The 57671-nt window shown below is 39.2% G+C and carries 53 protein-coding genes (1 of these 53 cut by a window edge); 32 read left to right on the top strand and 21 right to left on the bottom strand.

The window, feature by feature from the left end; translation table 11 throughout:
- From UABAM_RS33910 to UABAM_RS07720, 3 genes are all read left to right on the top strand, one after another.
- On the top strand, positions 1 to 430 hold the end of the coding sequence (locus tag UABAM_RS33910) for a TIGR04283 family arsenosugar biosynthesis glycosyltransferase (RefSeq protein WP_151967423.1). The gene continues 1577 nt to the left of window position 1, outside the view; only the last 430 of its 2007 coding nucleotides appear in the window; its start codon lies beyond the left edge, outside the window; it ends in the stop codon at positions 428 to 430.
- A gap of 117 nt (positions 431 to 547) precedes the next feature.
- Positions 548 to 3136 carry a leucine--tRNA ligase gene (leuS, locus tag UABAM_RS07725; RefSeq protein WP_151967422.1) on the top strand — a complete coding sequence of 863 codons (2589 nt, stop codon included), beginning with the start codon at positions 548 to 550 and terminating at the stop codon, positions 3134 to 3136.
- Between the two features lie 935 nt (positions 3137 to 4071).
- Positions 4072 to 5997 (top strand): AAA domain-containing protein, encoded by a 1926-nt coding sequence (locus tag UABAM_RS07720; RefSeq protein WP_151967421.1) that lies wholly within the window; start codon positions 4072 to 4074, stop codon positions 5995 to 5997.
- Here UABAM_RS07720 and UABAM_RS07715 read toward each other — a convergent pair.
- Positions 5994 to 7502, bottom strand: a complete 1509-nt coding sequence (locus tag UABAM_RS07715) for a hypothetical protein (RefSeq protein ID WP_151967420.1) — start codon at positions 7500 to 7502, stop codon at positions 5994 to 5996. The two genes, UABAM_RS07720 and UABAM_RS07715, sit on opposite strands and share 4 nt — an antisense overlap.
- A 257-nt stretch (positions 7503 to 7759) precedes the next feature.
- On the opposite strand from UABAM_RS07715, the gene UABAM_RS07710 reads away from it, so the two are divergent.
- The 9 genes from UABAM_RS07710 (at position 7760) to UABAM_RS07670 (ending at position 14726) form a co-directional block, all read left to right on the top strand.
- Entirely contained in the window at positions 7760 to 8332 is a 573-nt protein-coding gene (locus UABAM_RS07710; protein ID WP_151967419.1) for a hypothetical protein, read from the top strand.
- Positions 8325 to 8531, top strand: coding sequence for a hypothetical protein (locus UABAM_RS07705; RefSeq protein WP_151967418.1), 207 nt, complete (start codon positions 8325 to 8327; stop codon positions 8529 to 8531). Before UABAM_RS07710 ends, UABAM_RS07705 begins: the two co-directional genes overlap by 8 nt.
- A 124-nt stretch (positions 8532 to 8655) precedes the next feature.
- The gene (locus UABAM_RS07700) at positions 8656 to 9726 is read left to right on the top strand and encodes a type III polyketide synthase (RefSeq protein ID WP_151967417.1); all 1071 of its coding nucleotides are present in this window, start codon (positions 8656 to 8658) and stop codon (positions 9724 to 9726) included.
- Positions 9708 to 10280, top strand: a complete 573-nt coding sequence (locus tag UABAM_RS07695) for an isoprenylcysteine carboxyl methyltransferase family protein (protein ID WP_151967416.1) — start codon at positions 9708 to 9710, stop codon at positions 10278 to 10280. Before UABAM_RS07700 ends, UABAM_RS07695 begins: the two co-directional genes overlap by 19 nt.
- Positions 10281 to 10284: 4 nt before the next feature.
- The gene (locus UABAM_RS07690) at positions 10285 to 10545 is read left to right on the top strand and encodes an acyl carrier protein (protein ID WP_173013190.1); all 261 of its coding nucleotides are present in this window, start codon (positions 10285 to 10287) and stop codon (positions 10543 to 10545) included.
- 1 nt (position 10546) lies between these two features.
- Positions 10547 to 12319 carry a fatty acyl-AMP ligase gene (locus tag UABAM_RS07685; protein ID WP_151967414.1) on the top strand — a complete coding sequence of 591 codons (1773 nt, stop codon included), beginning with the start codon at positions 10547 to 10549 and terminating at the stop codon, positions 12317 to 12319.
- Positions 12312 to 13544 carry an NAD(P)/FAD-dependent oxidoreductase gene (locus tag UABAM_RS07680; RefSeq protein ID WP_151967413.1) on the top strand — a complete coding sequence of 411 codons (1233 nt, stop codon included), beginning with the start codon at positions 12312 to 12314 and terminating at the stop codon, positions 13542 to 13544. Before UABAM_RS07685 ends, UABAM_RS07680 begins: the two co-directional genes overlap by 8 nt.
- Positions 13545 to 13654: 110 nt before the next feature.
- Positions 13655 to 13915 (top strand): hypothetical protein, encoded by a 261-nt coding sequence (locus UABAM_RS07675; protein ID WP_151967412.1) that lies wholly within the window; start codon positions 13655 to 13657, stop codon positions 13913 to 13915.
- Positions 13916 to 13976: 61 nt separating this feature from the next.
- Positions 13977 to 14726, top strand: coding sequence for a LexA family transcriptional regulator (locus tag UABAM_RS07670; protein ID WP_151967411.1), 750 nt, complete (start codon positions 13977 to 13979; stop codon positions 14724 to 14726).
- Between the two features lie 7 nt (positions 14727 to 14733).
- Here UABAM_RS07670 and UABAM_RS07665 read toward each other — a convergent pair whose 3' ends face one another.
- Genes UABAM_RS07665 through UABAM_RS07655 form a run of 3 tightly spaced genes read right to left on the bottom strand, consistent with a single transcriptional unit; the run spans position 14734 to position 17845 of the window.
- On the bottom strand, positions 14734 to 15927 hold the full coding sequence (locus UABAM_RS07665; protein ID WP_151967410.1) for a hypothetical protein: 1194 nt from the start codon (positions 15925 to 15927) through the stop codon (positions 14734 to 14736).
- A gap of 53 nt (positions 15928 to 15980) precedes the next feature.
- Entirely contained in the window at positions 15981 to 17462 is a 1482-nt protein-coding gene (locus tag UABAM_RS07660) for a hypothetical protein (protein ID WP_151967409.1), read from the bottom strand.
- A 41-nt stretch (positions 17463 to 17503) separates the two neighbouring features.
- Complete coding sequence (locus UABAM_RS07655; RefSeq protein WP_151967408.1) at positions 17504 to 17845, bottom strand: hypothetical protein; 342 nt, start codon at positions 17843 to 17845, stop codon at positions 17504 to 17506.
- A gap of 111 nt (positions 17846 to 17956) precedes the next feature.
- On the opposite strand from UABAM_RS07655, the gene UABAM_RS07650 reads away from it, so the two are divergent.
- Both UABAM_RS07650 and UABAM_RS07645 read left to right on the top strand, forming a co-directional pair.
- On the top strand, positions 17957 to 18211 hold the full coding sequence (locus UABAM_RS07650) for a BolA family protein (protein WP_151967407.1): 255 nt from the start codon (positions 17957 to 17959) through the stop codon (positions 18209 to 18211).
- Positions 18212 to 18259: 48 nt separating this feature from the next.
- Complete coding sequence (locus tag UABAM_RS07645) at positions 18260 to 18580, top strand: glutaredoxin family protein (protein WP_151967406.1); 321 nt, start codon at positions 18260 to 18262, stop codon at positions 18578 to 18580.
- A 15-nt stretch (positions 18581 to 18595) separates the two neighbouring features.
- On the opposite strand, the gene gshA is transcribed toward UABAM_RS07645, so the two are convergent.
- The 4 genes from gshA to UABAM_RS07625 all read right to left on the bottom strand — a co-directional run bounded on the left by gshA (position 18596) and on the right by UABAM_RS07625 (position 21842).
- Positions 18596 to 19729, bottom strand: a complete 1134-nt coding sequence (gene gshA / locus UABAM_RS07640; RefSeq protein ID WP_229759365.1) for a glutamate--cysteine ligase — start codon at positions 19727 to 19729, stop codon at positions 18596 to 18598.
- Positions 19730 to 19767: 38 nt separating this feature from the next.
- A complete protein-coding gene (gene pdxT / locus UABAM_RS07635) occupies positions 19768 to 20358 on the bottom strand; it encodes a pyridoxal 5'-phosphate synthase glutaminase subunit PdxT (RefSeq protein WP_151967405.1) in 591 nt (196 codons plus the stop codon).
- Complete coding sequence (gene pdxS / locus UABAM_RS07630; protein ID WP_151967404.1) at positions 20358 to 21236, bottom strand: pyridoxal 5'-phosphate synthase lyase subunit PdxS; 879 nt, start codon at positions 21234 to 21236, stop codon at positions 20358 to 20360. Before pdxS ends, pdxT begins: the two co-directional genes overlap by 1 nt.
- A gap of 123 nt (positions 21237 to 21359) precedes the next feature.
- A complete protein-coding gene (locus UABAM_RS07625) occupies positions 21360 to 21842 on the bottom strand; it encodes a redoxin domain-containing protein (protein WP_151967403.1) in 483 nt (160 codons plus the stop codon).
- Positions 21843 to 22257: 415 nt separating this feature from the next.
- Here UABAM_RS07625 and UABAM_RS07620 point away from each other — a divergent pair, with 415 nt between their 5' ends.
- From UABAM_RS07620 to UABAM_RS33355, 4 genes are read left to right on the top strand one after another with little or no spacing between them, the layout of a single operon-like run.
- Positions 22258 to 22767, top strand: coding sequence for an RNA polymerase sigma factor (locus UABAM_RS07620; RefSeq protein ID WP_173013189.1), 510 nt, complete (start codon positions 22258 to 22260; stop codon positions 22765 to 22767).
- Positions 22768 to 23157: an anti-sigma factor family protein gene (locus UABAM_RS07615; protein WP_151967401.1), complete on the top strand. Its 390-nt coding sequence runs from the start codon at positions 22768 to 22770 to the stop codon at positions 23155 to 23157. It abuts the gene before it with no gap.
- Entirely contained in the window at positions 23150 to 24364 is a 1215-nt protein-coding gene (locus UABAM_RS07610) for a hypothetical protein (protein ID WP_151967400.1), read from the top strand. Before UABAM_RS07615 ends, UABAM_RS07610 begins: the two co-directional genes overlap by 8 nt.
- A 36-nt stretch (positions 24365 to 24400) precedes the next feature.
- On the top strand, positions 24401 to 24565 hold the full coding sequence (locus tag UABAM_RS33355; protein WP_173013188.1) for a hypothetical protein: 165 nt from the start codon (positions 24401 to 24403) through the stop codon (positions 24563 to 24565).
- Between the two features lie 395 nt (positions 24566 to 24960).
- Here the strand turns inward: UABAM_RS33355 and UABAM_RS07605 are convergent, their stop codons facing one another.
- The gene (locus UABAM_RS07605; protein WP_173013187.1) at positions 24961 to 25932 is read right to left on the bottom strand and encodes a tetratricopeptide repeat protein; all 972 of its coding nucleotides are present in this window, start codon (positions 25930 to 25932) and stop codon (positions 24961 to 24963) included.
- Between the two features lie 224 nt (positions 25933 to 26156).
- Here UABAM_RS07605 and UABAM_RS07600 point away from each other — a divergent pair, with 224 nt between their 5' ends.
- The 9 genes from UABAM_RS07600 to UABAM_RS33350 all read left to right on the top strand — a co-directional run bounded on the left by UABAM_RS07600 (position 26157) and on the right by UABAM_RS33350 (position 38185).
- Positions 26157 to 28460, top strand: coding sequence for a methyl-accepting chemotaxis domain-containing protein (locus tag UABAM_RS07600; protein ID WP_151967398.1), 2304 nt, complete (start codon positions 26157 to 26159; stop codon positions 28458 to 28460).
- A gap of 68 nt (positions 28461 to 28528) precedes the next feature.
- The gene (locus UABAM_RS07595) at positions 28529 to 30856 is read left to right on the top strand and encodes a chemotaxis protein CheA (protein ID WP_151967397.1); all 2328 of its coding nucleotides are present in this window, start codon (positions 28529 to 28531) and stop codon (positions 30854 to 30856) included.
- A 16-nt stretch (positions 30857 to 30872) separates the two neighbouring features.
- Positions 30873 to 31358, top strand: coding sequence for a chemotaxis protein CheW (locus UABAM_RS07590; RefSeq protein WP_229759364.1), 486 nt, complete (start codon positions 30873 to 30875; stop codon positions 31356 to 31358).
- 39 nt (positions 31359 to 31397) lie between these two features.
- Positions 31398 to 32705 carry a response regulator gene (locus UABAM_RS07585; protein WP_151967396.1) on the top strand — a complete coding sequence of 436 codons (1308 nt, stop codon included), beginning with the start codon at positions 31398 to 31400 and terminating at the stop codon, positions 32703 to 32705.
- Between the two features lie 3 nt (positions 32706 to 32708).
- Positions 32709 to 33245: a hypothetical protein gene (locus tag UABAM_RS07580; RefSeq protein WP_151967395.1), complete on the top strand. Its 537-nt coding sequence runs from the start codon at positions 32709 to 32711 to the stop codon at positions 33243 to 33245.
- A 29-nt stretch (positions 33246 to 33274) separates the two neighbouring features.
- Positions 33275 to 35032, top strand: a complete 1758-nt coding sequence (locus UABAM_RS07575; RefSeq protein ID WP_151967394.1) for a methyl-accepting chemotaxis protein — start codon at positions 33275 to 33277, stop codon at positions 35030 to 35032.
- A gap of 39 nt (positions 35033 to 35071) precedes the next feature.
- Positions 35072 to 36577 carry a serine/threonine-protein kinase gene (locus tag UABAM_RS07570; RefSeq protein WP_229759363.1) on the top strand — a complete coding sequence of 502 codons (1506 nt, stop codon included), beginning with the start codon at positions 35072 to 35074 and terminating at the stop codon, positions 36575 to 36577.
- A gap of 389 nt (positions 36578 to 36966) precedes the next feature.
- Positions 36967 to 37878 (top strand): hypothetical protein, encoded by a 912-nt coding sequence (locus UABAM_RS07565; RefSeq protein WP_151967392.1) that lies wholly within the window; start codon positions 36967 to 36969, stop codon positions 37876 to 37878.
- Between the two features lie 130 nt (positions 37879 to 38008).
- Positions 38009 to 38185 carry a hypothetical protein gene (locus UABAM_RS33350; protein WP_173013186.1) on the top strand — a complete coding sequence of 59 codons (177 nt, stop codon included), beginning with the start codon at positions 38009 to 38011 and terminating at the stop codon, positions 38183 to 38185.
- Here UABAM_RS33350 and ptsP read toward each other — a convergent pair.
- From ptsP to UABAM_RS07535, 6 genes are all read right to left on the bottom strand, one after another.
- Positions 38182 to 39921, bottom strand: a complete 1740-nt coding sequence (gene ptsP / locus UABAM_RS07560) for a phosphoenolpyruvate--protein phosphotransferase (protein ID WP_151967391.1) — start codon at positions 39919 to 39921, stop codon at positions 38182 to 38184. The two genes, UABAM_RS33350 and ptsP, sit on opposite strands and share 4 nt — an antisense overlap.
- Positions 39911 to 40207, bottom strand: coding sequence for an HPr family phosphocarrier protein (locus UABAM_RS07555; protein ID WP_261344001.1), 297 nt, complete (start codon positions 40205 to 40207; stop codon positions 39911 to 39913). The genes ptsP and UABAM_RS07555 overlap by 11 nt, the downstream gene beginning before the upstream one ends.
- A gap of 29 nt (positions 40208 to 40236) precedes the next feature.
- Positions 40237 to 40596 (bottom strand): ribosome hibernation-promoting factor, HPF/YfiA family, encoded by a 360-nt coding sequence (gene hpf, locus UABAM_RS07550; protein ID WP_173013184.1) that lies wholly within the window; start codon positions 40594 to 40596, stop codon positions 40237 to 40239.
- Between the two features lie 53 nt (positions 40597 to 40649).
- Positions 40650 to 41426 (bottom strand): metallophosphoesterase family protein, encoded by a 777-nt coding sequence (locus UABAM_RS07545; protein WP_173013183.1) that lies wholly within the window; start codon positions 41424 to 41426, stop codon positions 40650 to 40652.
- Positions 41427 to 41492: 66 nt separating this feature from the next.
- Positions 41493 to 42230, bottom strand: a complete 738-nt coding sequence (gene truA / locus UABAM_RS07540; RefSeq protein ID WP_151967387.1) for a tRNA pseudouridine(38-40) synthase TruA — start codon at positions 42228 to 42230, stop codon at positions 41493 to 41495.
- A gap of 7 nt (positions 42231 to 42237) precedes the next feature.
- Positions 42238 to 43047 (bottom strand): alpha/beta fold hydrolase, encoded by an 810-nt coding sequence (locus tag UABAM_RS07535; protein WP_173013182.1) that lies wholly within the window; start codon positions 43045 to 43047, stop codon positions 42238 to 42240.
- A gap of 193 nt (positions 43048 to 43240) precedes the next feature.
- Between UABAM_RS07535 and UABAM_RS07530 the strand changes: the two genes are divergently transcribed.
- A complete protein-coding gene (locus UABAM_RS07530; protein ID WP_151967385.1) occupies positions 43241 to 44620 on the top strand; it encodes a M20/M25/M40 family metallo-hydrolase in 1380 nt (459 codons plus the stop codon).
- Between the two features lie 19 nt (positions 44621 to 44639).
- On the opposite strand, the gene UABAM_RS07525 is transcribed toward UABAM_RS07530, so the two are convergent.
- Complete coding sequence (locus tag UABAM_RS07525) at positions 44640 to 45800, bottom strand: hypothetical protein (RefSeq protein WP_151967384.1); 1161 nt, start codon at positions 45798 to 45800, stop codon at positions 44640 to 44642.
- Positions 45801 to 45856: 56 nt separating this feature from the next.
- Positions 45857 to 47752 (bottom strand): Na/Pi cotransporter family protein, encoded by a 1896-nt coding sequence (locus tag UABAM_RS07520; protein ID WP_151967383.1) that lies wholly within the window; start codon positions 47750 to 47752, stop codon positions 45857 to 45859.
- A gap of 432 nt (positions 47753 to 48184) precedes the next feature.
- Here UABAM_RS07520 and UABAM_RS07515 point away from each other — a divergent pair, with 432 nt between their 5' ends.
- Genes UABAM_RS07515 through UABAM_RS07500 form a run of 4 tightly spaced genes read left to right on the top strand, consistent with a single transcriptional unit; the run spans position 48185 to position 52651 of the window.
- Positions 48185 to 50401, top strand: a complete 2217-nt coding sequence (locus tag UABAM_RS07515; RefSeq protein ID WP_151967382.1) for an efflux RND transporter permease subunit — start codon at positions 48185 to 48187, stop codon at positions 50399 to 50401.
- Between the two features lie 9 nt (positions 50402 to 50410).
- On the top strand, positions 50411 to 51031 hold the full coding sequence (locus UABAM_RS07510; protein WP_151967381.1) for an NADPH-dependent FMN reductase: 621 nt from the start codon (positions 50411 to 50413) through the stop codon (positions 51029 to 51031).
- A 10-nt stretch (positions 51032 to 51041) separates the two neighbouring features.
- A complete protein-coding gene (locus UABAM_RS07505) occupies positions 51042 to 51986 on the top strand; it encodes a hypothetical protein (protein WP_151967380.1) in 945 nt (314 codons plus the stop codon).
- Positions 51987 to 51997: 11 nt separating this feature from the next.
- A complete protein-coding gene (locus UABAM_RS07500) occupies positions 51998 to 52651 on the top strand; it encodes a phenylalanine--tRNA ligase beta subunit-related protein (protein ID WP_151967379.1) in 654 nt (217 codons plus the stop codon).
- Positions 52652 to 52794: 143 nt separating this feature from the next.
- Here UABAM_RS07500 and UABAM_RS07495 read toward each other — a convergent pair whose 3' ends face one another.
- From UABAM_RS07495 to UABAM_RS07480, 4 genes are all read right to left on the bottom strand, one after another.
- Positions 52795 to 53475, bottom strand: a complete 681-nt coding sequence (locus tag UABAM_RS07495; protein WP_151967378.1) for a leucine-rich repeat domain-containing protein — start codon at positions 53473 to 53475, stop codon at positions 52795 to 52797.
- Between the two features lie 16 nt (positions 53476 to 53491).
- A complete protein-coding gene (locus UABAM_RS07490) occupies positions 53492 to 55522 on the bottom strand; it encodes a transglutaminase TgpA family protein (protein ID WP_151967377.1) in 2031 nt (676 codons plus the stop codon).
- On the bottom strand, positions 55516 to 56469 hold the full coding sequence (locus tag UABAM_RS07485; protein WP_173013181.1) for a DUF58 domain-containing protein: 954 nt from the start codon (positions 56467 to 56469) through the stop codon (positions 55516 to 55518). Before UABAM_RS07485 ends, UABAM_RS07490 begins: the two co-directional genes overlap by 7 nt.
- 128 nt (positions 56470 to 56597) lie before the next feature.
- Entirely contained in the window at positions 56598 to 57518 is a 921-nt protein-coding gene (locus UABAM_RS07480) for an AAA family ATPase (protein WP_151967375.1), read from the bottom strand.
- Between the last annotated feature and the right edge of the window lie 153 nt (positions 57519 to 57671).

Here is a 57671-nt window from a genome sequence, read left to right as displayed (position 1 = left end):
ACCACAAAAATTTGCCGAGGAAGTCCGACGTATACTAGGCAGTAACTGCGGAGGGGCATTTTCCATTGAGTTGGATTCGGATCATCGCGAAATAAAAAAAATGCAAACCGGTATTAACAGACGTTCGCGTTTACTTGGTTTGGCCTACGGAGATCAAGGTATCTTTGTGCGTCGTAGTGCATATGAAAAGGTACAAGGATTTCCACAGATAGAAATCATGGAAGATTTTGTTTTCGTAAGACGCCTACGTAAATTGGGGAACGTTGTGATCTCCCCAATGAAAATACTTACGTCAGCGCGTAAATGGGAACGTTCAGGTCCATGGCGAACATGGTTGATAAATCAATGTATCGTTATCGGATTTTTTTTCGGACTTCCTCATAAGTTACTGCGTCGTTGGTATACAGACAAAAAAATAGCAAAGAAATAGTGATCGTTATTTGTCTAAAAAAAATAACAAAACCCTTTTTCACCTCCATTGGTATGAGAAGGGAATAGGTACTTGTGAAATTGCTTGGTGGCAATTTTGAGTAAAGGAATGTACAACATGCGATATGATTTTCAAAAAATTGAACCAAAGTGGCAAAAACATTGGTTAGAAAATGACACTTTTAAAAGTGAAGTAGATAAAAGCAAACCAAAATACTATGTATTAGATATGTTCCCCTATCCTTCTGGGGCAGGTTTGCACGTTGGTCACGTCGAGGGTTATACCGCTACAGATATCGTAGCACGTTATAAGAGAATGGCCGGATTTAATGTCATGCACCCTATGGGATGGGATGCATTTGGTCTTCCTGCCGAACAATACGCTGTAAAAACCGGCCAACATCCACGAGAGACAACCGCGACAAATGTCGCTAATTTTAAAAAACAAATTCAGTCACTTGGTTTATCATATGACTGGAACCGCGAAGTAAATACTACGGATGAAAAATATTATCGTTGGACACAGTGGATCTTTTTGCAACTCCATAAAAAAGGACTTGCTTACGTTGCGGAAGTGCCGGTCAATTGGTGTCCAGACTTAGGAACAGTACTTGCCAATGAAGAAGTACCGGAACAAGTAGCGAAAGGTTATCGTGTTGAGCGCCGTCCGATGCGACAGTGGATGTTGAAGATTACGGCGTATGCCGAAGAGTTGTTACAGGATTTAGACGACCTTGATTGGCCAGAAAGTCTAAAAGAAATGCAACGCAACTGGATCGGAAAGTCAAAGGGGGCGGAAATTGACTTTGCGATAAAGAATCACGATGAAAAACTGCGTGTCTATACCACTAGACCAGATACTATTTTTGGTGCAACCTTCATGGTATTGGCTCCTGAGCATCCTCTTGTAGAAAAAGTAACGACGAGCGATTGTAAAGAAGCGGTGTGCTCTTATCAGGAACAGTCTTCTTTAAAATCTGAACTAGAACGTACCGAACTTAGCAAGAAAAAAACCGGAACATTTACCGGAGCATATGCGATAAATCCAGCAAATGGCCAAGAGATTCCTATTTGGATAGCTGACTATGTACTTGTCAGTTATGGTACAGGTGCTATTATGTGTGTACCTCATGGGGATGAACGCGATCACGAGTTTGCTGAAGTTTTCGATCTCGATATTGTTGCCATTACCGATGACAATGAACGCTACATCAATTCGGAAAATAAAGAGAATGGTTTTGTGCTAAATGGTTTGGAAAAAGAAGCGGGAATTGCTACAGCAATAGAGTGGTTGGAAAAAAACAATTGTGGTGAAGCAAAGACCAATTACAAAATACGCGACTGGTTGTTCTCACGTCAGCGTTACTGGGGAGAACCTTTTCCTGTCGTATACAATGACAAAGGTGAAGCCCAAGCGCTCAGCGAAGAAGAGCTTCCTGTTTTGCTCCCCGAAATGTCGGACTTTAAACCAACAGGTACTCCCGAAGCACCGCTATCGAAGGCCACTGAGTGGTTGGAATACGAAGGGAAAGACGGCAAGAAATATGTGCGAGAAACAAACACGATGCCGCAGTGGGCAGGATCTTGTTGGTACTATTTGCGTTTTCTAGATCCAGACAACGAAGATAAGTTTTGCGATCCCGAAAAGGAAAAATACTGGATGCCGGTTGATTTATACATCGGTGGCGCAGAACATGCTGTTTTGCACTTGATCTATGCACGCTTTTGGCACAAAGTCCTCTATGATTTGGGTTGCGTAAGTACCAAAGAACCCTTTCAAAAATTGTTTAACCAAGGAATGATACTTGGTTACACATATCGCAATTACAAAAACGACAAAGGCGAAGTGGTTTCCCACAACGACGCAAAGTGGAAAGTGGAAGATAGTGGACAAATTGCCTACCACAAAGAAACAAAAGAAGAGCTAAAAGTAGAGTTGGTTGCCCCACATGAAGTGGTGTGGAAAGATGGTAAGGTATATCACGAAGAGTTGGATTGTGAGCTAGAGGTAAAAGCGGAAAAAATGTCCAAGTCTTTGGGAAATACAATCAACCCTGACGTAATCATTAAAGATTATGGCGCAGACTCTCTACGTCTTTATGAAATGTTTATGGGGCCACTTGAGCAGGAAAAGCCATGGAACGACACGGGTATTGAAGGTGTACACCGTTTCTTGCGCAAAGTGTGGCTACTATTTATCGATCGCGAAGGCAATTTGAATGAGTCGATCAAAGACGATGCAAAACTCGACAAAAATGTGGAAAAGCTTTTGCACAAGACCATTGAAAAAGTGACAAACGATTTGGAAAAATTGCGCTTCAACACCGCAATTTCACAGTTGATGATTTTGGTCAATGAGCTAGGTGGTAAGGAAATAAACAAGGAATGTGCGGAAACATTGCTAAAGTTAATTTCGCCACTAGCACCACACATCGCCGAAGAGTTATGGGCACTATTGGGTAACGATCCGTGTGTATGTGAACAGGAATGGCCAAAGCACGATCCAAAACTCGTCGTTGATGATGAAATCACTCTTGTTGTCCAAGTAAACGGTAAATTCCGCGCGTCATTAAAAGTGGCAAAGGGACTTTCTAAAGACGAGTTAGAAAAGATTGCCCGCGAAGATGAAAAGGTAAAAACACACCTAGACAAAGAAGTGCGACGTGTAATTGTTGTGCCAAATAAATTGGTGAATTTTGTACTGTAATTCTTCTCCGAATTGGTGCCCTCACCATCGAATAGGAGATTTCAGCGAGGCTGAAACCTCCTATCCTCATACCTCTCCCACAGGGAGAGGTGTAATGCTTCTCTTTTGGTAAAAACAAAATTCACTTGATTTGCGAGACAATAGCTATAACACGACTATGCTTTTTGAACGGCATAAAATAACACAAATGGAAACAAATTCAGACGTGTTACGCCTCTCCCTGTGGGAGAGGCATGAGAATTAAGGCTTTTAGCGAAGCTAAAACCGTAAATTCGATGGTGAGGGCACCAATTCGAAGACCGAATCCCTGATCTTCAATCAACCTTCAACAATTACGATGGTGAGGGCACCAATTCGGAGACATAATCCCTAAACTTCAACAATTACGATGGTGAGGGCATCAACCTGAAGAAAGAATACCGAAATGGGAAAGAATTTCCCAATAGACATAAAAAAACTTCACCTAATTTTACTTAGATGAAGTTTGCATCAAGACTGCGCAAAATAGTCAGAAGCATAGCTACAGGGGTAGTTCAGGAACATTCCCTACTACTACTCAGGGTAGTTCTCGGCAATTAAGCTTTCGACAAAAACTTAAGTTGTTATCTAAGAACCACTTACAGATACCACTTCTAGCTGAAAAGTACAGCGCGCGCGCTCGAACAACCAGGACGATCACCATGGTGCGCACCGGCGCTGCCGCGGTAGTGCAGGGGACCCTAAAGAGGGACGTACTACTACATAACTAGGTGTATATCTATAAGAAACCTTTCCCTTCCTTATTGGAAACCAATAACTTCAGCAACCGAAGTTGCCACAGGGATCGCCCACAATAGTGGGCTAGGCAGCCAGTCTAAAATAGTTCGAAAATTATACCTGAAAACGATACTCCATGCAACAAAAAATAAAAAAAAACATTTCTATAGAGAAAATAAATGCAAAAACAAAAAACAATAGAAGAGCTACAAAAAATTCTAGAACTTATTGAAGTGGAACGCAAAGAAGACAATCGACTTTTTGTGGAAATGGTATTAGAGACATCCATAGAGGAAAGAAAATCGCGCGGTATTACATGGTACCCAATCACTATAAATAAGGAATATCTTGGCTTAGGGGGAACATTTGTTATCGAAATAGAAACAAAAGATAAAAACGCGGAGCATAATTCTTTTAGCAATGGAGCCGTCGTTTCCCTTTTTGCGGAAAAAGGTCGCGGAAAAAAAAATCCTTTTGTCGGAGGTGTTGTGAAAAATGTGGAGAAAAACACCATGACGATTTGTTTGTACAGCGACGAATTGCCTGAGTGGATGGAAGACGACAAGCTGGGAGTGGATTTGGGAAATGATGAGAAAACTTTTGTACAAATGCAGGAAGCTGTGCGCCGTGTTATCGAAGCCAAAAATAACCGTCTAGAGGAATTGCGCGATGTTATTCTCGGAAGTACGCCACCAAAGTTTTCTTCGCTACCACGCACAGTGGTAGAAGGCATAAATCCATCACAGCAACTTGCGGTTGACAAGGTGCTTTGCGCTGCGGATGTTGCTGTGATTCACGGTCCTCCTGGTACGGGAAAAACCACGACGATGGTAAAAAGTATTTGCGAAACTCTCAAAGTTCACGAGCAGGTACTTGTTTGTGCTCCGAGCAACACGGCTGTTGATTTACTTGCGGCAAAACTCATTGAGCAAAATATTGAAGTCTTGCGTTTGGGGCATCCTGCACGAGTCCATCGCGATGTACTTGATAACACAATTGATGCCAAGATGTTGCGCCATGGTGACTACAAGCTACTAAAAAAATGGCGAAAGGAAATCCAAGATCTACGCGCGCAGGCGACGAAGTACCATAAAAATTTTGATAGGCATAAACGCGAACAACGCAAACAGCAATTCCTAGAAGCCCGTTCGTTAGTGCGCGAAGTTCAGCGTTTAGAAAAAGAAATATGCCGCGAAATTTTACGCGAAACACAAGCGGTTGTTTGCACGTTAACGGGAGCAAATCACGAGCTATTAAAAAACTGTGAATTTGAAGTTGTATTTATGGATGAAGCAGCACAGGCGCTAGAAGGAGCTAGCTGGATTCCTATTGTTAAGGCGCGTAAAGTGATCATGGCCGGGGATCATTTACAGTTACCTCCGGTAGTAAAGTCCGTTGAAGCTGATAAAAACGGTCTGGGAATCAGTTTGATGGAAAAATGCACAACGCGCCAAGACGTTGCGGTGATGTTAGATACCCAATATCGCATGCACCAACGTATCATGAATTACTCAAATCGCGTGTTTTACAACCAAAAATTGCAGGCGGATCGCAGTGTAAAAGAGCGATGTCTGGCAAATGAAATATCGGTAGTGGATTTTATCGACACTGCGGGATGCGGTTATGAAGAGCAAATAAATCCGCAAACAAAAAGTCGGTACAATCCTGGGGAAGCACAAGTTCTTTTTACCCACATGCGTGGTTTAATTCGTCTGCTAAGTGCAGACGAAGAAATGCTTGGTAAGTTGAGTGTGGGTATTATTTCTCCGTATAAAGAGCAAGTTCGTTATCTCAAAGAAAAGTCATTTGAGCATATGAAAATATATGAGGTTTTCGGTCCACGACTATCCATTAATACCATTGATGGCTTTCAAGGACAAGAACGCGATATTATTTACATAAGTTTGGTGCGCAGCAACAGCAATAGCGAAATTGGTTTTTTAAAGGATATTCGACGTATGAACGTCGCCATGACGCGCGCAAAACAGAAGCTTGTTGTCATCGGTGACAGCGCTACGATTTGCGCGGAAGATTTTTATAACGGATTTGTCGAATATATCGAAGAAATTGATAGCTACACCAGTGCATGGGAAATCAACACTTAGCCTTGTGAAGGTTTACGTTTGAGAATACTTAGGCACGTATACAAAAAACGATTGAAAAAGTGTTCGGTCGCGGTATCCTCTCCTCCCCAAATTGGCATGTATATTCCAAATTTACTAAAAGAATCATAGAGAATAAATGTTGCGACTCCGTCGTCGCTTGAGGCACTATAGATCATTTGCACGGGATATGCTAAGTTACCGAGAACAGGAATTATACCGACAAATAGCGCTACCCAAGGCTTCCTTTGACCATAGAAAGAGTTTTGCAGTATACGAAATAATGTGTACAAACTTCTTGCCACCGGACCAGCAATTAAAATTAAAAATATCGACGTTGGCAGATTAATTACTTTAGAAAACAATAAAAAAGGTACGAATACGTACTCGAAAGTTTTGACAAATGGCTTTATGGCGATATGAACACCAAAATCGGTGATGAATGCACTGGCATCGCCTTGCCCCATCTCTTCTTCTAGCTTTTGTACAGTTTGTGGACGTAGTTGTTGACGTTGTTGCCAGCGTTTAACGCTTTTCTGTACATAACTGCGCGCTTTTTGTTCGCGATATTTTTGGGAAAAAACAAACTTGATCGCTTTCTTTATTTTTTCTGGAAGGGGAAAACGCATCAGCATTTGCACTATTTTTTTTGGTAAAAAGAATAATGTTTGTATTACTAGCCATAGAATGCGGAATATTTCTCGTCCATACCACAAAAACGAAAAGCGCTTGTAGAATGCAAGTTGCTCATCATTTATCTTATTTTTTTTATGTGCGTAAGTAAGTGCGCGGTGAATTCTTTTTGTATTTCGCCATAAATTTTGCTGTTGCTGCAACTCCTCAATTTCTTTTTGCAAAGATGAGAAATCGCTTTCGCTAAAAAAAGAATTCAGCTGTTCGTGGTTGCTTTGTAAATAAGTTTGGAGTTTGTTGATATCGACATCATCAAATAACGCGCGGCGATGTCGAAAACTTTTGGGAAGATAAAAGGTAAAGAGCGGCAATGGATTCAAGGGGATGAGCGCGGGAACGCCTGATTCCAAATCGATCCACACCCAACTGCTTTCCGTGCGTAAAAAATTGTTGGCAGCGACGGGATTTCCCATGCCAGCTTGCCACACCAATCCGTCAAAACCGCTTTCTTTTAATTTTTTTTGTAGAGGTAGCATGACATTGTTTTTTAGGTAATGAAAACTAAGCGCATCGTCTTCTTCTGTATGAAAACAGTGCTTTAAAGATGCGGTACGCCCATCAATGGGCTCTGCTTGCAATTCATATGCTTTGTATTCGGCATTCCATTCCACATCATAGGCCTCGGAGACATCGACGCGATCACTGAACCAAAAATGGGTAAGTTTTTTGAGGATGTTACGGCGTAGGTATGCACAGCGAATAGCATGTTGATCCCAAGTGTAAGCGTTAGGTGCTCCGGAAAAAACGTAATGTACTAAATTTGCTAGGCGACTACCTATGAATATTTTGTGAACAATTTTTTGGTTGTCGTCCATGAAAACAACACCCGAGCGTCCCTGACCCAATTTCTTCATGACAATATGGCGAGGGAGTTATTGGTGAAAATGTGTGACAAAATTCCCTCACACTTCCTTTCTAGCTATCTTCACAAATTTTTGCGCTTTTATTCGTTTGCAATCAAATGTATTTGATGTTATTACTAAAACATAAAACACATTTGATTGCTACCTGAATTTTGTGGAAATTCATAATCCTGTTAATCCTGTCTAATTTTTTTTGGTTAGGACAAAATGTGCTATTTTCTAAGCAACTTTCTTTTATAAAAAATATTTCTTGGGATGAAATTATTCATACTTGGAAACAAGACGAGGTTGACCAGGCTTTTTGGCAAAAGATCTATAAAGAATACCCTTCATGGGAAGCGTGGCGTGAGGCCTGTTTAAAAAAATTTGCATTGCCAAAAGATGATTGGAAAGTTTATCGTATTCACGATCCTGTTTTGTTTGCTAGTATGGCGTATTGTGGTCCTTTTCATACATGGTTCAAACATTATTCCAATGGCGAATTTCCCACAGAAAAAGAGCGAGAGCGCTCTACATTTGGGTACATAGTTCCCAATAGTTCTCTAAAGGAAAATCCTAAAATCAACAGTATTATGCACGACTTTCCACAGTCAAGTCAGGTGTTGGGAGTTAGTGATGGACATAAATTCATGTTGTATGAAGGGCATCACCGTATGAGTGCTTTAACATTGGCGAAAGAACAAGGAATAGAAATTGCTACCGAGTTAAGTATTGCGTTACGCTTATTTTCCGTAGAGGAATTTCGAAAACATTTTTATCCGCAAAGGACACACCATGGATAACAAAAAAAACGCACAACATGTTTTGTGGGAGATCTTAGATAAACGCAAGGAGGCTATGACCGTTGAAGAATTAGCTGAAGTGAGTAAATTAAAATTATCAAGCGTTCGTGCGACACTGGGAAAGATGGTAAAGGAGAGAATCTTGCGCCGTGCTGGGGGTGGAAAATTTTGTGTAGTGAGTAAGAATACAAAACGATAAAATTTTTCTTGTTGCATCTAAAAAACATATTATAATGAGCCAAAGACAAATCAAAGTTAACTTTTGATTTTCGCTTTAGTTATGATTGTTTAGCACAAAAAAATTTTTTAGAAAGCGTAATCTCATGCCTTATATTCACAGTGTTAGCTGTGCATTTCCTCCTCACTATTATGACCAAGACACTTTAATCGATGCCCTAAAATCTAGATGGTCGGCTAAATTTTTTAATCCTTCGCGTCTAGAAACCTTTCATCGCAACGTTCTTGTCGGTGGACGCCATTTGGCGTTGCCAGTTGAAGAATACGATAAACTTGAAGGCTTTGGTGGGCACAACGATGCTTGGATTCGAGTTGGGCTTGATGTAGCTGAACGAGCAACGAATAATCTTTTACAACAGGCGGATATTTCTCCTGAAGATATAAATTTATTGGTGAGTAACACGGTCACAGGAATTTCTGTACCGAGTTTAGAAGCGCGCTTAATGAATAAAATATCTTTTTCCCCATATACAAAACGTTTGCCCATTCTCGGTTTAGGATGTCTTGCTGGTGTTGCCGGTATCAATCGTGTATGTGACTACCTGGAAGGTCATCCGAAAGAAGCAGCTATATTTTTTAGCGTTGAACTGTGTTCCTTAACGCTACAACGACAAGATTTGAGTATACCTAATATTATATCTTCTGGTTTGTTTGGCGATGGTGGAGCAGCTGTACTACTCGTGGGAGATGAGCATCCTCTTCGTGAAAGTTCTCCTTTTGAAGTCTGTGGTTGGCGTTCTGTTTTTTTTCCAGACACCGAGCGTATTATGGGCTGGGATATGGTAGATAGTGGTTTTAAAATTGTTCTTAGCAGTAAAGTTCCTGACATTGTATCTAACGAAATGCCGCGAGCAGTTGCTGACTTTCTACAGGACTATAATACACAAAAAGAGCAACTTGAGTTTTATGTTGCGCATCCAGGTGGTCCAAAAGTACTAAAGGCGATGGAGGAAGCGTTGGATCTGAAGCCCGACGACTTAAAATATAGTTGGGATTGTTTACAAAAACACGGCAATATGAGTTCTGTATCAGTACTATTCGTGTTAGAAGCTCTTTTGAAAAGTCTGCCAGCAAAAGATTCCTTAGGGTTGATGACGGCTATGGGACCTGCCTTTTGTTCTGAATTGGGATTAATTCGATGTTGTTTACCCCAATAAATTTATACATTGCACTGGTTGTATGTGTTGCCATACAAAGATTATGGGAAATGCGCGTCTCTGCGCGAAATGAAAAAAAATTAAAAGAAGAACTCGGTGCAATAGAAAAATTTCCCAGACATTTTATTTTTATGAAATTAGTCCATGCGTTGTGGTTAGTGAGTTGCGTCGCCGAAGCATACTATCGGCAAAATCCACCGCAGTGGTGGCTTATCGTTACAGGAATCGTGTTTTTACTAATCGGTCAAATACTACGCATCGTTGCGATCAAGACTCTGGATGGACGTTGGACAGTTAAAATTATTGTCATTCCCGATTCGCAACCGGTGACCGGCGGAATTTATCGTTACATTCGCCATCCGAACTATTTAGGCGTTATTATTGAAATACTTGCCCTACCCATTGTATTTGGCTGCTTTATGACTGCCATTGTTTTTAGCATAGGCAATGCTTTGGTTCTATTTGTGCGTATTGGTGCAGAAGAAAAGGCCTTGCAGTCTGTTAGTGAATACAAAGAGTCGTTACCTGATCATCGTTTTATACCCCGTGAGTAGAAAAATGAAATTAGATATCTATAATGAAATTGTGCGTATTTTGCACGAACAATGTGAAATTGAAACAGAGAAAATAAACAAGAGTTTAGATTTGCAAAAGGATTTGGGATTAGACAGTGTCGGTTTGTTGACATTGGCAACTGAAATAGAGAACCATTGGGAACTTTACTTGAACGAAACTCCCGAAGACCCTCCACAAACAATAGAAGATCTCGTAGATTTAATTGATATTCGATTGCAAGAGAAAATGGCGATGGAGTCGTAAAATGGAAAGTAAAGTCAGTGATATAACTTTAGATCAACTTTTTTCGCGTGCTGTAGATGACCCCGAAGTGAAAGTTCACTTTTGGAAAAATAAAAACAATATTTCAAGCTATACATACAAAGAACTTGAAGACAAAGCACTTCTTGTTACTGGGAAACTTCAACAACTCGGAGTTAAAAAAGGAGATCGCGTTGCCATTGTTCTACCAACAGACCCGAGTTTTTATCACGCATTTTTTGGCACTATTTTTTGTGGAGCAATCGCAGCGGCCTTATACCCACCGGTCCGTTTAGGACGTATGGATGAATGGAAAGAGCGCACGGCTCTCATGCTAAAAAGCATCAATTGCAAAGCAGTAATTACCGATAAGAAAATTTTTAACCTTCTTGGTGAACCAGTACGCACAGCCTCTCCTGAATTAGGCTGTTTCACTGTGGATGAATTGCAAAAAGATGGCATTCGCGGTGAAGTCCCACAGTTAGAACAGCGCGATTTATGTATCATTCAGTTCAGTTCAGGAACTACGGGCTCTCCGAAACCCGTAGCGTTATCTCATGCCAATATAGTCAAAAATGCGTACTCTATTTTGAGCACATTACCTGGAGACGTAAAAGAGCACAGCGCGGTTAGCTGGTTACCTCTGTATCACGATATGGGACTTGTGGGATGTTTGTTCAGTGCAATGATGGCTGTTCGCGACTTGACATTGATTCGTCCCGAGCAGTTTATCGCACGTCCGAAAATGTGGTTAGAGGCACTTACGGTACAAAAAGCGACGGTATCTGTTGCGCCAAATTTTGCTTTTGGTTTGTGTAATAATCGCATTTCAGAGAAAGATATGGCCGAACTTGATTTGTCAAAGTGGAAGGTGGCACTGTGTGGCGCCGAAGCGGTTCATCCAAATACCCTGAAAAACTTTGCGCAAAAGTTTGCCAGTGTTGGTTTTAAGGAAACTTCTCTTTCTCCTGTTTATGGTTTGGCAGAAGCAACTCTTGCGGTTACTTTTTCTCCTTTGGAAGATGCGCCGACGTCGACAATTTTTGATCGCGAACAGTTAGAAATTCATGGGAAAGCAGTGCCCGCGGACTGTGGTGTAACTCTTGCTTCCGTTGGTCAGGCGCTACCTGATACTGAAATTGAGGTGCGCGATGCAAGTAACGCAAAGCTTGATGATAACATTATTGGGCGCGTGTGGGTAAAAAGTGCTGGTATTATGGAAGAGTATTACTTAAACCCCGAAGCGACAGCGGAAATCATTCGCGATGGTTGGCTTGATACAGGAGACCAGGGATTTATCCATGGGGGAAATTTGTATCTTTGTGGCCGTTATAAAGATGCCATTATTATTCGCGGACGTAATTACAGCGCAAGCGATATAGAACATTCTTTGGAAGAATTACCAGGCGTAAGGCAAGGTTGTGCGGCAGCTTTTAGCGATTACATTCGCGAAGAAGACGACAGCGAAAGTCTTGTGGTTTTAGTGGAGTATCGCAAAAAACAAGTAGAAGACACCGAAGATCTCAAGAAAAAAATTAGTGATAAAATCCAACTGCAATGTAATTTAAAGGCCGCAGATATTTTACTTTTAGAACCGGGTACTCTGCCACGAACTTCTTCCGGAAAAATAAGACGTAACGCTGCCAAAATACAATGGCGTCACCACAATTTGCAAAAGCCGGGCAAAGGTGGTTTGAAAACAGTGCTAAAAGAAAGTATCCAAGGCGTTTGGCAACATCGCCAAGCACAACGGGAAAGAAAAGTAAAAAATGTCTAAGGTACTCATTGTTGGTGGTGGACCAGCAGGTCTTGCAACAGCCATTACTCTGGCTCACCACAACATCGCATGTGTGGTCATCGAAAAAGGGTCTTGGCCACGAGACAAAGTTTGTGGAGAAGGTCTTATGCCTACCGGTGTGGATTTTTTACATAAATATGGTGTATCTGATCATTTGCCACACGATGGATATTATCCTTTTGTCGGCATTCGCTACTTGGATGGCAAGATCGTTGCCGAAGGTAAATTTAGAAGTGGCGAAGGGTTTGGTATCCGGCGTTTACATTTAAGTGGAGCATTGTTAAAGACCGCCCAAAGTTTTTCGTGTATTGAGATTCGTGAAAAAACGCGCTTGAAAGATTTTAGTTGCGATGCTGACGGTGTTACAGCACTGCTACTGAGCGAAAATAAGCACGAAAGCAAGGAAGAATTTGCCGTTGTTGTTGGCGCAGATGGACTTCGTTCGACTGTAAAACAAATTGCCGCGTTGACAGGGACTCCTCCGGGAAAACAAAAAAGATGGGGTGGACGGCAACATTTCGCAATTGCTCCATGGTGTGACCATGTTGAAATACGCTGGCGAAAAGGTGTCGAGGCATATGTAACACCTTCGGGTAGTTGCCGTGTCGAAATTGCTTTTTTGTGGGACCGCGATCAATTTAAGCCACGTAAAGAAAATTGGTTCGGCAGTTTGTTAGAGCTATTTCCCGATTTACAGGAAAAAATTGCTGACTGTGAAGAATTGAGTAAAGCGCAGGGGATTGGTCCTTTAGCCGTAGGGTGCAGTTCTGCTATTTCTGATCGTGTCATCTTAATTGGTGATGCACAATTGTATCTCGATGGAATCACCGGGGAAGGCATTTCTATGGCATTTGAACAAGCGGAAATCATTGGCGAAGTTCTACCGGAACTTATTGCAAAAAATCGTCTTTGTAAAAATTCGCTTAAGGTAATCGAGAAAAAGTTTTCTGCTCCCGCAAAAAGATATGTGACCCTGACGCGCTTGGCGTTATTTTTGACACGCCATCCATTGCTGCGTCGATTGGCAATGCGCGCTCTTTCACGTTCTGCCACTTGTTTTCAGCATTTTCTGGAGGCAAATATGGGAACACGTTCCTTGTGGAAGTTACCTATCTTATCTACATGGCAGTTACTATGGGGAGTTTTTTTTCCAAAATATGTAAACTCTTTTTCTGCACAAGAAACACTACGCGATGTAGCATAAGAGAGGTATCTCCTTGCCCAATACACGAAATTTTATTGAATTTCACCTAAAATTTTCGTATGATTAAGTAATAAGAGAATCTGCTATTATCATTAGAAAGGTGGCTGTTCATGGCTGAAAATAAAAAAGGTGTTAAAGTTAATGGTCTAAAACAACAAGGCACAAACGATTTAAATGTACACAAAAATGTGAGTGGACATGGAAAAGCTCCTGGGCAGGTAGGATTAGCTGCCCCACATAGCCTTGATGGGATTCGCAAACCAAGACCTGAACAACGTGTTGATACCGGTAAACGCACGTTTGGAGGTGTTTCTGCACCTAAAGTATCTGATCAAACATATGATCTATATAACACCAAAAAGAAAAAGTAAATAGCACTGCGCATAAATTGCCATACTTTTCGTATGGCAATTTTATTGGAAAGAGTAATAAATGACTTCGGTATTCGGTAAAAAAATTCGCGAAGCTCGTAAAAATTTAAAACTAACCCTTGATGATGTGGCTAAAAAAATCAAAACTTCTAAAGGGTATCTCTCCGAAATAGAAAACGGTAAAAAAAATCCCCCCTCCGACAAAATGATCCGCAAACTTTGCAAGGTTCTTAACATCGATCGTAAGATTCTTTTACGCCTTTCTCACATTGACAAAATTCCCGAAGATATCAAGCAAGAACTACATGTCTCCAAAATTATTACCCCTTCTAAATACCTAAAAGAAAAAGGCAATGAATTGTCTTCTATCCTGGAAGAGGAATACAATAAACGCAAATCAATGCCCGAAGATTATGTTCCGCTGGTGAGTAATTATGAAAAAATTGAGGGTGACTTTGAAGAATACATCAAAAATGTTCAAGAGTACATTCGCTTCAGATTGCATAAGGCGTTGGTAGTATTTGCTCTACAGATATTTGATGATACCATGGAACGCAAAGTTTTCCCGTGTTTTTCTAAAGGAAATATTGTATTTTTCTCTAAGATAGAACATATACATCGCAATGATTTTGTATTTGTGATTTATCAAAATCAAGCGGGAATGCAAAAAATATTTCGCCAGGTAGTGGAATCTAATCGCGGTAAGATTTATCTAAAAGCGCTCAATCCGCGTTTGCGTAGGGAAATTGTTGTACCGCGAAAAAGTATAGTGGGCATTTGGCGTGCGATCGGGCGACTTGATTTGTTGTAGGAAATTCTTAGCGGCGATAAAGGTGGGCGACCACTCGCCAAATTTCAGCAAGATACAATTCCAGTTTTATTTTGACAACCTGCTTTGTGTATTGTATTTCAATAACATCAGCCCTTTTGATTGCGGTACTTATATTGTCGCGTACGACTATATTTTTTTCCATAAGCTTTCTTAGGCTTCTATTGTCGTGTAATGGTAAATCCATGATGTAAATGATCAGTTTGTGGTAACCATCGGCACGCGCTCTTTCCAAACCAATTTTCTTTGCCTTAACTGTACCTACGGTTTTGGGAATAAAACTTTCTCCTGTGACAAGTATGGTTTTGTTTGCCCATTGTGGTATGTAAATCGTTTTACGCAAGCGTTTATGTCCTTTTTGAGTGGGAATCATACCCTTTCCCTTTGCAATAATGCGTTGCGAGCGCACATATTTATGTAAATTTTCAAAATGCTGTGCGTTCCAAAAATCACCTTTGTAGTGTGTTGAGCAAATTTTTGCTAGGGCCTGTTCAATATCGCTTACCTTCACTTCAATAACCACTTCCACAACACCGAGATTTTGATGCTGCAAGTGCGTTTGTAGTTCGTTTTGGCGAATAAACATGACAAATGCGTTGTGAATATCGCCACTTTCTGTAACGAAATCATTGACCTTCAAATCAGAATGAATGCGCATATTTTTGATGATGTCTGCAAGATGCTTGTATGCATTTGTCTGGGCGCAATGTATGGCGAAATTTTTCGCTTGTTGATTTGCAGGCGTAGGTTCTAGTATATAGCTACCTATGGGAATGGCACCTGTGGCGTAGAAAATTTTTTGGGAGTATTGGTGTAAATTTCCGATAGCGGGTTGATAGCCGCGGATATTGTGTTTGCGCGTTAACTCGTGTAAACTTAAGATGACATTTTCCAAGGTGATGGCGATTGTAATCTTGTAAGCTTTTTGGTGAGCATCTACATAGACTCCTATTTGCTCTATGTGTTTGTTGTATATCTCACGGAAATCTTTTTGCAATTTACGGCGGTAAAGAAATGTTTTTATACTACCGTCGTTAGCGAGTGGTAAGTTGGTTATCTGCAATTCTAAGTTGTTCATTGCATCTCTTCGCGCTATTTTATTTGCAATAGTTACCGAGGGATCGTTGCTTTGGGCAAACAACACGGTTATAGAGAAAAGAGTCAAAAATATGTAAATTTTCAAGAACATTTCCTTTCAGGATTTGTTTGTAGACACAACACGCCGCACATAATTAATTATGTACGCAAATTTTTATTTGTCCACTCGAAAAATAGAATTGCTATTATTATATAACCAATCGTTATTAAAGTATAGTAGGTAGCCATTATTTTTACATTTGCCGCAGGAGAACTGGCGATAAAGTTAGAGACCAGGGATGTTGCCCCATGGAGTATTGTAAAAATAATGTATGTGTAGATTGCGGCTGCTCCTGAAGTTTTGACTCGTGAAGATAAGCAAAAAGCGCAGCTGAAAATAGCGAGGAGATTGGTAACAGACATGGTAATGTACAACCACTTCCCTTGGGTATACTTCGGAAAAAAATATATAAAAATAGCGCTAAAAATGATCATGAGAATAATAAAGGGGGCACTGTAAAATAAAATGGCCCGGCTTTTTCCCAAAATGATTTGACGATTTGACAGTGATGTGAGTCGCAAAAAGTCAAAACTTTTGCGCCGCGTTTCGCGCACAAATGATCGCGTACATCCCGAAAATAGGGTAAAGATTGTACAGGGAATGGTTATGATGAGTCCTGTCGTGGTAAAAGACAACAAATTAAAAGGGACAGGACGCGCATAGAGGTACATAAACAAAAAGTGTGAAAGATAAGTTGCCAAAGGAATGGCAAAGAGTGTGAGAAAAAATCGTACCAAAAAAGAACGATTGCCACCATATACTTTGTAGTAATCACGCCAAAAAATGGGATTGTCATGCTTCGTATTCATTTTTGATTTTTTAATGGTCTGTGGCTCATTGAAAATTAAAATGTGACTGCGCAATAGTTTCGCGGCCATATGAAGGAATATAACGGTTAGTATTGTTTCAATCGCTAAGTTTGTGAGAGTCAAAGACCACGAAGAGGTGGCGAGAATTTTTTCCACGACCAAAAAAGGGGAGAAACTTTGGCAAATGTAAGTCGTAAAAGGAGATACAGCAAAAATGTCGGGGATGATGGCGATGAGCATCGAAGTGCCGAGCCACAATAATGCGACGAGAAATGCCAGCACTTGTGTTTGGTAGGAAGCGTGAAAAGAAGCAACGAGAAGTCCTATGGAATTAATGACCATGACAAAACTCAATTGGACAATGACAATCTGGAGTATCTGCGCAGGTGCGATTCCTCCAAAACAACCACAAACAAATAGTAATGGGATAATGCCAAAGTAATAAGCGTAAAACATTGCCAGAAGAGCGAAAAATTTTTCATAGAGAATGGATGAATAGCTTATTGTCGAAAGACTGAGGAGGGCCAAGGTTTGTTGTCGTTGCTCTTGAACAATACTATCGGTAGCAATTGTAGGAATTGTGATGAGGAAACAGGCAAAACTAAGTAGTGAGAATTTCGCAATAATTTGCCCTCCAAGTCCATCGTAGCTTGTCGCAGAAAAAAAATAAAAGCAAAAGAGCATTGAGAGTGCAATGACTAAAAATGCTCTTTTGAAGTAAAAGTAACGATCGCGACTAAAAAAACGTAGATCTTTTGTTAGAATAATCATCAAAAAGGCTCTCCGGATATTTGTCCAGAATAAGTTGTGTGTTACAAAGCGTGGCGTACCATGAGTTGTATTAGAAAAAATATCAAAAACCAACAAATCGTGACCTGTACTTTTTCTTTTGTAGAATGTTGGTTTGTTTTGTGAATGAAAATGGAAAATACAATAATCGAAAGTACAGCAACTAATAACTGCATAGGGTTACGAATGAATGTCAGGCTAGTCAAATATGTTGCGGCGTACTTAGATAATAGGGGGATAAATGTCAAAACAATGGATATAAAGAGAATGTTTTTCCATTTTAGTTCGTGCTGCATAATGCGCATAGTGAAAGATATACTAACAAAATATATGGCGAAAAATACCACAAAATCGATGGCGTTCATTGTTTATTCCTTGGGTAAAATTCATTGACAAATAAAAAAATTCGTTTAAACTTAGGCGTGATTATAACTGAATCACAATATTACAATACTTTTTTATGAAGGGCGTAAAATATGACTCCACAACAGATTAGTGACACTCTACAGGCCGCCATTCCCGAAGCAGAAGTACGTGTAAACGACTACACCGGCGGAGGAGACCATTTTGAAGTTATTGTTATGAGTAATAGTTTTGAAGGCGTTAGCCGCGTAAAAAGACATCAAATGGTTTACAAAGCTCTAGGAAACGCGATGGATGGTGAAATACACGCCCTAGCTCTAAAAACACTTACGATCGCAGAGTTTCAAAAACTGGCCAATAACTCATAATACACAGGTAAATTTTGTCGAAAATATCTTTTCTTTCAGGTAAAAATCATGAATAGAGATATTCAAAGAGAAATTAAGAAAATTATTGACGAGAATCGCGTTGTTCTCTTTATGAAGGGCACACCTTCCTCTCCCATGTGTCGTTTGAGTGCAAACATTGTCATGATGTTAAAAGAGCATGGAATTCACGATTTTAAAAACATTGACATCCTCAATGATTTCGCGATACGTGAGGGTGTTAAAGTTTTTAGTGATTGGCCCTCACTTCCCCAATTATATGTAAGTGGCGAATTTATAGGGGGAAGTGAAGAAGTTCAAGAACTGTACGATAGCGGTGTTCTTGAGAAAAAATTACAGGATAGTATGTAACGCAAAATTTGTCTTTTAGCTTTTGTCACAACAACATGCCATGGCAAAAATCTCTTGTTCGCGAACTATGTTCGTTTGTATAGCAGATTTTAGTATATCTTGGATCGAGTTACCGCTATTGTATAAATTGAGCCATTGTTGTGATATGCTACCACGATCTAACATAGCAGGTACTTTCTCTAGAAAACACGCAAAGCCATGTTCTTTTGCGATAGGGTGAACTTGGTTGTATATATCGTTAATCCAATCGCGTATTACAACTGACTCACCTGTGGCCCAATTGGTGACTTGTGCTTCGAGGCTTTCTTCTGCTGCTTTTTCATCATTGTCATCTGCAATGATACGCAATTCTTCATTGCTGAAATTTTTATTAAGTGGATCTATGGTTTCGTCGTGAATAATTTGTAAAACTCTTGCTTCAAGTAAAGCTGTTAGCGTTACAAGCTCTACTGGGTCAGAGATTAAATCACAAATGCGTAGTTCCAATCGGTTGAGATCATAAGGACGCTTACTTCCATTTGGGCGAACACTTGTCCATAAATGACGAACATTTTGCATATTTTTTTCTTCGATTTGCTGTAACATCCAATCGATATAGTGCTGGTGGTTGGAAAATACCGGTACGATTTTCGGTGTTTTGGGAAATCTTTTCCAACGTGTAGAGTGGTATCCTGTCACTTGGTTATCTATAAAAGGTGAGGAAGTACTCATCGCTAGATACATAGAGGCTTCCATGCGTATAACACGACAAGCACGCATTAAAACTTCTACGTCTTCTTCTATACCAAGGTTTATGTGGATGCTCGCCGTTACGACATCTGTGCCGTAGGTTTGTTCGATAAAATCGTGATAGGGATTGTCTGGATAGGAACGCACAAATTTTTTGGTATCTCCCAGAGACATGGTACTTCCGGGAATGATGGTATAGTTGCGACTCTTCAGATATTCCCTTAGCGCCACGCGCGGTTGTATGAGCTTGCATATAGATTCTTTATAGTCCCTTGTTGGTGACGTGATGTACTCTACATTTCGTGCATCAGGTTCTCTTTCAAATCCTTCCAAATCTCTACTGATCTTGTCGGATAAGCCAATAATTTCCGCATCATATGTACCTGTGTACATTTCTACTTCAAAACCTTTGTTCAACAATACTATATTCCTTAATGTCAGGAGTTATAAATGTTTGGTTAGGGCGTCTTTATGTAATTATCTATAAAGTAACGATGAAATGTGCAACCCGAATCTAATTCTGGATGAAAAGTAGTGATAAATATGTTGTTTTGTTTTACTGCGACGATTTCTTGCTGTTGCTTCCATTCAATATTAAGTAGGTTTTCACAAGTATGTACAGAATGAATGCGCGGTGCTCTGATAAATATTAAGTTTACCTGGCGATTATCTAGAAAAGAAACTGGCGTTTGATATTGAAAGCTATCGAGTTGACTGCCGTATGAATTTCGCTCGATATCTATGTCAACGATACCTAGAGGTAGTGGGTTTGGCTGCCCATCTACATTACGTGAAAGAAGTATAGCCCCTGCACAAGTTCCCCATACAGGTAAACCTTGTTGAATTTTTTGTGCAAGAGGCTCCATTAGCTGGAATTCGTTTAACATTCTGGTGATGCAAGTACTCTCGCCACCCGGGAGAATAATTGCATCAATAGCATTTAAATCCTCTGGGTGACGAACTTCGCGTGCATCAGCTCCCGCTTCGTTTATTTTTTTTTTGTGCTCTATAACACTTCCTTGGAAAGCCAAAACACCAACTGTTTTCATTACCAGCCTCGCTTTGCCAGCTTTTGATCTTCTGGAATTTGTGCTATTTCCAAACCTGACATTGCATTGCCTAAATTTCTAGAGACTTCCGCCAGTACTTGTGGGTTTTTGTAGTCACTTGTGGCTTTGACGATGGCTTCACCTGTTTTTTGTGGATTCTCAGACTTAAAGATACCGGAACCAACAAATACCCCTTCCGCACCCAACTGCATCATCAGTGCTGCATCGGCAGGTGTTGCAATTCCTCCCGCAGAAAAATTGACGACAGGTAATTTACCGTTTTTTGCCACCTCACATGTTAATTCGTAAGGCGCACCGTTTTCTTTTGCCCACACCATTATTTCTTGAGGCTCCATACCAGAAATTGTTTTAATGCCTTCGCGTATGGCGCGCATGTGGCGAACAGCTTCTACGACATTACCGGTTCCCGCTTCACCTTTGGTACGGATCATCGCTGCCCCTTCTGCAATGCGACGTAAAGCTTCTGCTAAGTTTGTTGCCCCACACACAAAAGGGATTGAAAATACTTTTTTATTGATATGGTGTTTTTCATCAGCAGGAGTTAATACTTCAGATTCGTCGATATAGTCGATCTTTAACGCTTCAAGTATCTGGGCCTCTACAAAATGACCAATACGTGCTTTCGCCATTACCGGAATGGAAACCGCTTCTTTTATTTCAATAATTAGGCTTGGGTCTGACATTCTGGCAACTCCACCTTGCTTACGAATGTCGGCAGGAACTCTCTCTAGGGCCATGACCGCGACTGCTCCAGCATCTTCTGCAATTTTAGCTTGCTCCGCATTTACAACGTCCATGATCACGCCACCTTTAAGCATTTGTGCTAAATTTCTATTTAATTGCTCTCTGTTTTCCATTGTATTTTCCTATCTTAAGAATTGTTTTTGAACCGTAAATATGGAATATACTTGCAGTAAACACATATTTTAATATCTAGAGTTGGGACCAATATAACTTGGAGACATACGTCTCCAAGAGTCTTAGGATAAGGCTTGTTGAATCGCTTCGTAATTTGGTTCTTGCCCTGGATTTTCTAATACTTCGCAGTATTTTAATTTCCCTTCACCATCCACAACAAATGCAGATCTTTTTGACACACCGTGAAAATCAAATTTTTCTGGCACAAAACTTTCAAAAAGGGATCCATATAGTGCGCTGACTTTTTTATTGAAGTCACTGAGTAGAGGAAAGGAAAATTTATGTTTTTCTACCCATAGTTTTTGCGAAAAAGGACTGTCAACACTAATCGCCAAAACTTGAGCATTCAACTCTTCATATTTTCCCATATTATCACGAGCATAGCAAAGCTCTTTTTCACAAACACCGGTGTTTACAAAAGGGAAAAATAGCAATACTACATTTTTTCCTTTGAATGAACTCAGAGTGACATCCTCTAAATCATGACTTTTTAAAGTAAAATCTGGGGCAACATCTCCTACTTTCAAAGCGTTTTGTTCCGTCATTCTTCTCATCCTTAATAGAGGTATATTTCGGTGGATAGCTAGGTAAAAGCCTTTGTTGCGTCTGCTAACGAAATCAAAAGTTTTTATCTAACTACATGGAAAGCCTAATGATATCATAGGAATAGTTGATGTCAAGCAATTTATAAAGGGAAGAACGGCTGCTGAGTTTAAGTTTTTTAGACATTTGCGCGCAATTCATCGTTTATTCTGCTCCTGTTGGTGATTTTTTAGAGAAGTACTTTCGTAAGGCTATATATAAAAGTTGTTTATAGGCGTTAACTGAAAGAACCATTTTTGCTGGAGTAAATAAATATTTTTTTTGTGCAACCATTTTGAAAAAAGAAGTGTATATAAATGCGAAAGTAAGGTAATACGTAGAGTGTGTGAATAACCGCAAGAAATGAATGGAAGAAATATGTCGTTGGACGAAGAGATCAAAGCTCTCCAGGAAGGAAATAGCGAAGGATGGCCAAAAATAGTGGATCGCTACAGAGATCGTATTTTTGCTTTGCTATTGCGTTTTACGCAAGACCGTTGGGAGTTAGAAGATATATCTCAGGAGGTTTGGATGCGTTTGTACACAAAAATTTCGCTATACGATTTTCGCTATCCATTCTATACGTGGGTACTCAAGGTAACGACCAATGTGGCGATTAACTATAAACGAAAACGACGTTGGTGGGAGCGTTTAAGCCGCGATGTTCCCGGAAAAAAATCGTTCGATACATGTGAGTTCTTTGATGAAATTCATAAACCGTTGTCACTACTCGATAAAAAAGCAAGGATTATTTTTCTTCTCTACCACTATGAATCTCATTCTGCGAAAGAAATCGCGCAGATACTAAATACACCCGTTGGCACTGTCAAAAGTAGCTTGAGCCGCAGTTCGAAGTTATTGCAAAACTTTTTTGGTGGGAGAACATAATTGGATTGTCGACAAGCAAAAAATAAATGGCTACATTACCTTAACGGTGAAATTACGAAAGAAGATCAACACGAAGTACTTAATCATATTTCCCTATGCCAACACTGTCGTGAAACTTTGGAACTGGCGGAATGGATATTTGCTTTACGCAAACGTACAACAGAACTCTCGCCAAATAAAAAACAAAAAACACATTTTACTATGGGATACCGGAGGCAATTTTTGTTAGCGGCAATGATTGTTGTGACATGCTTTATCCTTCTTTTTGACAACAGCAAAGAAGAGAGTTCCGTTAAAGTATTAAGTATCGAATCTTCTACGACATACATTTCCGAGAATGAACATCGGATGACATACTATCACTACCATTTAGGAGAACACAATGAATAAGGTTTACTATATTGTTTTTATGCTGTTATTCGCTGTGGCAATATATGCCCAGGAAAGTCTGCATGCGGCGGAAGTACGTCACTTTGATATTGAAAAGTATCTCTCCAAAGCAGGGAATATTCGCATGTCAGATAAAGGTGGCGTTTCGTCTATGGAAAAAAAAGCGGAAGAACATTTGTTTACGAATATACGTGAACACTTAAGTGCCAAGAAACTTTTACCACAACTACATAGTATGGAAGTTGTGAAGTCGGATATTGTGGTTGTGGCCACCCCACAAGCCAATCGTGAAATCGCGTATTTTTTACGTAAGATGGAGGTGTTGCGTTCTTTTTCTGTGCAGATTCAGTTGGTCAGAGCAATTCCTCTAGATAAAGTACAGTTAAAAGAAAAAGAGAAATGGCAGTTTCCCAATGTGCATATTGTGGTGGACGCGGTCAAGACAGAAGAGGCGCAGCAGCAAATCACCTATTTTAAGAAACACGCAACGGTGATGGCTTCACCAACGATTGCCATCGCCGATAATTTCATTAACAAGTTGGAGATGGCGAGTAAAGAAAATCTAAACTATGTGAGTGGCTATCGTTATGTTCAAATTGTGAACCAACCACAAAAAGTCACGATACCAGAATTAAAGAAATTAGAAAGAAAATTCAATCTTCACATTTTACCGTTTCCCAAAAAGGATCAGAATCATCATTTGCATTTGCGGATTGATGTTGCCGATTATGTAAAGCCTATTAAGCAAATCAAAACCAAAGACGGCCCTATTCATCGTCCTCAGATATATAATAGTTCACAGATGATTGCGCTGTTATTTAAGACGCCCTCTACCGTTAGAGTGATTGCAGGGCCTAATCAAAAAGGTGAAGTAAATATACTATATGTCAATATAGATTTGCGCAAAAATAAACCGACAGGTTTACTAAGTGGACGTGTCATCGCCAAAGTAGAACGTAAAGTTACTTGGAATGAAGAGCAGGTAGATCTTCCGCAAATGGCTACCCAATATGTGCTGGAAACCGGGAAAAGTAGCTATCTACGCGAGAAACAAAACGTATCATTGTATCGAAAAAGCGACAATCAAAAAGTGAGCGATGGTAAAATTGTCGAGGTGAGAAGCCAAGTGTGTATCGCTGAATTTTCCACAGATGTGACCATACCATTGTCAGAAGTTTATTTTTCCGTACACGGCGAGAAGAAATAGGGATTCAATGTTAGCGTCTAGTGCCGGTCCCTAAAAATGCGAAGTATAAAAATCGTAACCGTAGCCGTAATCGTCGCCGTGACTGTGACCGTGACCGTGACCGTCAATGCCATTGGCTTAATAAGTAAGTGTTATTCAGTAAAAAACTTACGAATTTATGTCATTCCCGCGAAAGCGCATGGCTGTCAAGCTAAGACATAAAGTACTACAAATAAAAGAATTACATTTTTTTCTCTAAAACTAAAAAACTACCTTACCAGTGTCATCCCTGATCAAGTCAGGGATGAACATACCCAACAGCTCGCTGTTGTTTTATTAAAATGAACCTATTTCAACTTGCTGTTGGGATTGTACAACTTGGTCGTATAAAGTGTTGTACAGTTATTGCTTACGGTCAAAATTACAAAGCCATTTTGTTTTGTAGTTCCAGAGAACACGAGGTGTAAGTCTTCATTATAGGTTGTTTACGCTTAAGTCAATGGCATTGGGCCGTGAACTCGACCGTGACCGAATAAATCGGCGACGATTACGGCTACGGTTACGATCACGATTACGGTCAAGGTCACGGTGATTTTAGGCAACACGTGCAGGTACTATTAATTTTTTTTGTATTTTTCTAATTTTTCGATACTTCTTTTATTTCCCAAAGCAGCGCCTTTTGTAAACCACTGCATGGCCTTACTCAGGTCTTTGTCTCTACCAAAGCCTTTTTCGTGCATTTCCCCAAGAAAAGCCATTGATTCCCCGTGATTGTACTTACTTGCTTCCAGGAACCATTTGTACGCCGTTGCGAAATCCGAAGGTGCTCCGGTGCCGTAAAAATAAACAACACCTAGATTAAACATGGATAAAGCGTGTTTTTTTGCCGCGGCTTTTTGGAAAAATTCTATGGCTCTTTCTTGGTTTAGCTCTATTTCTTCACCATAGTAGTTCATGATTCCATAGCGATACATGGCTTCCGGAAAATCCAAATTGGCTGCCTTTTCGAACCAGCGAGCGGCTTCTTTTAAGTTTTTCTCTACGCCAGAACCGTAGTAGTACATGTTGGCTATGTTGGTCATGGCATATGCGGAGTTGAGCTTTGATGCTTTTTGATACCACATCATTGCTGTGTCTAGATTTTTCTCCACACCTAAGCCATAGCGATACATAACACCAATATGATTCATTGCCGGACTAAAGTTTTTCTCTCCCGCCTTGGTAAACAAAGATAGTGATTTGTTTAGATTTTTGTCCGTACCAACAGGAACAAAGTAAAACCATCCGCTCATGTATAGCGAAAAAGGATCTTGGTTTTGCACTAGCTTTGGTAAAATATCGCGTACGATTTTTTTTGCTTGCGTGGGGTTTTTTTGTGTACCATGCCCGACAAAGAGCATTTTCGCTTTGTGGGCAAAGTATCTTGCATCTTTGTGTTTATCGAGAGCAGTTTCGTTTTCGTTCCAAGCTTTTTCGTAAGAGTGCTTTTCGTAGTATTCTGTAAGTGATGTTTGGAAATGTTTCTCCGCTATGGAGTTTTGCGCATAGCAACAAAGTATTATGGGTGTAATGAGTAACAATCGTTTCACAAAAAACTCCTTCTGTTTATCTATAAAAGCGGACGTTTGGCAGATGGTTAACTTTAACTTTAAAATTATCATTTACTTAAATTATGACAAAATTTTTCCAAATATTTTGTATAAAAATAAACGTAAATTTTGTATATTAAGAGCGATTTGAATGTTTTGCAGCGCCACGAAACATCTTCATAAAATGATTCATTTACATCAATAAGTTGAAAGAAAGAAAAAACATGTTGCCAGCAAAAATACACGATCTCAAAAATAAAGTATTTATTATTATTGTTGCAACAGTTGTCATCGTAACCATAATAAGTTTTATTTTTTATTGCTACTTTTACAATAAATCAACGCATCAATATCAGAACATAAACGAGCACAAAATCAAACGTTTTTTTGTCGAGTACTTTCAGCAAAAAAAGAGAAATTTAGACTATATGGTTTCTTGTGCGAAAAAGTCTTATCAAGATGCTGCGCTACATCAAAGATATATTGCTAAAGAAAAAAGCCGCGCTGTACAAAAATTTTACGCGAGTTTACAAACAGAAATAGAGTTGTTTAACGATAATCCATTTTTTGCCAAAATGATGGAGAATTTACGTCGAAGTTATAAACAAAACAAAACGGACATTTGGAAAAAATACAATCGTTATGCCAGTAAGGTCGCGTTGTTTGCTAAATCGAGAAAGTTCAAGCATGTTCACTTTGTCGCGTTAGATGGTGAAGTGGTATGGAGTAGTGATAAATCAAAAGACTCTATATTTCGTCGCAATATAAACACCAAGGAGTATAGTGCTTTAGCGATTTCTAAAGCCTTTATCCAGGGAAAAAAACAAACATGTATCTTCAACGGACAAGATACCCTTTTTGTATGTTCACCGACAAAAGGCTCTGTGACTATTTTCGAAATTAAATTGAGTGACACGCTAGAACCTTTGTTGCGTGAAGGCAATACTCCCATCATTTCAAACATTTTTCTTTCGCACAACGATCTCAATGCGAAATCTCAACAACGTAAAGTGGATATATTTGTTTCCACGACGGGAAAAAACAGTGGATCATCGATATACCGCGGTGTGAACCAAAGATTTGTTGTGGGATCATTTCAGAAAATTTCAAATACTCCGTGGACTCTATACATTGAATCGCAACTGCGTGATGTATTGTACCGCGATTTACAATTCTTAACAAACTTCTATCATGTAAATGAACAGTCGTCCGTACATGTTTTTTTCGCAAAGACGATGCAGACACTTTTTAAGATGGAAAATACGGATGCAAAAATTACGGACTTCCTAAAATCACACCTGCAAAAAAAATCTTTTGCCATGGTTGTGGACTCTTCCAATAAAGGCTGGGGAAATATATATTTAATACAAAAAATAGCCCTGGAAGAACATTTTCCTCTTTACATTGTTATTCGGACTTCTGGGAATAAAATTGAAAAGCAAGTTTCGGTGAATACGAAAGACGTTGAATTTCAGTTGTTTATGGGGAGACAAAGTTTACTACTAAATGACTTGGAAAAAGTAGCCCCTATTCAAATATTTCAACAGCAAGGCGTTATTGCCATGAAAAAGTCTCCGGGATATGGGCAACACTCTATGTATTTTGTCATCATCATGCTCGCCATATTCACATTAGTAATTTGCTACTATTGTCTTGCGCCGCATTTTAGTGGTGTTTATCATTTGTCGTGTAATGACGCGCACCAATGGCAAGAGATAAAAAACAATTTGTGTAAAGTAGAGGAGAGTCTAAGTAGCAACGCAAAAGAGGCAGAGAATTTACGCTTAAAGTGTTATGAGGCCAACAGTCAACTTCAGGAATTTATCAATGCGAATCAAAATTTAGAAGAGATGTTGGAGAATGTCGAAAAAGTTTTTAAGAAATTAATTAAGATTTTGCGTGAAAACGTGCAAAACATAGACAAAATATCAAATCTAGTAAATCAACTTACGAAATACCAGCACAATATCTCTGCGACGATTAACCGAGCGAAAAGCTTATCTTTTACGTCGAGTATTCTGTCCCTCAATACTTCTATTGAAGCTTCAAACTCTCTTCCTCATGAGGCCTTTGCTATACTAGCGAAAGAATACCAAGGAGTGGCTTCGAATATTCAATTTTTCCTCCACGAAACAACTAGACAAGTAATTGATAGCGCAAATGATTTTCATGTATTGAACCAACTGACAAATCGCCAACAGTTGGCAAAAGAAATAATAGGTATCATGCAAAGTCGTTTACAACTACTCATTCGTGTAAAAGAGTGGTGCCAGGAACAAAAAATACCACTTAAAAATATGCGCCACATGCTGCAAAAGATTGAAGAAAGCTCTGTTGTTCAGGTTATAGAGCAACAAACGGCAGCGAACAATCTAAACAGTGTGATTACATTTTTTGCTCGCCGCGAAGTAAATACCATACCTGCAATACACAGTTCTCTTTTACAACAACAGGGAACTAAAGCAGAAAGTGTGTCACCCAATACTGATATTGTTCCATTGAAGGAAGTAGAGTACAGTGATTTTTAATGTCAGTGGAGAAGAAAAATGCATATTACGCATCCGAATAATAGAAATAACGTCCGTAGGAGGAGACCATGTCTGACTTAACATGGGATGAAATCATTGAGCAGATAGACCAGCTAGTAATCAGTGCTGTTGATGCAGAAGAGTCTGATCTTTCTACTGTAATTGGTGTCCACGATGATTTGATGGAGATTGTTGCTGTTCTTGCGGAAACGGATTATTCGTTTTTGTCTAAAATTGGACAAAAGGGAGCAGAGATTGCCATGAGAATCGTCCTGCAAGAATCAGACGATGTAGAGTATGATTTAGATACGGTTATTGAAACCTGTTCGACATTGCAGTGTATGGTACGTGAAATTATTGATGAAGAAGACCCTCTGTCTGTACCGTTACCAGAAGGGTTAGGTCTGGAGTTAGAAGACCTCGAAGATGAAGAGGATCATGAAGATGATGATGAGGCTCCGGAGGAGAGTCTTGTTGAAAGTTTAGAAGAACCAAAAGACCACGACTCTGAAAGGGCGGAATTAGAAGAAGGCGAAACGGCTAGCGAAAACAATGAAAGTAAGGTCCTGTTTTCCATACCAGAGCAGGAAATAAATCCTGATCATTTGGTGGCTTTTTTGAGCGATATGAACGATTTGTTTGATACAGCGGAGTCTGCCATTTTAGCATTGGAAAATGCACCAGATAATAAAGAAAAACTACAAGATTTATTAAGTGTTTTTCACACGATTAAGGGAAATGCTGGTATATTGCAAATGCATGATATGGTAAAGGTGGCGCATATCGCCGAGACATTGCTAGAAAAAATTTCTATTCTCACTCCCGAAGCGGCAAATCTTCTGTTTGGGGCTATTGATTGTTTTAAAGAAATGGATTTATCTTTAAAGAGTTACCTCGATAATCGTCGTTTTACAGTCATCACAAATCCTGGGATGCTTGTCGAAGAGTTTGAAGGTTATCTTACTGAATTGCAAAATACCCCAGATATGATACCGCCAAAAGCTAAACCATCATTTTTTCCGGATGAACCGCGAGTAAAAACGGAGAGAATGATAGATCCAAATCAGCTAGAAGGCATCGCCAAGACACAGCCGATTAACAAGATTTCTCAAACAGGTGAAGAAACCATTAACATGCCATTTTCGGCTATACAAGATCAGTCCGAGTACCAAAAATCTCAAGACAAAGAAATCGCCGAAAGTGTTGATTTACAAGCGATTACCAAAATAAAAACGTCTGATTTGGACGATTTGATCGATACTGTGGGAGAGCTCATTATTTCGTATTCCATGGTGGAAAACGACTTAAATATTTCACAAATAAAAAATATCGCCACACAAAAGAAAATCGCGTCGTGTACAAAGCTAGTAAAGCAGTTGCAAAAAGTGGCGCTTCGTGCACGAATGACGCCGATTCAACCTATCTTTCAACGCATGAATCGTCTTGGACGTAATCTAGCGAAAAAGCTAGACAAAGAGGTTGTGATACGTACTTTTGGCGAAGACACAGAACTCGACCGTACTGTTGTGGAAGCAATACATGAGCCATTTATGCATTTAATGCGTAATGCTGTTGACCACGGAATAGAGCAGAAAAATGTTAGGGCAAAATCTGGAAAACCAGGGGTGGCAAATGTCTTTCTACGAGCGTACCATAGTGCGGGCAATATTATTGTCGAAATTGCGGATGATGGCGGCGGTATACAAATTCCCAAAATACAGGAGAAAGCTCTCACTTTGGGCTTGGTAAAGAATGTGCGCGATCCAAATATTGATTGGGCGGATTTTATTTTTCACTCAGGTTTTTCCACCAAGGAAAATTTATCTGAGATTTCTGGACGGGGTATGGGCTTAAACATTGTTAAGCAAAAAATTCAATCGTTAGAGGGGGAGATCAGTATTGATTCTGAACAAGGCAAAGGTTGTAAGTTTACCATTACTCTGCCACTTACTCTCGCGATGCTCGATGGTATTATCATTCGAATTAAGCACAATAACTATATCCTCAACTCGAAAGATATAAAAGAATTTATCCAACTATCTCCAGAGGCTATTTCTTCTCTAATTGATGGTGCAGAGGTTGTTGTTCACAAGGGGAAAAGCATACCGGTAATTTACACGGAAGAAGTGATTGATTCTCCCTCCTTGTCGCGAGATTTTAAACAGAAAATAGGAGTTATTATCGATAAAGATGATAAACCATACTGTTTGGTGATCGATGAAGTAAAACAACAGCAGCAAGTGGTCATAAAAAGTTTGGACAAAAGTTTTTCTCAACTTATCGGAATATCGGGCACAACAATTTTAAGCGACGGTAGTATTGCATACATTCTCGATTTACAAAATATCACCGAGAGATATTTAGAGATGCAGTCTATTGAGCGTACTATGTCGTAAAATTAAGGAAATGCAAATGTCATCGGCTAATGTTTCGAATAAATATTTGACTTTTGGTTTAGATAACCAGACGTATGGAATTCAGATAGCAAACGTTTCGGAAATTATAGCAATTAAAGATATAACTCCTATTCCTCAAACGCCAAATTTTGTTGCAGGAATGGTAAATGTTCGCGGAAAAGTTATTCCAATTATCAATTTAAGAAAAAAGTTTGATTTAACCGAAAAGGAATACGACCGTAATACATGTATCGCTATTGTGTATATCAAACAAAGTGAGATGGGAATTATCGTTGACGCGGTGTATGAAGTGACGGAAATTCAAAAAGAATTCAAAGAAGAGACACCGCAATTTGGTTCTGCTGTAAAGACGGAATTTATAGAGGCCATTGCTAAAGATTTACAAGGAATCAAAATACTACTTAATATTGAAAAAGTACTTACTAGCGAAGAACTTGTCATCGTTAACGACATAGTAAATGCGGAGAAAACAGAAAGCTAACGGTTGTTTGTTATCTGTTGTTTGGTAGAAAGGTAAAAGATGGTCAGAGTACTCATAGCCGATGATTCTAGTTTCATGAGAAGAGTATTACGCGAAATTCTGACAGAGAGTGGGTACGAAGTCGTTTGCGAAAGTCCCAATGGACTTGCTGCTGCTCAAGACTACAAAAAAGTTTTACCAGATATTGTGTTGATGGACTACAATATGCCTAAGCTAAAAGGGGTAGATAGCGCAAAACAAATATTAAAACACGATCCTTCAGCGCAAATCGTTATGGTGACATCTATTGGTAGCAAGAAAAAGTTAATAGAGGCACTGCGTATAGGTGTTAAGAATTACATTACGAAACCTTTTGAAACGTACACACTATTAAAAACTTTAGGGAAAATTCTTGGTGACAAGGCTCCTGATATTGAATTTGAGGTAGAAGAGGACGACGATTTTCAAGTCATTGGTAGTTCCTTCGGACAATATTTGCTTCAAAAAGGCATTATTTCACAAGATCAATTGTTGCATTGCCTGGAAGTGCAAAACTCAGTGAATCGAAAAATTGGTGAAATTGCCGTTGAAGAAGGACTAATGCTTCCAGAACAAGTAGACAAAATTTTAAAAGTGCAAAAACGCATTAACAAATATTTTGGTCAGCTGACCATGCAAATGGGAATTTTGAAAAGCAGACAGCTGCAGCAATTGTTAAAAGTACAACAAACACACTATATAAATTTGGAAGATATCATGGCCCGGGAAAAAATTATATTAAAAGAAAAACTTGAAGCTGAACTAGAGCAATTTAGATCTCTCGATCAAGGCGATCAAGGGGTTTATGGTCTACAGTGGATTAAAGAAAATTTTGAAAATGGTGCCGTCTTTGAAGTTTTTACAGAACAGACGTTGAAGTTACTAATGCGTCTTACAGAGTTTTTCGTTTTAGAAGGTGATTGTAGTTTTGACAACGAAAAAATTCGCTCCAATGGGATTGTCGTTGAGTTATCTTTTTCGGGTGACTTCAACTGGATGTATATATTAAATATTAGCAATGAAGTGGCTATTGCTATTGCTGACGCTATGGTCGAACTAGAAGATGACATTAGCCAAGATGTACTTTTGGAAGTGGCCGGAGAATTTGTCAACATTGTATGCGGGAATGCTATTAGTAAATTAGACAACAATAATATTAAATTTGATATGAAGCCTCCTAAGATAAAAAAAGTGGACGAAGAACATATCACTTTGCCAAAGGGTAGAGAGGCTTTAATCATACCGATACTTGTTCCTGAGGGACAGGTTGATTTGGTGATTGTTGGTAAAAATATCTTTGCACAGCGTCAAAAAAATTTCGAGGGGTAAAACGTGTATCTTGAACTAGCCAAAAAATATTTAGATAAAGCTAGGAATGCTTCGGGAAGTACGCGCAATTATTTTGCGAATTTAACGAAAGTCTGCCTAGCAAAAAGTGCTGCCTCTCCTGCGGATATCGGAACAGACGACCAAGAACTTACATTGCTTTCGCGGAAAATAGTTAGGCGCCGTCGTAGAGCAGCGCGCATAAAGAGTAAAAATCCTGTGCAAATTTGTCAGGAATATTTGCAAAAATGCCGAGATAACAATTGTACGAATCGTCAATACTTTGCTAACTTATGTCGCACTACACTGACGAATTATAATTTAACACCAGAGGAAATCGGTACGAACCAAGAGGAACTCGATTATTTACAAAATCAAGGTTTCTTGGAAAGTGCAAAAAAATACTTATTACAAGCTCGATGTGCTGATGGAGCAAAACGCAAGTGCTATGCGGACTTATGCTCTGAATATTTAGATAAAGGAAAAGGCTCACCTGAAGACATTGGAGCCGACCAAGACGAATTGGCGGAACTTGCAAGGTAAAGTTTATATTTTTGACAAAGGCTTTTGCTATGAGACAATTTAAGAAATTATTACTCATGAATGCTTTTATTATTGGTAGTGTCATTGCTGTTACATGGATGGTTGTTGTTCAAGTTGCTGATCAGCAAAAACAGACAGCACTAAATAGCGGGGAACAAATAGCAAAACGCTACGCTCAAGAAATATCTATGTTCTTAGAGAAAAATCATGTTGTTGTTCGTGGATTTGCAAAATTTATAGAACACAACTACAAGGATGATCATGAGAATATAAAATTCGTTCTCGAAGACTTTTTACGAGAGAACACATATCTTGCAGCTGTATTTTCTTGTATGGAGCCATTTTCAAAAGATAAAGAGTCGACAACATATTATTGGAATCGACTTGGAGACAAGAGTGTTAAGTTTGAAGAGCGCAATGACACACACAAAAATGATTGGTATCGAAAAAGTAAAGTAACAAAAAATTTTCAAGTGATTCCCTCTGCCATATATAAAAGCAGTCCTCTGGTATCTTTTGTGTTTCCCGTGGTAAAAGATGACGAATTTGTGGGAGTAGTTGGCATAGATATTGCATTTGAGACATTTGCAAGTATTGTAGAGAATGCCAATGCGTACGATGTTGGCTATGCTTTTTTACTCGATAGCGAAAGTCGTTATCTCGTACATCCTAATGTAAACCTTGTGGAACAAGGGCAGACAATTCAATCATATGCAAAGCAGCACAAAAATCCCGATTTAGAGGAAGTCGCCGGGCAAACAAGCGGTCATATAAATACCATAGACCCCGAAAGTGGAACAAATGTCTATTTGTTTTTTGAGTCTTTGATGTCAAACACTTGGAAAATTGCTGTGGCAATACCTGAAAATCAGATTGTCAATAACGATGTCGCGCGTTCTGCGATGTTAACTTGTCTAATCGCATGCATTTTTATCGTCATCGTAACATATATTTTTGCCGCAGAGTCTACTATTTCGCTACATAATGTTACGGATACTGTGACGAGTCTATCGCAAGGGAATTTAAAGAACAAAGTACAAATACCTGTGAAAGGTGAAGTGGGGAAATTAGGGAACGTAATCAACAAATTTGTTGATAACTTACATGACTTTGCTGAAAAAAGTCAATCTATCTGCGACAATTTGCAAAAGTCAGTAAAAAAGGCGCATACTGAAGGGGATAATATCTTTGTGCAGGCCGAAAAAGAGGCATCGGCTGTTAATCAATTTAGACAAAAGATTTCTGCAACAAGCAAAATGCTCGACGAAACGACTGCGACGACCAATAAAGTCGAAAAACAAGTTCAGAGTATTAAAAGTACAATGGATGGTCTTTCTAGAACTAGTAATAAAATGTCAGAAGTTTTAAAAATCATTGACGATATTGCTTTTGAAACAAATTTACTGGCAATCAATGCTGCCATCGAATCTGCCCATGTTGGTGATGTAGGTAAGGGTTTTGAGGTAGTTGCTGATGAAATGAGGTTGTTATCAAAACGTACAGAAATGCAGTCTAATGAGGTTAGCCAATCTATTCACAACAATGTTCAACAAATCAATCAAGGTGTAGAAGCAATTAACCAGATGATGGAAAATATTACCGAAATCGCTTCTGCAAGTGAAGAGCTAGCACAGACAATTAAAGAAATTTCAAAATCTGTAGTGGAAATGGATGCATTTACACAACACAATTTGAGTCTGATCAATGAATTAAAAATAACCTCTAATAAAATAAACAACGATGCGCAAGCTCTTACAAGTTTGATCCAATTTTTTCAAACGAAGTAGGATGGTATGAAACCTATTCACCAAAATAAGGAATCCACATTGAGTACATCTATCGTAGGCACCACTTTCGACGATTATACGGTAAAGAAGTTGCTTGGCAAAGGAAACATGGCCGAGGTATATCTTGCGCATCAGAATTCTTTGCAGAGAGATGTCGCTTTGAAAATTCTTCGTCGAACGAATAATTTAGAAAGTGATGATTCGATAGGACGCTTTTTGCGAGAAGCGCGTTTAGCCGCTTCCATACAACACCCAAATATTGTCAACATCTATTCGATAGGAAATAAAGAGGCATTTTGCTATATCGCCATGGAGTATGTGTGCGGATATCCACTGGAAGATATTATTGAAAAAGGACCACTGGAAGAAGAAGACACATGGTTGATCGCTTTGCAAGTCGCCGATGCTTTAAAGTGTGCTCTTGTAAAAGATATCATTCATCGCGATATTAAACCTGCAAATATTCTTATGACCGAAAATCAAGCAAAGGTTACCGATTTTGGACTTTCTAAGAGAAAAAACGACCAAGAGTTGACTCAGGCTGGTTTGATTCTCGGTACACCGAGCTATATGAGCATAGAGCAGGCAACAGGAGGAGATGTTGATCATCGATCCGATATTTACTCATTGGGAGCAACTTTGTACAAAACCATTACCGGACGTTTGTTGTTTACAGCAAATAGTGTGATTGACGTTCTGTACAAACACCGATATGAAAAAACCGTAGATCCTATCGAATACGTTCCAAGTCTTTCCTATAAAAGCTCATTTATTATTGCGAAAATGATTCAGAAAGACCCCAACGAACGTTACCAAAGTTACGATGAACTTTTATGTGATGTTCATTGTCTCCTAGATGAAAAACCACTCATTTACGCAAATGAAAAATGTGCCCATAATATATATTTTGACAAACCTATCGAACGAAAAGTTTTTTCCAAGACATCGAGATTGACACAGAGAATTGTCGGTAATGTTCAAAATATCATAAAGCGAGACGAAACATCAGAGTCGAGTAAGATGCAAGCGACATTAGGGATTCATAAAAATCCTTTGTCGGAAACCCATAAGCGGCGTCGTGAAGTAACTAGTGAGCAAACGGCTATACGTCGTAGAACAAAAACCACACGTAAAATTTCGGCAAGTAACTTATTGCAAAAGAATATTGAATTTCTCGAGCAGAAAGTCAAAAAATCGTTTAGTGAACATCTTGTTAAGCGCGGTATCATAACAAGCGGTCAGCTGAAATCGGCACTTGAAATATATTTGACGGTAAATTCCAAGTTTGGAGAGCTGGCAGTTAGCGAAGGGTGGTTGCTACCTGATCAGGTGGAAAAGATCTTAAAAGTCCAGAAACGCATCAAAAAATCCTTTGGGCAACTAGCCATTCAAATGGGGTTTTTGCGAAAAGAGCAGGTTCTTGAAATTTTATCGAGACAAGATAAACATCACATTGATTTTTATGAAGTTTTACTCCGCGAAAAAATAATTAAGCGCGAAGTACTTGAACAAGAGTTGATTGTTTTTTCAAAGAGTAGACCCTAGAGTTTAAATAATTTTATGAAGTCACTTGAACAATATCCGGTGATTAGCTACAATACTGAGAAGCGTAGCAACAATACAAGTGAGTATATCATTTATTCACCTTTGCGCGTAGTTGGTTAATTTTAAGTTTTAGTATTGCTTTTGCAGATTATCTATAATTTGTCTGAAGTTTGAAATTATCCAAATACTCAATAGATGATATTTTTTGTTGTAGGAATGGCTACTCTTAAAGTCTAATTTAGAACTCGCACAGTGTATTGTAAAAATGCTCTAGCATTTTAGTTATAATCGTATAAAAACATCTTTAAATATATAGTAAATAGGTTGTTTTTCTCAAACTTATTTTACTAGATACTATTAAGGTTTTGTATATTTTAGAAAGTATTATTATGAAAAAAGTAGCAACATTTTCCTTAGTTTTTATTCTAATGCTATCTACTTTCATCTGCGCACAAGAAGATGTTTCTTCTGAAATCGTGTACAACCGCGGTGATATTTCCGTAGATGCAGGTATTGACTATGTTACCAAGTATTTCTTCCGCGGTCTTTTAGTGGAAGATGATGGATACATCATTCAACCATATGCGCAAATTAATTTTCATATTGTCAGTGGTTGTGATGTTGAAGTTACCGCATTTGGTGGCGTTTGGGCGAGTCTTCAAGGTGAAGATGTGACGAATCAGGTTGGAGATGACCCTGAAGCATTAAACGAACTAAGAATTATTGGTGGTTTGGAATTTGATTTGTACGACCTACTTATCGTTACAGGCCGCTACACTATTTATACTTTTCCTAACCAGTCAGATACAGGTATTAACCAAGACCGTTTAGAAGACCGTCATGAGGTATCCTTAGAGGTTCGCATTAATGATGGACCACTACTTGGCCTAGGTAACTTTTCTATCAATCCTTGGGGACTTCTTGCACTTGAGCTTGAAGACGGAAACCCAAATGTTGATAACGAAGGTGATGAAAGTTTCTTCGCACTTTTCGGTATTGAGCCTACCATTGCGATCGAAATCGACAAAGGTGCTAACCTGTTAATATCGTTGCCAGTAACTGTTGCACACGCTTTGGCTAACGACACATATGTTGATGCTGGTGGTGACGCTCGTTCATACGGTTTTACCAGTGTTGGTATAAAAGCGAATGTACCTTTGGTTTTCATTCCTAAACGTTTTGGTCAGTGGAGATTCGTTGCTGGCTTAGACGCTTATTTCTTAGGCGAAGCTGCAGAAGATACAAACGACGATGAGGAATTTGATTTAGTTGCTAACTTTGGTATCCACATGAATTACTAATTCGTGTATAAAATAACGAGATAAATTTTATTTTATCTCGTTATTCTCCATAAAATAATATATAATATCGCAAATGTATTGTGTTGTAGAATTAATAAGTATTAACTAGAGAAAAAGAGGAATAATAAATATGACGGTACATTTTATGTGCACTTGTGGAAGTAAAACATATAGTTTACCCGACTCGATGGCTGGTCAAAAAGTTCGTTGTCCAAGTTGCCAAGTGATTATCATCGTGCCTCAACCAAGTGAAGGTGGACAAGTTGTTATTGCCGTTCCTGCTGATGATTCCATGGAAGGCTTTTAGTCATATTCTTTTTCTATATTTTTTATTTTTTTGCGCAAATAGCGGATAACATCGTCATGATGGACTAAGCCCAAAACGCGCTTAGCAATTTTCTGCGTCTGTTGGAGAGTTATAGCGCGAATCATTTTTTTGACCTCAAGTATGGAATAAGGAGACAAACTAAACTCCTTTAATCCCATACCTATAAGCACTATAATCATTTCTTTTGAAATTTCACCGCATATACTTACCCGAACACCATGTTTATTTCCCACTTGAATAACATGTTGTATTAGTCGAAAAATAGCAGGGTGAGCAAATTTGTAATAGTTGGCGACGTTTTCATTACAACGATCTACAGCCAAGGTATATTGGACTAAGTCATTTGTTCCAATACAGAAAAAATCTACATAATCTACGAATAAATCACATGTGATTGCGGCAGAAGGAATCTCTATCATGATTCCTATGGGAATACGCGGCGCAAAATGAATATTTTGCGAATGTAATTCTTCTTTTACCTGAGACAAGATATCAAGAGCTTTTTTGATATCTTCAACGGAAGATACCATAGGGAACATGATAGCTACATTCCCGTGTACAGATGCTCTTAGAATAGCACGTAGTTGTGTACGAAAAACATTTTCATGTTTAAAACACAATCGCAGAGAACGACACCCCAGAAAAGGATTATCTTCTACTGTACGAAATAAACCAAAATCTTTATCGGCTCCCAAATCCAAAGTACGAACAACAATGGACCTATTTCCCAATTTGCGCGCAGCACTTGCGTAAGCATTGTAATGCGTTTCTTCATCAGGGTGATTGTGATCGACATAAATGAACTCTGTGCGGTACAATCCTACGCCTTCCGCACTTTGTGAAAGAGCCGTTTTTACTTCAAATGGATTTTCGATGTTCGCCAATAGAGAAATGGAATGTTGGTCTTTTGTTTCGCTACGCAATTGTTTGATTTTTTGCAGAGAGGTTGTTTTTATTTTTTGTTGTTGTTGCTGTTTTTTGTATTTGTCGATGGTTTTTTTTGTCGGCCGTATTACTACTTTACCTGTAAAACCATCTAAGATGACCGTGTCACCTGTGAAGATATTGTTGGTTTCTTCACCGATTCCTACAATAGCATTGATACCTCTTGTCCTAGCGACAATAGCTGTGTGTGAGGTTTGTCCACCACTATTGGTGATAATACCAACTATTTTGTTGAGTGGAAGTAGAGCGGTTTGCGAGGGTGTGAGCTCTTTTGCAACAATAACAACGGGCTTACGCAGTGATTTATAAGAAATGTTTTTATGAGATGTTAGATGTTTTAGTAAGCGATTTTCAATATCTTTTAAATCACTAATACGCCGTGAATATAGTTCACCTCTACGAGAAGACAAATTTTGCTGATAACTTTGCATCAAGTGGTGTACGGCATATTCCGCCTTAAAGAAATTGTTTTCTATTGTATAGAGTATTTCTTGTTGACTTTCCTCTAATATAAGGCGATGACCACAGAATATTATGGATATATCTTTGGTATCTGCGGTTTGCTTTTCAATTTTTTTGAGTTCTTTTATAGCTTTGCTTTGTGCTTTCAGATATCTCGTTTTTTCGCTTTCAACCGTTTTTTTATCTTGGCGAATAAATTGCTGAGTAACTCTCGGTTGTTCTCGATCTAAAATAAATGCTTTACCTACAGTGATGGCAGGGGTTACAGCAATTCCCCCTCTAACTTCCATTTTTCGTCTAATAGGCACCTATTTGGCTTTCCTCATCATCATCGTCATCTTCTTCGCTAAATAACTCTTTTAACTTTTCAACAACTTCTTGTGCATCACTTCCCGAAGCAGAGAATTTTATTTTTTGACCGCAATATGCTTCCATACTGATAAGCTCTAATATTTTTTTCGCATTGTATTTTTCACTGTGTATTGAAAAATATGTTTCCGAATCAAAATTTCTTAGTAGCTTCACTATCTTTGTCGCAGGCCGCATATGAACCCCATATTGCCAAGGTACGACGAGTTTACACGTTATTTCCATAACTATAAAAGAACTCAAAAATTTGCCGATTAGTAGTGCATAATCATATCATCACCATCATCCTCTGTCTCTGGAATATAGCGTTTCACGCGATGGCTTTTACTTTTTTCTTTCATTTTACGCAATTGTCTTTCCACTTTATCTAAGGCCTGATCAATTGCGCCAAACCACTCACTAGCTCTAGCTGTACCAACAACAGTTCCTCCTCTTTCAGGAGTTGCAACGATTTCCACTTTATATTGATTTTGCGCGTCTTTGGTACTTCTGAACTCAGCGATGGTTTCTACTCGACGTACAGAGTACTTGCCAAGTTTTTGAACCTTATCTTGGATGTAGTCTTTGGTCTCTTGACTTACTTCACTATTTCTAACAGTTATATTGCTGTTCAAAATAACAACCTTTCTAGATATCAACTAGCGTCTACAAACTTCGAGTGTAAGTATTAGTTGCCAAACTCTAATCTCTCAGCGTTGCGGTTGTCTAGTTGCTTTATTCTCAAGATTTTTTCTTGAGTTTTTCTAAAATCATATGGGATACGATGATAACAAATTTCTTTTCCGTCAAAGATAACATAGCAAGAGCGATTGTCTTTATCTCTAGGCTGTCCAACAGAACCTATGTTGCAAACGATTCGTTCGCCGGGCTTGCATTCCCATACGCCGTCGAAATCTTCAATATTATACCATTTACTATCTTCGGTTATAATCCCTGGTGTATGTGTATGCCCAACAAAACAAGCTCTGTTGAATTGGCTGAATATTTCGCGAATTTTCTCGGGAACTTCCCCAAACAAATCTTCCGTATCTGATTTTAAAATATACTCCATGGTTGGATCACGCGGAGATCCATGGACAAATAGATAGTCATCTTCACTGTAAGAGAGTGATAGATTTTTGAGTACTTCCCAACGTTTTTTGGTTTTTTTAAGACTGAGCCACGAGGGTTTTAATTGACTACGTGTCCAATCCACTGCTTCTTTGGCGGTTGGATTAAATCCAAATGCACCTGTCAAAACAGCTTCCTCGTGATTCCCCATCAATATAAATTCACTGCACTGAATAGCCTTATCAAGACATTCAACTGGATTGGGTCCATAGCCGATAACGTCTCCGAGGCAATAAATCATGTCGACATTATGACGACTAATATCCTCAAGTACAGCATTAAATCCTTCTAAGTTTCCATGGATATCTGAAATTAAGGCTATCCTTTTATTCATGGTAAACTTGACAAATTTTCTACATTTATTTGTAAATGTGTTAGAAGATAAATTTGCCATCTCCAACTAATACAAAACATATTCTAAACATAGACCATGGGAAGGTGCTGTTACTCCCGCAAAGTCACGATTTTTAGCTTTTAATATTTCATTTATTTTTGTAGGACTGTATTTTTCATAGCCTACTTCTATTAAGGTTCCCATTATGTTGCGAACCATTTTGTACAAGAAACCATTTGCTTCTAATAGTGTTGTAATATAGCAGTTTTCTTTTTGGATGTCAACTTTATTTATGGTTCTTATACTTGATTTACGTGGTGATTTTGCCGCTTCAAAAGATGAAAAATCATGTGTTCCTATAAGATAGGACGCTGCTTCTCTCATGAGAGACACATTTAAATTACGACGTATCCAATATACATAGTTTCTGTTGATTGCTGGGCGATGTTCGCCGACAAAAATAGTGTAACTATATGCTTTGGCCTTTGCTTGGTACTGCGCATGAAAGTCCATCTCCGCAAGCTGGGATTGTTTTACCACAATATCTTCGGGAAGTTGAGAGTTAATTGCCTTGGCGAAGTCCGCTACTTTGATGGAACTTTGCGTATGAAAATGAGCGACTTGATTTTTGGCATGTACTCCTGTATCTGTTCTGCCCGAGCCTATAATGGTCACGTTTTCTTTAGTGATGTTGAAAATAGCTTTTTTTAATTCATTTTGGATTGTGGGAACGCTAGGTTGTATTTGCCAACCATAATAGTTCGTACCGTCGTATTCTACAGTAAGTTTGATATTACGCTTCATACATCTCTCACTTTAGATGTGCTGCAATTTGTTGAGGGTGTTCCATGTGCATGTGATGGCTACCAGGTATTTCTACGATTTCTAATTGTTTGATAGCACGGCAACGTTTTTCCACTTGGGCTTCGTCGTAAGTAATGCCATCATGTGCTTTAAATAAGATAACCGGGCACTCAATTTTACTAAGTACACTGAGAACCTGTTCTTCGGTAAGTCGTATCGGTGAGTAAGTACGCAAACGATTGTCTATGGACCATTTGTAACCCTCTACGGTTTTTTGTACCGATCTTTCAATTAGTATTTTTGCGTCCTGTAAACGAAGGTTTCCGACACTACGTCTTTTTTCGATGAGAATATCGAGATCTTTGTACACTGGTGGTTTTTTGCCGCGGTATTTTTGATTATCTTTTATATGGTTTTGTAGTGAAGTGATGGGATCGTCGCTACCTTTTGTTAATGGGCCAAGACCCTCTATTAGTACTAAACGTTCAATTTTGTTAGGGTACATAGCAGCAACAAAACATGCAATAGAGGCCCCCAAAGAATGACCCATAAGGGTTAATTTGTCCCATGACAACGTTTCGATCACATGTGCGACGTCAATGGGCCAATGAATAAATGAGTAGTTACTGTCATGGCTTCGATGTTGCGATAAACCATGCCCCGGTAGATCAATGGCAAGACTGTGATAGTTTTCCATAAGAGGTAGTAATGAGTCAAAGCTTGCGGCATTGTCCATCCAGCCGTGGAGAGCAAGTAGTTTGCATTTTTGGTGACTACGGTACTCTTTGGCGGCAATTTTTAACAAAGGTGTTTGCATAAATGTATTCTGAGACATGTTTGTAAACTCGCAAAAAAAACTCATGGTAGAAAATAGAAATAAATAGAATATAATATGAGGAAATATTTACAAGTAAAATTGGTATATTTTGCGCAATCAACTTGTGTTCGGGATCGGGAACGGGATCGGGAACGGGATCGGGAACGGGATCGGTTTTTAGGAAAGGAAAGAAATGTATAGACTCATCGCTATTTTGCTCATTGGAACTTTGTTTGCTCAAGAAACAAAAAAAGAGTTGTCCGTAGATGAAAAAATGTTTGCGAAAATTTATCAGGCGGCTTTAGAAGAAGGTCAGTGTTATGAAAATTTACGAGCGTTATGTAAAGACGTTGGTCCAAGGTTAAGTGGTTCTCCACAAGCGGAAAAAGCAGTTATGTGGTCAAAAGAAGTCTTAGAAAAATTAGGTATGAAAGTTACTTTACAAGAAGTGATGGTTCCGCATTGGGTACGTGGCGCAAAGGAAAAAGCCCATGTGGTGGCGCATGGTGCGATAAAAAAACGTACACTCAACATTTGTGCCCTTGGTGGTAGTGTTGGTACCGGAGAAGGTGGTTTGCGGGCGGAAATTGTCGAAGTACATCAGTTTTCAGACCTTGAGAAACTCGGAAAAGAAAAAATTTCTGGTAAAATAGTATTTTTTAATCGTCCGATGAAGGCGACGAATATCAACGCTTTTGTATCGTACTCTCAAGCTGTAGGCCAACGTACACGTGGTGCAGTCGAAGCTTCTAAATATGGTGCAGTTGGTGTTTTAGTTCGGTCGATGAACTTGCGCCTCGATGATTATCCTCACACGGGAACCATGCGTTATCAAGACGGAGTAAAAAAAATACCTGCCGCAGCGGTTAGTACTAATGATGCGGAATTTTTGAGTAATCTACTGCGTGAACACAAGGTCGTAAAAATGAACTACGAAATGCACTGCAAGACGCTACCTGATGCCAAGTCGTACAATGTGATTGGTGAAGTAAAGGGAAGCGAATTTCCTAAAGAAATTATTGCTGTAGGTGGGCACCTTGATTCTTGGGATATCGGAGAGGGTGCGCACGACGATGGTGCTGGCTGCGTTCAGGCAATTGAGGTGATGCATCTATTTAATGTACTCAAAATAAAACCCAAGCGGACTTTGCGTGTAGTGATGTTTATGAATGAAGAAAATGGCTTACGCGGTGCAAGGGAATACGCCAGGGTGGCAAAAGAAAAAGGTGAGGTTCATGTTGCCGCGGTAGAGAGCGATTCCGGAGGATTTACCCCTCGTGGGTTCAGTATCGATACTGCATGGCCGCGAATGGAAAAGGTACTCAAGTGGCAACCACTTTTCGCGAAATACAATGTCTATGCTTTCTTTCCCGGGCGTTCTGCGGCGGATGTAGGTGTTTTGAAGGATGGTCGTGCTACACTCGTCGGTTTTAAACCGGACTCACAAAGATATTTCGACTATCACCACGCGGCGAGCGATGTTTTCGAGGCGGTGAATAAACGCGAACTTGAATTGGGTAGCGCGACAATTACCGCTTTGATGTACTTATTTGATCGATACGGTATGGAATAGCACAATTTGACACAAGTCTCTACTCCACAAAACGCTGTAAAATTTTTATTACCTGCGGTGTGGTCTGCGGTGAGAGATATAGACGGTTTCCGTTCCATTTTTTTAGCACCATTGCCTGAGAAATGGACGGAGCCCATTGTGGCATAAATAATTCGTTTCCGTTCCACCTGACAATACTATTCAATGCTTGTGGAGATAGGGTCTTTATATTATTGAGGTGCAAGGTATATCCTGTCCATTTTTGTAAATGATTTGCTGTTGCCTCATCGATTTTTGGGATACCTAGTGTCAAGGTATAACCTTTCCATTGGCTCAGATATTCCACTGCCGCTAAATCCATTTTTTCCAAGTTACGCAATGATAATTTTATACCGCGCCAGTGACTTATGTATAACGCGGTTTTTGTTGATAAAAATTTTAGTTGGTCCAGGTACAACTCTCTACCAGACCAATCGGGTAGACTTTTGATTTGAGTATGTGGTAAGTGTTTTAGCCCGTTTAAATACAGAGTCTTGTTTTTGTTGTCGAGAAGGACAAAGAACTGTGGAGAGATACTTGTTAGTCCGTTGAGGTGTAGTGTGGTATACCTTTTTTTCATTAGGATTTTTAACGATGCGTCACTTATTTTTTTTAGACCACTTAAATGAACAAGTCTAGCGTCTTTTTTTAAAACCAATCTTGCAATGTTTGGTGATAAGTGTTTCAAGTTTTTTAGTGAAATGGCGCAAGAGGCTTTTCCTATTCTTTTGGCGCTTTCTTCCGACAGAGCAGTGATCCCGTCCAAACTGAGATAAGATCCACGCCATTGATAAAGGTGTGTCGCCACAGCTTCGATTTGTTGTAAACCGTTCATCATCAGTGTTGATCCGCGCCACTTGAAAAGATATCGTGCGACTTCGGGTTCTATTTGTGAAATACCATTTAAAAACAAGTATCTTCCCGGCCAATTTTGCAATACTTTTGCGGTATCTACAGAAATAGTCTCTAGTTTGTCGAGAAACAAAAAATTATCGGGAAATGTTTGTTGTTCCCATGCCATTAGTTCACAAGCCGTTTTATCTGTAAAATACTGGGAAATATCTTGGTGGGATTGTTGTGATATTTTTTGTAGGTCTTGTAGTGAAAGACCATTTGCATAGACCAATGTCAGAGTAAAAAAGGAGAGGAGTAAGTTACGCATAGTTATATACCAAAAGAGTTGTAGAGCGTGTCCTAAGACACGCTCGGAAAATATTTTTAGTCTTGGCCTTCTGTCTCTGTGCGCTCTTGCATTTTCATGTTTTGAAAATTGACCGCATCCACAAAATTTATGGTATGGTTTTTAATGCGACGCAGTGAAACAAAAATATCGCTAAAGGTAAGAGCAGATAAAGGTTTACAAGTTCCGTCGCGCATGCGTTCTACGTGCTTATCACGCATTTCATTTGCTGTGGCACTTAACTTCGCAGCTTCGCGATCGTAATGTTCCACTTTACCTTCTAAATCACGAATATTTTCCACAACACTATTGAAGAGAGTATAGGTACTCTCATAGTATTCGGAAAGTTGTTGCCATGCCGAGTCACTAAATGTTTGTTTGTTCTTGTGAATACGCCAACGGTAAATACACAAAGCAGTTGCCTGGTCTGCGATAGATTCTAGCTCATCTGCCGCGCGAATAATTGTATACGCTTCTTCTGTCTGTTGTGTAATGAGAGATCCTTCCATTGCCCGGCATACAAACGAAGTGATTTCTTCTTGAACATTATCGGTAATTTTCTCTAGATGCATTACTTCGTCAAAATCTTCTTTGCTGGGTTTTTCTTTTTCGAGAAGGTATGTTCGCGTGTGTTTGAGGGATTGCTTGGTAATTTGCGCCATATTTTCCAATTCAAGAGAGGCCATTTTTAAAGAAACACCCGAAGATTGGTAACCACCTGCTTGAAGATATTTTAATTGTGCCACCTCTTTTGTCTTGCTATCAGGAATGATCCAACAAACGAGCCTGGCAAGGTACTGAGTAAACGGAAGAAACAAAATTGTGGCGGAGACATTAAATATTGTGTGACTGGCAGCGATGTGCGCAGCGATGTACTGCTTGGAACCATCTGAACTTATTTGATCTGCTAAACCGGGGATAATGTTCTCAATAAAAGCAATGTACGGCTGAAAAATCAATATCATAACGAATACGCCAAACAAATTGAAGCAGGCATGTGAGACTGCCGCCCTTTTTGCATTCGTGCTACCTCCGATACATGCTAATTGTGCCGTAATAGTAGTTCCGATGTTTTCCCCAAGTACCAATGCTGCGGCGGTGGCAAAACTCAACGAACCGTTGCCTGCAAGTACCATAGTAATACCTAGCATTGCGGAACTACTTTGGATGATAAATGTCATACAGCAGCCAATAGCAACACAGCCAAAAAGACTCATAATACTTTGTGCATCGAAGTATTCTAAAAAGCTAATAAAACCCTGATGAGAACGAAGTGGTTTGAACGCGCCACTCATAAGCTGGAGACCAAAAAAGATAAATCCTAGAGCCACAACGGCCTTGCCAATAGCTGCCAACGTAGACCTTTTCATAAATAACATCGGAAATATTCCCAGTCCGATGAGAAGTAGTCCGTATTTTCCGATTTTGATGGCTAAAATCCAACCCGTGATTGTTGTACCGATGTTCGCACCTAAAATAACACCGATCGCTTGCATTAAATTCATGAGTTGGGCATTGACCAAACCCACGACCATAACTGTGGATATGGAAGATGATTGAATTAAGGCTGTCACTGATAAGCCGACAAGAACGGCGATGATTCTATTTGAAGTGGCCTTAGTAATCAGTTTTTTGATTAAGTCTCCCGTCATCGCTTGCAGACTCTCGGACAGAAATTTCATTCCTAAGAAGAAAATTCCCAACCCTCCCAAAGCTGTGTAGGCCATTTTAAAGTAATCGATTGGTTTTCCTTTGTCTTTGCCTTTGTCTTTAGCATTGTCATTTGGGGCAGGATTGTTTTGTTCGTTAGGTTGTTCTTTTTTTACTTGATTGTCAACCTGATTGTTTTCGTCATTTTGTGCATTTATAGCAACGCTACACATTAGCAAGAACATCGCGATCAAAAGCACAATATTTTTTGGGTAGAACTTCATCAAGAAGCCCTTTCTATCTATGGTTGTGTCTTCCTTTGTGACTTTACTGTAGAAAGTGAACAATGAATTTTTAAAAAGTTTTTGCGAAAAGGGGTGGTGAAGATGTAAAAGATGGAATCCATTAGAACACTTCCAAGGATAAGTTGCAAAATTGAATATTAGATGTTAGGAATATGGTGAAGCTTATGGTGACCGTACCCAAATAACGTGCTGTAGTTTTTTACTACTTTTTGTTACAATTGCAGCTAAGCGCAGTTTTGTAAGTTTTTATATAGTAAATGCTTACGGCCAAATTCGGAAACCATTTTATTATGTAGTTTTCAGAGAATACACCATATTTACAGTGGTTTGTATTGAAAATAACATCAATTATAGTTAACTTTTTCTTAGAGTAAAAGTTAAATTTCTGTTAATTTTTCGTGAGATTTTTGTATGAAAAAAACTTTTTGTCTCGTAACAGCAGCTATATGTTGTGTCATTTTGTGGTGGTATACACCTAAAGTTGCTCATGACAGTTCTATTTCACAATTATTTGTAAAAGAAAGTCGTGTGTATCGTAATTTTTCAAAATTTCACAATATTTTTGGCACAGATGAGTTTTTAGTTTTAGCGGTGAGTGCAAAAGGTAAAGATATCCTCAACGACATATCTGTGAATATGGTTGACAAATTGACGAAGCGTTTTGCAAAAGATAAAAACATTGAGATGGTTGTCAGTATTACCAATATTAAAGATTTTGCGGTAAAAAAAATTAGTATACCATTTTTCGATGACAAATATGTACCCTATCCAGCAGGTAACTTGCTCAGCCCTGATAAAATAGACGCAAAGGTTCGGCAACGTATTTTTAGCGATCCCTTTTTTTACACCGGACTCATTAGTCCCGATCGCAAAACGACCTTTATTTGGCTTCTTTTAAAACCCCAATTAAAGGAACGCCGTGATTTTGCCGCATATATTGGAAATTTACAGCAGCAAGTTCCCACGCAAGTACGTATTTCTGGTTTTCCACTTATTTACATTGTCATGAAACAACTTGCGATGCGTGATGCACAAATACTCTTTTCCGTTTCTTTTTTATTGAGCGTGACTTTGCTAATCATTTGTAAAGTACCTTTACTGGCCATCGTTGGTTTTTTTATGTCTTTGTTGGTGACGGGTAGCCTGTGGGTATTATTCGTATATTTTAGCGGTAGTGGGTTTCACGTTTTTAGCAACATCGTTCCGCTGTTTTTTTTCATCACTTCCGTTCCTGTTGTGATTCATATGAATCATACAACAGCACAGCGCCAAAAAATTACACGCCGCGCATGTTTCTGGTCGACGATTACCACTGTCGTAGGACTTTTTACGCTATACTTTAGTAATATTCAACCTATATCGCTACTAGGAATAGAAATCCCTCTGGTGATGTTGACTTCTTTTGCGGTCAATATATGTTTTTGTACCGCGAAAGAATCGGTCTCTACAACATTCGTTGCGAAGAATAATCGGAAAATTATTCTGGTAGCGGCGGTATTTTTGAGTTTGCCGTGGATATTTCTGGGCAAGGCACCAAAAGTTTTACCGAGCTTTATCGATTATTTACCCGAAGAGCACAAGGTTGTGCGCGATTTTCGTTATATTTCGCAAAAACTCAAGGCGCAGCATCCCTTAGAAATTATGATCGAATTCAAAGATGACGGTACACTTCTCAAAGCCGAAAACTATCTGCATTTGCAAAACTTAGAACGAGAAATGAAGGAGAACAACCACGAGATGATTGCCGAAACGATTAGTCCGGCAACATTGATGGCAAGCTTGAACTGGAAGTTTGAATACGATACCAATCAAGACGCACGTGCGGAAAATTTTCGCGTTGTGGCAAAGACAACGGATTTTGCCATTTCGTGGCTCGTAAAGCCATTTTTGCTATTTTTTGAAGGAAACGCTAGTGAAAAGAAGGGGGACGATATTCTCAGTTATTATCGCTCTCAGATGCAGCAACTTTTTTCGACAGACGGCAAATACACGCGCATAGGTTGTCGGTTGCGCAGCGACGATCCTTTAAAAATTCTCGCTTTAGAGCGCAATTTGCAAAAAACGCTGGATAAGTATGCACGGTTACTAAATGCGAAAATGTATTGTACTGGTTACTCATTACTTTTGGCAAATACCGCAACGAATATTTACGAGACCCAGTATATTTCTATTTTGTGGGGAAGTTTATTCATCGCTATTTTGTTTTGGGTAATTATTCGCTCTTGGCGTTTAACCGTTTTAGCTGTTTTTGTCAATATGATGTCTCTATTTGGAGTTGTTTCCGTATTTGTATTGTGTGGTTTTGAGATCACTTTATACACTGTGGTACTATTGGCCGGTCTTATTGGCATTATGGTTGACGATACCATTCATTTTATGGTGCATTATAATTATTATTGCAAATACGAAGAAAATTTCGATAATAGAGTCGCGAAAACTTTACAGCAAGTAAAACCTGCCATTATTTCCAGTTCATTGATACTCATTGGCGGTTTTAGCGTTTTTTTTATGAGCCAACTACGTGTGTATCATAGTTTTGGTTTTATATTTCAAACCGGTATATTACTTGCTTTGTTTTGGGATTGTTACGCATTGCCAACATTTATGCACATTATGTGCAAAAAATAGGAGTTTTACATGGAGTCAAACGAGGAAAAAATCAAAGTCATTGGTATTTCAGGCAGTATGCGCGCCAATAGTTATACAAGTGCGGCGGTAAAAATTGCTTTAGAAGGTGCACAGGAATTTGGTGCAGAAGTCGAGCTTGTGGAACTAGGACGTTATGAGTTGGTTTTCTGCAATGCCGAAAACGAAGAAAACTACCCTGCCGATGTTGAAAAACTAAGACAAAAAGTAGAAGCAGCACATGGCATCATTATTGGAACTCCAGAGTACCATGGTGGCTACAGCGGAGTGTTGAAAAATGCTCTCGACTTAATGGGTTTTCGTCAGTTTGAAGGCAAGATGATGGGACTTGTGGGAGTTGCAGGAGGAAAAATGGGGGCGATAAATGCTTTAAACGGCTTACGGGTTGTTGGGCGGACGTTGCATTCATGGGTAATTCCGCAACAAGCCTCTATTTCGGAATCTTGGAAGCAATTTGATGAAAATGGGAACTTGTTGGACGAAGATTTACGAAAGCAAGTACGCAATGTCGGACAACAAATTGCAAAATTTTCGTATTTACACCACTCAAATCAAGCTATGGAATTTTTGCGCTTATGGGAAAGCTCTATCGAAAATCCGGGAGCCAAGTAAAGGGGAAAATATGTATAAATTAATTTCAATCACTATCTTAGGCTGTTTGTTGTGCTCATGTACTTTGTCGGTAGTTCGCGTGCGCACAGCAGTTGACGTTCCTGCCGAAATTAACTTAATTCCGTATAAAAAAATAAAAGTAACGTCCGAAAGTGGGAAATATGCACCTCATATCAAGGAACAACTTTCTATTCGTATGGGCGAAGCGTTTGAAATTGTGGATAGCGGACATGACGCAGAAATTCGCATCAACTGTAAGGAAAGATTTGATGGCGAAGACATTGAAGAAAAGTCTGTCACCAGAACAACGCGTATCAATGAGATGCGTACCGACGAGACGCAGCCTTTTAAGAATGAGTTTATGGATGCGGATTATGAAAAAACAAAGCGCTATATACGAACAACCGTCGTGGAGCTCGACGTCAAATTTGAGGTGTTTGTCGATGAAGAGTTATTCGCGACAAAAAAATACACGCCATACAATGAAATGAAAAAGGAGAGAGTCGGTAGTCCGCCGCCACTCATGGAGGAAGAGAAAGTACTTCATGGCATGCTGTTCTACATAGTACGCGAATTTGCAAAATCTACGGTTCCGCAAAAATCGTACGGAGAAGTGCGTTTACAGAAAGTACGACATGGTGATTTTTACACAGGTGTAGAGTTCGCGCAACAAGGAAATTGGCAGGAAGCGATGAACATTTTTCACGAGATCTATTTAGAGGAAAATCCCGATAGCGAAGTACACGCGCGAAATATTTACAACTATGCTGTGAGTTTGCAATACACCGCGAATACGGTACCTGATCCCGTGGATCGTTTAAAAGATGCCTCCAAAATGTACGAAAAAGCGTATGAAACTTACAAAGAGTATTTGTACAAAAGCCAACTGCAAGATTGTGAAGATGAAATATCACGTATCAAAAGACTGCGAAGAAACGAAGTAAAAAAGAAGTAGCGGGAGAGCACATGTCTTTATCCATAGAAAAAAAACTAGAGGACATTTTTCTCGGCGGTGTTGCGGTGAAGAATGTGAAAATCGACCAAAGTGTCGACGAATTGGAAAAGCAACTTGCCATTTTACTGCAAAAACGCAAAGAACCGCTCAGCGAAGAAGAAGAGCATGTACGGCAAAGTGTACGCAAGATGTTGCGCCGCGGTGTATATCGTCCTACGGGAAGAAGTAAACCCGCATCGGAATATCTGATCCGCGCGGCGTTGAATGACAAGTTTCCGCGCATCAATATTGCCGTGGATACCATCAATTATTTGTCTCTCAAATATTTAGTTCCCATATCTTTGTGGGACACAGATTTGGCGGCAAGTGAACAGTATATTTTTCGTCTAGGTACTGAGGACGAAAGATATATTTTCAATAGCGCCGATCAGGAGATTAAACTGCATGACCTTATTACCGGCTTTTGCATGCGCGATGGAAAAGAGCAGGCAATGGTCAATCCGGTGAAAGACTCTCTCGCGACAAAAACAACACCCGAGTCGCAGAATGTAGCGATGGTGATTTACTATCCCTTTGCCGACGATGGAATCTTAGCGCAAATGCTGGAAGAATTTCGCGGTATTATGCAAAATGTTGGCGAAGTTTTACCTGGTGTGATTTGTTAGATATATTCGTTCACGTTTGTAAATTTTCGCAAGCGTGAACGAATATTTATGTAAGTTTTATTATTTAGGGAAAATAGATAAAGATGTCATTTTCCGATTATTTTATCCCATCCATCCTGTAAATCCTGTCCAATTTTTTAGAACTATTCAAAGTAAACACTGCACGACGGCAAATATTCACAAATGACCTTTTGCTGTTCTGCGGAAAAGTTTGCTTTGTCCAAAACTAAATCCGAAAGTTGCTTCATATTTTGAATTCCGGGTATTTGCGTGATTTTATTCCCCGATAACCCCAGCACTTTTAAACTTTGCAGTTGCGATAGATTTGTTGGCAATTTCTCAATGGCGTTGTCGGAAAGGTCTAGTAGGTGCAATTGGTATAACTGCACAATGTTTTCCGGGACTTCGGTGATGTAGTTGTTTCCCAAATATAGGCTTTCTAGAGTTCTTATTTTTAGAACAGCGGTGGGGATTTCTTTGAGATCTGTCCAGTGTAAATTTAGTTTACCAATGGAATTGTTCGGGTGAATAAACGCCAGCGTTTTATCGGAAATTTTTAGCGCCTCTAAGTTAAGATACTCGATCTTGCAATCCACGATTTGCGTTGTTTCAATTTTATTGGCAATGCTCAATTCTTCAAATTCGCAGTTGTGAAAAGTACAATTGGCGATACCGTATATCGAAACGACCTCATTTTTAAACTGGCAATCGTGAAAGTTGCTGTTTTGAAGTTGTTGGATGTCACTGTAGAGCTGCAAAACACAGTTTTCATATGTGCAATTATCTTTAATTTCTTGTAGGGTTTGATTTTTAAAATTTGTCATTGAGAGCCCCTTTTGTCTAAACCGCGTTTTTTTGTGTTTCTACTTGATTGTCTACAATTTGTTGCAGTTGTGCAATATTATTTTCGACGATTTGTTTTCTTTCCGCAGTGTACGGAGCATGACCAAATCGAATTTCGCAAAATAGATCACTAATATTTTTTACCGTTTTGTAGGTTTGCGGAAAATCACTTTGCACTCTTTGGGTAAATTCAAATGGGGTTTCCTCCGCATATTTATAACACTGTATACCCTCTAAGATCGAAAGCGTTTTTTGATAAAAAGAGTTGGCGATTGCGTGGGGACTCTTGTCTATTTGTTGTGGATGATTCTTTGTGGTTTTACCTATGTGTTTTTTTTGGTTACGTTGTAGAATTTTGTACATATAAAAGAGGACTAACGCCGTGAGTACCATCCACAAATGTGGTCTTAACCATTTAAAAAAGGCTTTCACATAGCCATATACGCTTTTTTGCTGTGAGTAAGAAAACCCTAAAACATCTAGAGTCCAAAATGCATATAACTTGTAGTATATTTTCTTCCAATAACTGAGTCCGATGAGATAATCTTCTTGGGGTGGTGTTGGGTCAAAAAATTTCCACTCGTTGTTGTGAAAAACTTCTACCCAAGCATGTGCGTCTTCATTGGTGACCACAACGTGATCTTTTTCATATTTTTCTGAGCGAAAACCACCGACCAATCTAGCGGGAATTCCTAGAGAGCGAAGCATAACCACCATGGATGTGGCGAAATGTATGCAGTATCCGCTTTGGGCATTGAATAGGAAGTAATCGCTTACTTCGTTTTTGCCTGGGTTCATATTTAGGGTGTAGTAATAGTTTTTCTTTAAGTGTGCTTCTATGGCAATAACTTTTTCGAGATTTCCCGAAGCGTTTTTGGTGACATCAACCGCGAGCTGTTTGACGCGATCGGAAATTTCAGGCAACTGTAAAAAATACTTGTCTACCCAAGCTTTGTCCCATTTTTTTGCTACCTTAGGCCCTGTGAGCATAAAGTAGGTGAATTTTTTTCTGAATTTGCGCGTAGAGGTTATATTTCCCACTTCATCTATGTCGAGCTGTGTCCGAAAATTACTAGCTTTTAGAACATAAGGTGTATTGCGATAGAAGATAGTTTGTCCTGGGTTATTATTGAATTTATAGACCTCAGCAGTGATATTCTTTATCGGAGGATTAAACTCCGCGTATCCGCGAAAACGAACAGGTTTTGTCGGTAGATTGGCGGACCAATTTGTTCCGTCATATTCGTTGTAAATAGCACCTTTGAAATAGTCCGAAGTATTTTTTGTTTGTACAATGAAAAATATATTGGGGTCAGAAAGAATGTTTTGTACAGACGCACTGGTTATTTTGCTGCTAAAACCCGTTTTTCCGATGTTGAGCTGCCCTGATGTGGCAAATTCCCATTTGTGGGAGCGAGGGACTAGAATAAAAATGACGGTTGCTAAAAGTACACCGGCAGCCACCATGGCAGATTTAATGCAGATCTTTCGAAAGGAGTTTTTGTAGGGAATTGTTTGTTGTTGTATGACGTACATCGATGCATTTTTGTGTTGGAATAAAATAAAATAGCGAAGTAGTCGTGTGCTACAAAAAACAAAGGCCACAAAAAAGAATAAGTAGGCAAAACGGTTTAACAATGAAGTGCACAACAACATCATTCCCAGTATTGTCAATAAGTTGACCGCGGATTTTTGGTGCTGTTTTTCGCGGAAGAAAAACAGTACATAAGAACCAATCAAGATTCCCCCGGCGGAGAAGAGTGTGTCACCACGTGTTGTAAGGTAAATCAATATGAAAATGGCCAAAAGTACAAAAGAGGCGATGGTGTCGGTCGACTTGTTGGAGATCGGTTTATTGATGAGAAAACCTATGGTCACTAAAACAATGAGTGGTGCAATTAAGTATGTTCTTTCTACAGCAAAAGCAAAACACGAAAGGGTGAGTATCATGTTTAGGTATATCCAGCGAATGTAATATTTTTCAATATTGTGGTTATCTATAGATAGTTTTCGTGTTTTTTTTAACATAGTTTTTCCAACCTAATTGAGTTTTCTCGTACAAAAAACACATATTGATGGTTTACATATCTTTCACTTTTCTGTGTCAGTATAAGCGTTGTTTGCGGGGAGTTTTGCAAAAATTCTTTCAGTGGCTTTGTCACTCTATTCGTTAGTACAATTAAGTTTTTATGTTGCTTGGTTAAGGTAAAGGGAAGATCTTGTATCTTGAGCTCTGTTAGAAAACGCAACACCGGTTTTAGTTTTGTCGATTTTACTTTTTTGTCGCCAACAATAAAATCATTCAAGCGTCCTTGTTGTTGGATTTCTGACGTAAGTGAGGCCGCAAGAACGATGATGTTTTCGAAATTTTCATTTTGTTGCGTGGTGTATTGACTCTGCATGTCAAAGTGAATAGCGATACTACATTCTATTGGGTTAAGGTCTACGTATTGGCGAACAATGAGGTCGTCTTTTTTTGCCGAGGCTTTCCAATCGATATAACGCGGATTGTCTCCTTGTACATAGTCGCGTAAACGCGAAAATGAATCGCGTGATGTTTTATTGTTTGTCATTTGCAATTGTTTGTTGCGATCGTGTCGTGCAAAATATTCGATATAAAAGTTTTCTAAGCGAAGTATGGCAGGTAATACATACAACTTGTTATCTGTCGAAAGTGATATTTTATTTTGAAATAGGCCAAAGGGGTAAATGGTTTCCAAGGGCAACTTTTTCCAGCGAACAACACCGCGTCGCGGATAAGTTGTCGTATATGTCGACAGGACGCGCGACTGTGGAGGTAAGTTGTAAACAAATATGTTTTGTTGACAAGTCGCGTCTTTTAAGCTAATGGCATACTTGTGTTCGTCAGTTGTGTTGTGAAACAAAACTTGAATCGATATGTGTTCTTTGGCAAACGTCTCGTGGGGGTGCTGTATTTTTATTTTTACCCCGCTGAGATTTCGCTGAGCTAACATAGGTGAAAACAACCAGATACAGATGAGAAATGTGTTAAATAAGTGCATCAAGTTGGAACGTGTGTTTAAACCAGCGAATAGCAAAGCAAGTATGACAGCTATGAGGATTTTTCCTGTTTTTGTGAGTGTCATAGCGGTACAGGTGTCTGTTCTAAAACGCGCAGTAAAAATTTCTCCACAAATTCATTGTTGTGATGATCCGTGGATTGTACGACACGATGTAGAAGCGTTGGTAAAAATAGCTCTTTTATATCATCGGGGAGTACATAATCTCTACCAGATACAAGTGCATAAGCGCGACATATTCTAAACAAAGAAAGACTACCGCGGTGACTTACACCAAAAGCGACTTCTTTTGTGTTGCGCGTTGCGTTTGCTAGGGCAATGATGTATTTGTATATGTTGTCGTCGACAACAACTTTTTTCACCTGTTCACGTAACTCTAGAATATCCTCTATGTGGAGTACGGATTGGAGATTTTTGATCGGATGTTGCTGTGATTGGCTTTTCATCATGGACATCTCTTGTGAGCTATCAAGGTACCCCAACGAGATTTTTAATAAAAAGCGGTCGAGTTGCGCGGTAAGAAGTGGAAAAGTTCCAGCAAAGGAAATGGGATTTTGTGTGGCAATCACAAAAAATGGTTGAGGTAATTCGTATGTTTTGCCATCAACAGTGACTTGGGCTTCGTTCATTGCTTCAAGAAGACTACTTTGTACTTTGGGAGTACCGCGGTTGATTTCATCTGCAAGAATGATATTGTGAAATATAGGACCTTTGCGAAATTCAAAGTCATTGTTTTCTTTGTTGAAGAGGGAAACGCCAGTAATATCTGCGGGCATGAGATCAGGTGTAAACTGGATACGCGAAAAATTAGCTTCGATTGATTTGGCAATTGCCAAAGCCAAAGTTGTTTTACCTGTACCTGGAATATCTTCTATCAGCAAGTGGCCGCCGGCAAGTAAACAAGCTATAGATAGTTTGATAGATTGAGTTTTTCCTACAATCACTTGCTCGATGTTTTGGATGAGTTTTTGTAAATTTTCCATTATTCCTCTAAGCGATTATTGGTTAACGAGAAACTTTACCTAAGGTATATAAGAATTCGGTACGCCTGTTTAGACGTACCGAATTTCTAATAAATTCTAAAGACACTTGGCCAACACTCTACCAGAGTCTAATTTTTTTTGTTTGCGCGACGT

Origin of the sequence: Candidatus Uabimicrobium amorphum, from assembly GCF_009002475.1 — a bacterium.
In the GTDB taxonomy this organism is placed as follows: Bacteria; Planctomycetota; Uabimicrobiia; order Uabimicrobiales; family Uabimicrobiaceae; genus Uabimicrobium; species Uabimicrobium amorphum.
The sequence above is the reverse complement of the archived record's forward strand: the minus strand, read 5'-3'. Positions and strand labels throughout refer to the sequence as shown.

What these genes read in the sequence shown, in the direction of transcription:
- UABAM_RS07680 (WP_151967413.1), top strand. Translation starts at nt 12,312, where the DNA reads ATGTCTAAGGTACTCATTGTTGGTGGTGGACCAGCAGGTCTTGCAACA.
- UABAM_RS07575 (WP_151967394.1), top strand. Translation starts at nt 33,275, where the DNA reads ATGAGACAATTTAAGAAATTATTACTCATGAATGCTTTTATTATTGGT.
- UABAM_RS07595 (WP_151967397.1), top strand. Translation starts at nt 28,529, where the DNA reads ATGTCTGACTTAACATGGGATGAAATCATTGAGCAGATAGACCAGCTA.
- UABAM_RS07705 (WP_151967418.1), top strand. Translation starts at nt 8,325, where the DNA reads ATGGATAACAAAAAAAACGCACAACATGTTTTGTGGGAGATCTTAGAT.
- pdxS (WP_151967404.1), bottom strand. Translation starts at nt 21,236, where the DNA reads ATGGAAAACAGAGAGCAATTAAATAGAAATTTAGCACAAATGCTTAAA.
- truA (WP_151967387.1), bottom strand. Translation starts at nt 42,230, where the DNA reads ATGAAGCGTAATATCAAACTTACTGTAGAATACGACGGTACGAACTAT.
- UABAM_RS07490 (WP_151967377.1), bottom strand. Translation starts at nt 55,522, where the DNA reads ATGTTAAAAAAAACACGAAAACTATCTATAGATAACCACAATATTGAA.
- UABAM_RS07655 (WP_151967408.1), bottom strand. Translation starts at nt 17,845, where the DNA reads ATGAACGCCATCGATTTTGTGGTATTTTTCGCCATATATTTTGTTAGT.
- UABAM_RS07505 (WP_151967380.1), top strand. Translation starts at nt 51,042, where the DNA reads ATGTATAAATTAATTTCAATCACTATCTTAGGCTGTTTGTTGTGCTCA.
- UABAM_RS07565 (WP_151967392.1), top strand. Translation starts at nt 36,967, where the DNA reads ATGAAAAAAGTAGCAACATTTTCCTTAGTTTTTATTCTAATGCTATCT.
- UABAM_RS07675 (WP_151967412.1), top strand. Translation starts at nt 13,655, where the DNA reads ATGGCTGAAAATAAAAAAGGTGTTAAAGTTAATGGTCTAAAACAACAA.
- UABAM_RS07530 (WP_151967385.1), top strand. Translation starts at nt 43,241, where the DNA reads ATGTATAGACTCATCGCTATTTTGCTCATTGGAACTTTGTTTGCTCAA.
- UABAM_RS07700 (WP_151967417.1), top strand. Translation starts at nt 8,656, where the DNA reads ATGCCTTATATTCACAGTGTTAGCTGTGCATTTCCTCCTCACTATTAT.
- UABAM_RS07515 (WP_151967382.1), top strand. Translation starts at nt 48,185, where the DNA reads ATGAAAAAAACTTTTTGTCTCGTAACAGCAGCTATATGTTGTGTCATT.
- UABAM_RS07545 (WP_173013183.1), bottom strand. Translation starts at nt 41,426, where the DNA reads ATGAATAAAAGGATAGCCTTAATTTCAGATATCCATGGAAACTTAGAA.
- UABAM_RS07620 (WP_173013189.1), top strand. Translation starts at nt 22,258, where the DNA reads ATGTCGTTGGACGAAGAGATCAAAGCTCTCCAGGAAGGAAATAGCGAA.
- UABAM_RS07535 (WP_173013182.1), bottom strand. Translation starts at nt 43,047, where the DNA reads ATGCAAACACCTTTGTTAAAAATTGCCGCCAAAGAGTACCGTAGTCAC.
- leuS (WP_151967422.1), top strand. Translation starts at nt 548, where the DNA reads ATGCGATATGATTTTCAAAAAATTGAACCAAAGTGGCAAAAACATTGG.
- UABAM_RS07660 (WP_151967409.1), bottom strand. Translation starts at nt 17,462, where the DNA reads ATGATTATTCTAACAAAAGATCTACGTTTTTTTAGTCGCGATCGTTAC.
- UABAM_RS07520 (WP_151967383.1), bottom strand. Translation starts at nt 47,752, where the DNA reads ATGAAGTTCTACCCAAAAAATATTGTGCTTTTGATCGCGATGTTCTTG.
- UABAM_RS07720 (WP_151967421.1), top strand. Translation starts at nt 4,072, where the DNA reads ATGCAAAAACAAAAAACAATAGAAGAGCTACAAAAAATTCTAGAACTT.
- UABAM_RS07690 (WP_173013190.1), top strand. Translation starts at nt 10,285, where the DNA reads ATGAAATTAGATATCTATAATGAAATTGTGCGTATTTTGCACGAACAA.
- UABAM_RS07685 (WP_151967414.1), top strand. Translation starts at nt 10,547, where the DNA reads ATGGAAAGTAAAGTCAGTGATATAACTTTAGATCAACTTTTTTCGCGT.
- UABAM_RS33355 (WP_173013188.1), top strand. Translation starts at nt 24,401, where the DNA reads ATGCGAAGTATAAAAATCGTAACCGTAGCCGTAATCGTCGCCGTGACT.
- UABAM_RS33350 (WP_173013186.1), top strand. Translation starts at nt 38,009, where the DNA reads ATGACGGTACATTTTATGTGCACTTGTGGAAGTAAAACATATAGTTTA.
- UABAM_RS07645 (WP_151967406.1), top strand. Translation starts at nt 18,260, where the DNA reads ATGAATAGAGATATTCAAAGAGAAATTAAGAAAATTATTGACGAGAAT.
- UABAM_RS07625 (WP_151967403.1), bottom strand. Translation starts at nt 21,842, where the DNA reads ATGACGGAACAAAACGCTTTGAAAGTAGGAGATGTTGCCCCAGATTTT.
- UABAM_RS07500 (WP_151967379.1), top strand. Translation starts at nt 51,998, where the DNA reads ATGTCTTTATCCATAGAAAAAAAACTAGAGGACATTTTTCTCGGCGGT.
- UABAM_RS07485 (WP_173013181.1), bottom strand. Translation starts at nt 56,469, where the DNA reads ATGTTAGCTCAGCGAAATCTCAGCGGGGTAAAAATAAAAATACAGCAC.
- UABAM_RS07610 (WP_151967400.1), top strand. Translation starts at nt 23,150, where the DNA reads ATGAATAAGGTTTACTATATTGTTTTTATGCTGTTATTCGCTGTGGCA.
- UABAM_RS07495 (WP_151967378.1), bottom strand. Translation starts at nt 53,475, where the DNA reads ATGACAAATTTTAAAAATCAAACCCTACAAGAAATTAAAGATAATTGC.
- UABAM_RS07585 (WP_151967396.1), top strand. Translation starts at nt 31,398, where the DNA reads ATGGTCAGAGTACTCATAGCCGATGATTCTAGTTTCATGAGAAGAGTA.
- UABAM_RS07600 (WP_151967398.1), top strand. Translation starts at nt 26,157, where the DNA reads ATGTTGCCAGCAAAAATACACGATCTCAAAAATAAAGTATTTATTATT.
- UABAM_RS07510 (WP_151967381.1), top strand. Translation starts at nt 50,411, where the DNA reads ATGGAGTCAAACGAGGAAAAAATCAAAGTCATTGGTATTTCAGGCAGT.
- UABAM_RS07480 (WP_151967375.1), bottom strand. Translation starts at nt 57,518, where the DNA reads ATGGAAAATTTACAAAAACTCATCCAAAACATCGAGCAAGTGATTGTA.
- UABAM_RS07650 (WP_151967407.1), top strand. Translation starts at nt 17,957, where the DNA reads ATGACTCCACAACAGATTAGTGACACTCTACAGGCCGCCATTCCCGAA.
- UABAM_RS07590 (WP_229759364.1), top strand. Translation starts at nt 30,873, where the DNA reads ATGTCATCGGCTAATGTTTCGAATAAATATTTGACTTTTGGTTTAGAT.
- UABAM_RS07525 (WP_151967384.1), bottom strand. Translation starts at nt 45,800, where the DNA reads ATGCGTAACTTACTCCTCTCCTTTTTTACTCTGACATTGGTCTATGCA.
- UABAM_RS07670 (WP_151967411.1), top strand. Translation starts at nt 13,977, where the DNA reads ATGACTTCGGTATTCGGTAAAAAAATTCGCGAAGCTCGTAAAAATTTA.
- UABAM_RS07555 (WP_261344001.1), bottom strand. Translation starts at nt 40,207, where the DNA reads ATGGAAATAACGTGTAAACTCGTCGTACCTTGGCAATATGGGGTTCAT.
- pdxT (WP_151967405.1), bottom strand. Translation starts at nt 20,358, where the DNA reads ATGAAAACAGTTGGTGTTTTGGCTTTCCAAGGAAGTGTTATAGAGCAC.
- UABAM_RS07695 (WP_151967416.1), top strand. Translation starts at nt 9,708, where the DNA reads ATGTTGTTTACCCCAATAAATTTATACATTGCACTGGTTGTATGTGTT.
- UABAM_RS07715 (WP_151967420.1), bottom strand. Translation starts at nt 7,502, where the DNA reads ATGGACGACAACCAAAAAATTGTTCACAAAATATTCATAGGTAGTCGC.